Origin of the sequence: Rothia sp. HMSC058E10, assembly GCF_001809415.1 — a bacterium.
In the GTDB taxonomy this organism is placed as follows: Bacteria; Actinomycetota; Actinomycetes; order Actinomycetales; family Micrococcaceae; genus Rothia; species Rothia dentocariosa.
On record NZ_KV797632.1, the window covers coordinates 32,589 to 75,360 of the forward strand.

34 protein-coding genes and 1 pseudogene are annotated in these 42,772 nt (G+C 51.3%); 24 read left to right on the forward strand and 11 right to left on the reverse strand.

The window, feature by feature from the left end; all coding sequences use genetic code 11:
* Positions 1-301 (forward strand): annotated as a pseudogene (locus HMPREF2609_RS11155) (hypothetical protein); the annotation flags it as partial.
* Positions 302-840: 539 nt separating this feature from the next.
* Positions 841-2,196: an S-layer homology domain-containing protein gene (locus HMPREF2609_RS06465; RefSeq protein WP_048755166.1), complete on the forward strand. Its 1,356-nt coding sequence runs from the start codon at positions 841-843 to the stop codon at positions 2,194-2,196.
* A gap of 94 nt (positions 2,197-2,290) precedes the next feature.
* On the opposite strand, the gene HMPREF2609_RS06470 is transcribed toward HMPREF2609_RS06465, so the two are convergent.
* From HMPREF2609_RS06470 to HMPREF2609_RS10950, 4 genes are all read right to left on the reverse strand, one after another.
* Positions 2,291-3,007, reverse strand: coding sequence for a PspA/IM30 family protein (locus tag HMPREF2609_RS06470; RefSeq protein WP_013397437.1), 717 nt, complete (start codon positions 3,005-3,007; stop codon positions 2,291-2,293).
* 189 nt (positions 3,008-3,196) lie between these two features.
* Complete coding sequence (locus HMPREF2609_RS06475) at positions 3,197-5,236, reverse strand: TPM domain-containing protein (protein ID WP_048755167.1); 2,040 nt, start codon at positions 5,234-5,236, stop codon at positions 3,197-3,199.
* A 236-nt stretch (positions 5,237-5,472) separates the two neighbouring features.
* Entirely contained in the window at positions 5,473-6,306 is an 834-nt protein-coding gene (locus tag HMPREF2609_RS06480) for a hypothetical protein (RefSeq protein WP_246825605.1), read from the reverse strand.
* Between the two features lie 312 nt (positions 6,307-6,618).
* On the reverse strand, positions 6,619-6,780 hold the full coding sequence (locus HMPREF2609_RS10950) for a hypothetical protein (RefSeq protein WP_168162157.1): 162 nt from the start codon (positions 6,778-6,780) through the stop codon (positions 6,619-6,621).
* Between the two features lie 297 nt (positions 6,781-7,077).
* Here HMPREF2609_RS10950 and HMPREF2609_RS06485 point away from each other — a divergent pair, with 297 nt between their 5' ends.
* From HMPREF2609_RS06485 to HMPREF2609_RS06495, 3 genes are all read left to right on the forward strand, one after another.
* Positions 7,078-8,412 (forward strand): S1C family serine protease, encoded by a 1,335-nt coding sequence (locus tag HMPREF2609_RS06485; protein WP_048753702.1) that lies wholly within the window; start codon positions 7,078-7,080, stop codon positions 8,410-8,412.
* 189 nt (positions 8,413-8,601) lie between these two features.
* Positions 8,602-9,423, forward strand: coding sequence for an electron transfer flavoprotein subunit beta/FixA family protein (locus tag HMPREF2609_RS06490; RefSeq protein WP_070535913.1), 822 nt, complete (start codon positions 8,602-8,604; stop codon positions 9,421-9,423).
* Between the two features lie 18 nt (positions 9,424-9,441).
* Positions 9,442-10,446, forward strand: a complete 1,005-nt coding sequence (locus HMPREF2609_RS06495) for an electron transfer flavoprotein subunit alpha/FixB family protein (protein ID WP_070535916.1) — start codon at positions 9,442-9,444, stop codon at positions 10,444-10,446.
* Positions 10,447-10,510: 64 nt separating this feature from the next.
* On the opposite strand, the gene HMPREF2609_RS06500 is transcribed toward HMPREF2609_RS06495, so the two are convergent.
* Complete coding sequence (locus HMPREF2609_RS06500) at positions 10,511-11,116, reverse strand: uracil-DNA glycosylase family protein (protein ID WP_070535919.1); 606 nt, start codon at positions 11,114-11,116, stop codon at positions 10,511-10,513.
* Between the two features lie 4 nt (positions 11,117-11,120).
* On the reverse strand, positions 11,121-11,588 hold the full coding sequence (locus tag HMPREF2609_RS06505; protein WP_070536118.1) for a tRNA (cytidine(34)-2'-O)-methyltransferase: 468 nt from the start codon (positions 11,586-11,588) through the stop codon (positions 11,121-11,123).
* Between the two features lie 137 nt (positions 11,589-11,725).
* On the opposite strand from HMPREF2609_RS06505, the gene HMPREF2609_RS06510 reads away from it, so the two are divergent.
* The 10 genes from HMPREF2609_RS06510 to secA all read left to right on the forward strand — a co-directional run bounded on the left by HMPREF2609_RS06510 (position 11,726) and on the right by secA (position 24,731).
* Positions 11,726-12,955, forward strand: a complete 1,230-nt coding sequence (locus HMPREF2609_RS06510) for a cysteine desulfurase family protein (RefSeq protein ID WP_070448581.1) — start codon at positions 11,726-11,728, stop codon at positions 12,953-12,955.
* A gap of 97 nt (positions 12,956-13,052) precedes the next feature.
* A complete protein-coding gene (mnmA, locus tag HMPREF2609_RS06515) occupies positions 13,053-14,264 on the forward strand; it encodes a tRNA 2-thiouridine(34) synthase MnmA (RefSeq protein ID WP_070448580.1) in 1,212 nt (403 codons plus the stop codon).
* 24 nt (positions 14,265-14,288) lie between these two features.
* Positions 14,289-14,678: a chorismate mutase gene (locus HMPREF2609_RS06520; RefSeq protein ID WP_004005049.1), complete on the forward strand. Its 390-nt coding sequence runs from the start codon at positions 14,289-14,291 to the stop codon at positions 14,676-14,678.
* Between the two features lie 17 nt (positions 14,679-14,695).
* On the forward strand, positions 14,696-15,955 hold the full coding sequence (locus HMPREF2609_RS06525; RefSeq protein ID WP_070535922.1) for a uroporphyrinogen decarboxylase/cobalamine-independent methonine synthase family protein: 1,260 nt from the start codon (positions 14,696-14,698) through the stop codon (positions 15,953-15,955).
* Between the two features lie 37 nt (positions 15,956-15,992).
* The gene (gene mtrA / locus HMPREF2609_RS06530) at positions 15,993-16,688 is read left to right on the forward strand and encodes an MtrAB system response regulator MtrA (protein ID WP_013397424.1); all 696 of its coding nucleotides are present in this window, start codon (positions 15,993-15,995) and stop codon (positions 16,686-16,688) included.
* A gap of 54 nt (positions 16,689-16,742) precedes the next feature.
* Entirely contained in the window at positions 16,743-18,491 is a 1,749-nt protein-coding gene (mtrB, locus tag HMPREF2609_RS06535; protein ID WP_048753714.1) for an MtrAB system histidine kinase MtrB, read from the forward strand.
* Entirely contained in the window at positions 18,491-20,233 is a 1,743-nt protein-coding gene (locus HMPREF2609_RS06540) for an LpqB family beta-propeller domain-containing protein (RefSeq protein WP_065423727.1), read from the forward strand. Before mtrB ends, HMPREF2609_RS06540 begins: the two co-directional genes overlap by 1 nt.
* Before the next feature lie 183 nt (positions 20,234-20,416).
* The gene (locus HMPREF2609_RS06545) at positions 20,417-21,049 is read left to right on the forward strand and encodes a ComF family protein (RefSeq protein ID WP_239661918.1); all 633 of its coding nucleotides are present in this window, start codon (positions 20,417-20,419) and stop codon (positions 21,047-21,049) included.
* Positions 21,050-21,236: 187 nt separating this feature from the next.
* Positions 21,237-21,872: a ribosome hibernation-promoting factor, HPF/YfiA family gene (gene hpf / locus HMPREF2609_RS06550; RefSeq protein ID WP_037231053.1), complete on the forward strand. Its 636-nt coding sequence runs from the start codon at positions 21,237-21,239 to the stop codon at positions 21,870-21,872.
* 249 nt (positions 21,873-22,121) lie between these two features.
* The gene (gene secA, locus HMPREF2609_RS06555) at positions 22,122-24,731 is read left to right on the forward strand and encodes a preprotein translocase subunit SecA (protein WP_013397419.1); all 2,610 of its coding nucleotides are present in this window, start codon (positions 22,122-22,124) and stop codon (positions 24,729-24,731) included.
* Between the two features lie 74 nt (positions 24,732-24,805).
* On the opposite strand, the gene HMPREF2609_RS06560 is transcribed toward secA, so the two are convergent.
* Both HMPREF2609_RS06560 and HMPREF2609_RS06565 read right to left on the reverse strand, forming a co-directional pair.
* Positions 24,806-25,441 carry an Rv3235 family protein gene (locus HMPREF2609_RS06560; RefSeq protein ID WP_070535925.1) on the reverse strand — a complete coding sequence of 212 codons (636 nt, stop codon included), beginning with the start codon at positions 25,439-25,441 and terminating at the stop codon, positions 24,806-24,808.
* 57 nt (positions 25,442-25,498) lie between these two features.
* Complete coding sequence (locus HMPREF2609_RS06565) at positions 25,499-26,533, reverse strand: LysM peptidoglycan-binding domain-containing protein (protein ID WP_070535928.1); 1,035 nt, start codon at positions 26,531-26,533, stop codon at positions 25,499-25,501.
* Between the two features lie 197 nt (positions 26,534-26,730).
* Between HMPREF2609_RS06565 and HMPREF2609_RS06570 the strand changes: the two genes are divergently transcribed.
* Positions 26,731-27,300, forward strand: coding sequence for a hypothetical protein (locus HMPREF2609_RS06570; protein WP_246825606.1), 570 nt, complete (start codon positions 26,731-26,733; stop codon positions 27,298-27,300).
* On the opposite strand, the gene HMPREF2609_RS06575 is transcribed toward HMPREF2609_RS06570, so the two are convergent.
* Positions 27,297-27,527, reverse strand: coding sequence for a helix-turn-helix domain-containing protein (locus HMPREF2609_RS06575; protein WP_004005036.1), 231 nt, complete (start codon positions 27,525-27,527; stop codon positions 27,297-27,299). The two genes, HMPREF2609_RS06570 and HMPREF2609_RS06575, sit on opposite strands and share 4 nt — an antisense overlap.
* Positions 27,528-27,893: 366 nt before the next feature.
* On the opposite strand from HMPREF2609_RS06575, the gene HMPREF2609_RS06580 reads away from it, so the two are divergent.
* The 3 genes from HMPREF2609_RS06580 (at position 27,894) to HMPREF2609_RS06590 (ending at position 31,844) form a co-directional block, all read left to right on the forward strand.
* Positions 27,894-28,574, forward strand: a complete 681-nt coding sequence (locus tag HMPREF2609_RS06580; protein WP_065425179.1) for an SAF domain-containing protein — start codon at positions 27,894-27,896, stop codon at positions 28,572-28,574.
* A complete protein-coding gene (locus HMPREF2609_RS06585) occupies positions 28,575-30,125 on the forward strand; it encodes a CpaE/TadZ family protein (protein ID WP_246825607.1) in 1,551 nt (516 codons plus the stop codon).
* A gap of 153 nt (positions 30,126-30,278) precedes the next feature.
* Complete coding sequence (locus HMPREF2609_RS06590) at positions 30,279-31,844, forward strand: sensor histidine kinase (protein ID WP_070535933.1); 1,566 nt, start codon at positions 30,279-30,281, stop codon at positions 31,842-31,844.
* Between the two features lie 105 nt (positions 31,845-31,949).
* Here HMPREF2609_RS06590 and HMPREF2609_RS06595 read toward each other — a convergent pair whose 3' ends face one another.
* Positions 31,950-32,198: a WhiB family transcriptional regulator gene (locus HMPREF2609_RS06595; RefSeq protein ID WP_048753727.1), complete on the reverse strand. Its 249-nt coding sequence runs from the start codon at positions 32,196-32,198 to the stop codon at positions 31,950-31,952.
* Positions 32,199-32,609: 411 nt separating this feature from the next.
* Between HMPREF2609_RS06595 and HMPREF2609_RS06600 the strand changes: the two genes are divergently transcribed.
* Complete coding sequence (locus tag HMPREF2609_RS06600) at positions 32,610-33,086, forward strand: hypothetical protein (RefSeq protein ID WP_048753728.1); 477 nt, start codon at positions 32,610-32,612, stop codon at positions 33,084-33,086.
* A 2-nt stretch (positions 33,087-33,088) separates the two neighbouring features.
* Here HMPREF2609_RS06600 and HMPREF2609_RS06605 read toward each other — a convergent pair whose 3' ends face one another.
* A complete protein-coding gene (locus HMPREF2609_RS06605; RefSeq protein ID WP_168162158.1) occupies positions 33,089-36,778 on the reverse strand; it encodes an FtsK/SpoIIIE domain-containing protein in 3,690 nt (1,229 codons plus the stop codon).
* Positions 36,779-37,877: 1,099 nt separating this feature from the next.
* On the opposite strand from HMPREF2609_RS06605, the gene glf reads away from it, so the two are divergent.
* Genes glf through HMPREF2609_RS06625 form a run of 4 tightly spaced genes read left to right on the forward strand, consistent with a single transcriptional unit; the run spans position 37,878 to position 42,725 of the window.
* Positions 37,878-39,065 carry a UDP-galactopyranose mutase gene (glf, locus tag HMPREF2609_RS06610; RefSeq protein ID WP_004005025.1) on the forward strand — a complete coding sequence of 396 codons (1,188 nt, stop codon included), beginning with the start codon at positions 37,878-37,880 and terminating at the stop codon, positions 39,063-39,065.
* A 2-nt stretch (positions 39,066-39,067) separates the two neighbouring features.
* Positions 39,068-41,077, forward strand: a complete 2,010-nt coding sequence (locus tag HMPREF2609_RS06615) for a glycosyltransferase (RefSeq protein WP_070535939.1) — start codon at positions 39,068-39,070, stop codon at positions 41,075-41,077.
* Positions 41,074-41,952 carry an ABC transporter permease gene (locus HMPREF2609_RS06620; RefSeq protein ID WP_004005022.1) on the forward strand — a complete coding sequence of 293 codons (879 nt, stop codon included), beginning with the start codon at positions 41,074-41,076 and terminating at the stop codon, positions 41,950-41,952. Before HMPREF2609_RS06615 ends, HMPREF2609_RS06620 begins: the two co-directional genes overlap by 4 nt.
* Positions 41,953-41,957: 5 nt before the next feature.
* Complete coding sequence (locus HMPREF2609_RS06625) at positions 41,958-42,725, forward strand: ABC transporter ATP-binding protein (RefSeq protein WP_004005021.1); 768 nt, start codon at positions 41,958-41,960, stop codon at positions 42,723-42,725.
* Positions 42,726-42,772: the final 47 nt, after the last annotated feature.

Below are 42,772 nucleotides of genomic sequence, written 5' to 3' on the forward strand. Positions count from 1 at the left end.
GTATGCGGGTCAGTACAGTATTGATGGTGGATCGTGGCAGTTTTTCGGAACCGAGATCACCCGGGTCAGTGAGCCGGTGCTGGTGCGGGTGTGGGAGTCTGAGGTGCATTCGGTGGGCAAGACTTGTATTGAGGATCCGGGGGCGCGGGGGTGTCCGGGTCATGCGGAGGAGCCTGATGTTGGGAATCCGAATCCGCAGTTGCGTAAGGTGGATGTGTATACGGGTCAGCGGTGGCATTTGGATGATGTGGGGGTGGGGGATAGTGAGGGTCGGTTGCACCCGACCTGGCCCAACATGTAAAACCCAGAAGTTCACGAACAGAATAAATATCTTTCCGTGAGCTTCTGGGCGAACCCTTCAGGGCGTCCCAGAGGTAGATTCTCTATAACCATGTGACCATTGTCGCAATGGTATAAGAATAAAAGCAGGACGCCTTTACTTTAAAAATCTATTGAGAATTAGAAAAAGCTACAAACCGCGATATAGTGCGATTCTGCTGTGGCGGTAGGTGCACATTGTCTCTCATGTATATTCTTGCCAAGCGGCAATTTTTAAGAACCTCTTGATCGGCATACCATACCGAAAATTTCACCTATGTTTTTATTTAATATTATTTAACTGGTAATTTAACTCTATTGAACGCTTTACTCCGCTATTGCAAACTTCGTAAAGCTCCTAAATCTGAGGGGACTAATCTCAAATCCCAGCAGAGTATCACTGCTCCGTAGGCGGAATTAACCCTGTCGGAGTCTATCACTCACAACACAAACATAGCGGCTGAATTCAGCGCACCTTATTCAGCACATAGCGACAAGAAAATCGAGAACCGAGGACTATCTATGACCCGCATCAGAAAGATGCGTGCCGGAACCCTGGCCGCACTCACCGTACCCGCTATTGTGGGCGCTACCCTTACTGCACCCGCCCATGCAACCGTCGCATCCGGCACATACCGCAGCTACACCGCCCCGAACGGCCTTAACTCTCAGTACCACGTGTATGCAAACGGTATTGACTGGTCAAAGCCCGTGGGTGTGGTCTTCTACATTGACGGCGACTATTGGCGTAACGACCAGTCTAAGATTCACAGCCCCGAGCAGGGCATGCTCCCTGCTATGGGCCGTATCGCAAATTCCCGCAACATGGTTTTTGTACCCGTTGTGTCTCCAGATAAAAATGCATCCGGTAACGGCATTACCTGGTGGGAAAACCTTGACGCCAACGGTGACTATTTCCGCTCCTTTGCGCAGCAATTTATTTCGAGTAACGGCATCGACCCCTCACAGGTGTGGACGATGGGTTATTCTGGAGGCGCCGAGTTTATCACCTATGAACTGAATGCGGATCGTCAGGGCACATGGCGCTCTGGAGGCGGTTCTATCCTCGTTGCGGGCGGCGGTTATGAGCGCATGCAGACCGAGGCACCGCAGAACATTAAGAACCAGCCTATGTACTGGTGGGTTGGTGCCGCCGATACTTCTGGTACAACGAACCCTCCAACGTGGAGCGCCCGAGGTGCTGTTGAACAGGGCTACACTGCGTACCGCAACAGCGGCTTTACCAATACCCAGATGAAACTGATCCCAGGTTTTAGCCACCAAGATTATGACCTGCCGCTCATCATGGCGCAATCCCTCGATACAGGCGGTCACCGTTTTGGCGCAGGGTATAGCGACCTTCCGACCACGAATCCGTTCTACACAGAGATTAGTTGGAACTCGGATCGCCGCATTATGACCGGTTTTGCCGATCGTACTTTCCGTCCGTACAGCGCTGTAAATCGCGCCCAGGTGGCAACATATCTCTACCGTCTTGCGGGTAGCCCTGCCGTGGAGCTTCCCGCGACTTCTCCGTTCCCAGATGTTACGCCGAACCACCCGGCATATAAGGAAATCGTGTGGCTTAAACAGCAGGGAATTACGACCGGATGGTTCGACGGTACCTTCCGCCCACATGATGCTATCAGCCGTGAGGCACTGGCAGCGTTTTTCTACCGTTTCAACGGTTCTCCCGCGTATGCACCGGGTGCACAGCAGTTTGCTGATGTAAACCCCTCTACTATGTTCTATAAGGAAATCTCATGGATGGCAGATCAGGGTATTACTACTGGTTGGCCTGACAGCACTTTCCGACCTGGTGAAGCTACCTCACGTGAGGCTATGGCGGCGTTCTTGTACCGTGCCTCTAAACTCTAGAATCAGGTTTTCAGCATAGAACATAAAACGCAGAATGCTCCCCAACCTAAGGTTGGGGAGCATCTGCGTAATCTAACAGCCGATCAGGCTAAGACTATGCGTTCTTGTTCTTGAGAGCCGCAAGACGCGCATCAAGTTCAGACTGACGACCAAGCTCTTCAAGGTCATTGAACTGAGCGTCCAGGGAGGAAGCTGCAAGTTCCTGCTGACCCTGCACGCGAGCCTCTTCGCGGCGAACCTTCTCTTCAAAGCGTGAGACCTCGCTCGTGGGGTCCATAACATCGAATGCCTTGAGTGCATCATTCACCTGAGACTGAGCGGCAGCAGTCTTCTGGCGGGCGTTAAGCTCATCACGCTTGGACTTGAGCTCATCCAGCTTTGCACGCATTTTGGTAAGGCCGTCCTTGAGCTGCTCAACCACCTGGGTCTGCGATGCGATCTGCGGTTCTGCGGCCTTTGCCTCACGTTCAGCCTGCATCTGCTTGCCCAGAGCAATCTTTGCGAGATTATCGAACTTATCCGCGTTCGCGGTGTCGCCTGCAGCACGGAACTCATCGGCTTTATTGGAGGCAGCCAGAGCCTTAGAACCCCACTCATCGGCGTCGCGCAGGTCTTCGGCATGATCCTGCTCCAGAAGACGCAGGTTACCAATAGTCTGAGCCACAGCTGCTTCTGCTTCTACAATGTTATTTGTATAGTCACGAACCATCTGATCTAACATTTTCTGCGGGTCTTCTGCCGCATCAATGAGGGCGTTAATATTAGCCTTTGCTAGCTGTGCGATACGACCGAAAATGGACTGTTTTACCATGTTATTTCCTTTTCTTTCACGCGGCACCGGGAAGGAGCTTATTCGCACGTACAGCGCCGCAACTTTTCTTATTATCGTGGGTCAGCCTGAAAAATTACTGGGAAAATATCGCCTATAAGGTGACGAGTACAAGAACATGAGGTTAACGAGAACCCTAACACGTTTTTGACACACCTATGCTCTTGTAGGTTAGAAGCTGCCGCCGTCTCCACCTCCGAAGTCGCCGCCACCGCCTCCGAAATCCCAGCCTCCACCGGAGTCACCGCCGCCCCAGTGATGACCGGTGGATGCTGAAGCAGAGTGTGAGCCCATCGCGCTAAAAATAGCACCTAAGAGCATGCCTTGCGCCAGGGAATCGCCGCCGTAGCTTTGACCATAACGGTTATCATCCCAGTAATTGTTGACATCCTGATTTGCGGAGTTCTGCGCATCGCTCGCCAAAGAAATAGCTTCATATGCCCTGTTGAGCGAATTTACCGGGTCGGACTCCCGCAAACGGTGTGCATCGTTCAGGGCGGTTTGCGCCTCAGACAGATAGGTACGAGCTTGTGAACCGACACCGCGCCGACGGTTGTTAATGAAGTCCGATGCGCTGCGTACCTGAGCCTCTGCAGAACGTAAGGTACGAGACAGACTTTCTTTAGCCGCCTGCTCACGCTCACGGTCGGCGCGAAGCGATGACATGGAACGATTCAGCTCGCTTGTGAGCTGATGCAGCTGTTCCGTGAGGGCAATAGGATCATTCGGGCGTTCTTGTGCCTGTTGTGAAACCTGCCCAAGAATAGCCTCCATACCGGCTGCCGTCGCGGCGAGTTCGGCACGGTTCTGAGACTCCGCGAGACTCTTAGCCTCAGCCACGTCACGTTGAATACTCAGAATATCGGTACTAAGACTGGATTGTGCAGATTCTAAGGCTGATGCGTGATTGCTGACTGCTTCTGCCAGCGAGGTAATCTGAGCCGCAGATTCTTCGGCGTTGCGCAGATGCACAACAGCTTCGGACCGGGAAACATCCACTAGACGAGATGCCTCCTGAAGCTCCTGAGTCACCAGGCGTTGGTGTGAATCCAGCAGAGCTGCAGATTTACTGACCGGTTCCAACGCACTCGGCAAGTACTGGTCTTTGAGTCGCGCGTATGTATACTGCGCGGTTTCGACTATCTGCTGAAGTTCCGGTATACGCCCCTGGAGCCTAGCAATAGCCTGGGGAGCTTCGTGCTCAAGATTGCGCATTTCAGAGAGCTTCTGCGCCTGATCTCGGGAAATATCAGAAATCTCCTGAGAATTATCGATAATTTCGCTCAACCAAGCGCGCTGTTCCGCAACGGTGTCCGGAACATCATCATTGAGAAGTTTCTGGCGATGGAATGATGCCTGCATGAGCTCTTGGGCGCGCATTAGTTCCTCTTCAAAAGGCTTGACGTGTTCATTACCGTATTGGGCGCGGGCAAATTCAAGTTCCTGCTTCGACTGCACCATAGAATTATCTGCCTGAACAAGTGCGGCACCGGCACGGGTGCGCAGTTCCTCCAACGAAACTTCAGGTACTTTAGATGTTGAGTATGCAGGCGTACTTCCCGGCTCGTTTTTGGAGCGACGGCGTTTCATAATGTAGTACCCAGCGCCCGCTACACCCGCTACACCTAGGGCGCCGCCGCCTATAGCGACAGCGGGGCTAATGCCCCCTTTTTGAGCGTTAATACCGTTGACCGCCTCAAGAGCTGCACCTTTGTAATCCCCGCTTTGCAGTTTTGGCTTGATGTATTTTTGGTACACCTCCGACTGCTGATCAGAACTGAGCGCCTTATTACTCCCAGCGGCGAAGTAAGCACGGCGGCTTTCTGTCGCTATGACAAGAATGGCGTCCGCATTACCGTAGCTGTTCTTTTTCGCTGTCTCTTCAGTCCATGTCTTAGCCTCTTCGGGGCTCTCAAACTTATCAATAGTCAGCACATGCAGATCAATATTGTGGTTTTTAGAGAGTTCGCTGATTTTAGAGTTAAGTTCTGAGGTATCGCCCAAGACATTGGTCGTGTCTTGTACTCTACCTGTGATAGTCATGGGAGTTTGAGCTTGCGCGGTACTGATACCGGGCGTCAAGAACGAAGAGCCCGCCACCGGTAGCGCGACGGAAAGCATAGTGGTGCCAAAAGCTAAAGCACCTACGCTGAGGGCACGTCGGATGCGCCGAGAACCAAACGGACGGTCAGCATTCGTGATATTACTCAAAGGAAGACTCCCATTCTTTCGCATATGCCGCGCGGTGATTATCCACGGCGTGGGAGGAATAAACCCACACGTACTTCCATCTTACCGGTCACCAACCTGTCATGAGCGGTAGTCATCACAGAGCGTACATATCTGAAGAAATTCCGGACTAATTCTCAGGATACGATCGTCGACTGTTTACTCCAGGATTACCGCTTTTGTTCACGATGCGGTACTCATTGGATGAATAATATTGGCTAATTCAGATCGTAGCCGCGGTTCTTCATATATTCCGTATCCGTCACCATATGGTGCCCGGGACGATTCGGCATTTGATACTGCTGAGGAACTTGTACCTGCGAAGGATCGCGGAGCGGCAGGTCGTTCTGCCATTTTTGTAATTCTGCCGTTTTTCGACGGTTTTTACGTACGATGCGGATGATGAGGCCAGGAATTCCAAGCAGAATAAACAGGATAAAAACCAACACGCCTGCGGCAACAAGAAAATTTTCGAACCAGCCATCGGTTTCGGAAATATCGCTTAGCCCTTGGGGGATATTGCCGTCATTGCTCGTGGAGTAGTCATGATCCCCGATAAAAATATCAGTGAACATGCGCCCGGCGGTACCGTAAAGACCATGATCCGCGATAACACGCTTGATACTGCTGTTTTGGGAGCCCGAATTATCTTTAACGTACAGGGCGTGTGCCCATGCATCGCTCATAAAACTCTGGTCATTGCTGATAATAGTGCCTTGATTCTTAGACGTATCGATAAGCAAAACTACTGTGCGTGGGCGAGCATGGTTGAGACTCAGGAATTCTTGACCCCACTCCTTGAGCGGTTTGCCATTGGTCCCGGAGACCAACACCATATAGGCTTCTACCGAGTGAAGGGCATTACTGGTACTCAAACCTTCGGTGAGCTCGTCTTCAAGCCCATCCGATAGGGCATTAAGAGTTCCGTCCCGGTCAATAATAGGGGTTTGTGGATTTAGCGTGACCTCGAAAGGTGCTTGAGCGTGGGCCGCCGTCGGGTAAGCAATGAAACTAGCGCCGATACCTGCTAATGCGCATACGAAAGACAGCATGAGGGCAACCACAGTACGGGGCAGAGGTCTTTGAGGTAAATGGGGTCTAGATGTGGCACCATAAAAATTTTGGGAGACAGTGTTTCGGCGATGAATAGTCATACCAATAAACATACCCTGTTTTAGACCGGCTTAAGGGAATTTTTCTGAAGAAATATCACCTTGCGATATGACTCAGCTGCACCACGAGTTGTTAGAGACTCTACGAAGCTTAAGAAAAGGTGACGTTACCCCACTTAGTAGACGGCACTTCTTAACTTGTATTACGAGCTTTCGTCGTTGGTGCGTGTAATACTAAGATCTTCGTGATTTTTATAAGCTGGTCGCCGAGCTAAGTTGCTGCTCAAACGCAGAAGAACAAGACTGAGCACGTGCCAAACGACGATGCACTATGCCTGCACAGCACGCTACCAGACCGGTACCTAAGCCAAGAATAACGGCCAGCACGGTACAAATAATGAGTGCTGTCAGCATGTCTGTTCCTTTCTTGATGCGATCTCGTTAAACCTTAGAGCCCGTCTTTAAGCGTAGGCTGTGAAATTGACTCTGGAAGGCTGTACCTCTTGAAATATGTTTGTGGAGTTACCCCGGAATTTGAGGGTTCTCAGCAAACTCCCAGGAAATTCCGGGTGCAACCTCAGAGAAAACGGAGGTATAAAACAAGAACTGCGTTTACAGTAGAAAAAGACGCGTGCCTGTTGGCGCTGTCGCCAATATGGTTATTTAGATATCACCTAAGATTTATTGAGAGCCCCTCAAGGAGAGACCACAATGACCCAATACCCTGGTGGCTGGAACCAAGATTCTGGCGCTAACGGTTATAATGATGCAACCCGTCCGATGCAGCAGTCTGCACCCGGATCCTATGCTCAACAGGACTACCAGAATACGGGTTATCAACAGCAGGGCTACCAGCAAAATTACCAAACTTCCGGGTATCAACAGAGTTCCCAGAACCCCCAGAATGGATATCAGAACCAGTACTCCGGGCAGGGGCAGAATCCTCAGCAAGAGCCCAAGAAGAAATATGGAACCGGTGTCGTACTTACCGCTGCTCTGCTTGCAGCCCTTGTGGGCGGCGGCGTAGGTGCTGGTGTTGGAGGCGGTATTGCCGCATCTACAAGCAGCAATAGTTCATCCGTCACCGGCAGAAATGCTGGAGGCAGCGCAACAAATCCCACAGTCGTAACCGATACAGCTAAGAAGGTGCTTCCTTCGACCGTCACTGTAGGATCAAAGCTGACCGACGGCAACGGTGTTGGTACAGGTGAAGTTCTCGATAACCAGGGACATATTCTCACCAATAATCACGTAGTCTCTACAAACGGTACTCAGCAGTCCTCTAGAGTCGAGGTGCGTTTGCATGACGGAAGTATTCGTGTGGCAAAGATCGTGGGTACCGATGTAACCTCGGATCTTGCGGTCATTAAGATTGACCCCAGTGGGCTAGACCTTAAACCCATTACCTTTGGCGACTCCTCGAAAGTTGTTCCTGGCGAAACCGTGGTGGCGCTTGGTTCGCCACATAACCTGCAGGATACCGTGACTGCGGGCGTTATCTCTAACACCGACCGTGCCGCAGAAGCAGAAAAAGACGGTGTATACATTCCCATGATTCAGACCGATGCGCCAGTGAACCACGGTAACTCGGGTGGTCCTTTGGTGAACTCCAGCGGGGCGCTCGTAGGCATCAACTCTCAGATCGAGTCTGAAGGCGGCGGCAATGAGGGCATCGCGTACGCCATTCCCTCGAACTACGCTAAGCGTATTTCTGACGAAATTATTAGCAAAGGCAAAGCAACCCATGGGTACCTAGGCGCGAATATTGAAAGCGCCCCTGGGCAGACCAACGAGGGAGAATCTCGGTTCTTCCCGGATGGTGTGCGGGTCACCAATATCTCTAGCGGAAGCCCTGCAGAAAAGGCTGGTCTGCAGAAGGGAGATGTTATCGTCGAGGCGGATGGCCACCGCATCGAACAGAGTAAGACCCTCAACGGCGTGGTGCGTGCACAAGCAGCAGGTGCCACAGTGGATATGAAGATTAAACGGGGGTCAGAGACAAAGAACATCAAGGTGACGCTCGGCGACGCCGATAATCAGCATTAACAGAGCTATAAAACTGCCCGAGGCGGCGTTTCACATGAAGAAACGCCGCCTCTCCTTTGCCTGCTGTGTTCAGGAATATACCGCTCTCATATCCGGGTTTTCCTGACTGAAGATTTCACGGCAAGGTAGAATATAGCCAAACCTAACTAAACCCCACAGACGCGCCGCACACACATGAGGCGCAGGAGGATGAGCGTGAGCGAAAACGCATATCGCATCGCCGTACTGACCAAGTACGTGCCAGACACCCAATTTGAACAAAAACTTGACGATACCTTGCGGGTAGACCGCAGCGAATCAGTGATGAGTGAGCTTGACGAATACGCTGTGGAAGCCGCCATGCAGATTGTCGAAGCGGAAGATACCGATGCAGCGAATTCTGCAGTTATCGCCTTTACGTTAGGCGCAGCAGATGCCTCTAAGGGGCTGCGCCGTGCGCTGCAGCTGGGTGCACACGAAGGCGTACACATTCTCGACGATGCTTTCGCAGGGGCTGATGCTCTGGCGACCTCACGCATCATAGCCGCTGCACTCTCCACCTATGAGCAGGAACACGGCACCTTCGACCTGATTCTGACGGGTATGGCATCAACCGAAGGTGAGACTTCGTTGGTGCCCGTTCAGGTGAGCGAACTTTTGGGGCGCACCGGAATCTCTCAAGTAGCGTCGCTGACCGTTGCGGGCCGAACTGTTAGGGCACGCCGGGATCTGGATACTCGCTCGCAGCATTGTGAAACTGAATTGCCCGCTTTGATTTCTGTGACCGACCAGGTGAACACTCCGCGATACCCCAACTTTAAGGCGCTGATGGCAGCAAAAAAGAAGCCTATTACGACCGTGAACACAGCGGATATTGCGGATGAGCTTGCTAAGTTCGGCGGCAACGCATCGACCGTTACCGTGACCGAAGCGCAGGCGCGGGAAGAACGCACCGCAGGTGAAACCATCGTGGATGAAGGCGACGGCGGCATACAGCTGGTCGAATTCTTGGCATCCCGAAACCTCATTTAACCAGTACAGGAGATAACGATGACGACTGCATACCGTGTGCTGGTTATAGGCGGCACAACGAACTTTGCGACCGAACCTAGCAGTGTGGACCGAGAACTTTTAGCGTTGGCACGACTGCGAGCTGGTGTTGGACAGGGCGGAACTCAACTGGGAGTAATGACGTTCGCCCAAGGCTCCGCTGATATTGCGCAGTTTTACGCTAAACAGGGCGCGGCACGTGTCTTTGCCCCAGCGCAATCCATGACAGATACTTTGCCTGCTGCCCGCGTGGAACTCGCCGTACAGGCTATTACTGAGTTTGGTCCTGATGTGGTTCTTGCCCCGCATGATATTGACTCGATTGAGCTTCTGGGGCGCGTGGCCGTGCGCCTCGGGAATTCCGAGGCGGGATCTCGTCCCGTAGGCGTTGTGACGGGCGCTCATGAAGTGGATGATGCGCTCAATATTCATAAGAACGTTTTGGCGGGGGAGTACGACAGCACCGTGCGGGTTGAGGGTCTGCCGTTGGTAACCCTACGCCCCAACTCGGTAGATACGGCGGAGGCGCCCGCTGCGATGGGGGAGGGCGTACTCACCACCTATACTCTGCCCGAGTACGAGACGGTGCGCATCACCGAGGTGACCGAGAAGCCTACATCTGCTCGCCCCAACCTTGAAGAAGCAGCTATTGTTGTAGCTGCTGGCCGCGGTATCGGCGGCAAGTTAGCCCCCATTGAGGATCTGGCGGATGCGCTCGGCGCCGCGATCGGTTCGACCCGCGCCGTCACAGACGCAGGATGGCTGGATCACTCTACTCAGATTGGGCAAACCGGCAAGAGCGTTTCTCCCGAACTATACGTTTCCGTGGGTATTTCGGGGGCTCTTCAACAGAAGGTCGGCATGGATACTTCAAAGACTATTGTCGCCATCAACAAGGACGCGGACGCGCCCATATTCGAGATTGCCGACTTCGGCGTCATTGGGGATCTTTTCACTGTCATCCCGCAGGCTGTTGAAGAAATTAAGAGGCGCCGCAACGCCTAGTTTCTAACAGGTCAGCGTCCTGAAAACCTAGACTAGGTTTTCAGGACGCTTTCACAAGATTAGACTATGTACCCAAGATTTTACGTACCCGCTCACGCAGATCGGGTATATTCTCGGCCTCAAACCAGGGATTACGCTTGCGCCAGCCAATATTGAGCGGAGAAGGGTGCACCAGAGGCACAAAACCCGGCAGATAATCCTCTGCGTGTGCCACCGTTTCCGTAAGGCTGCTGCGAAGCCGCGGAGCAGAAACTCCATCAAGATAGTACTTTTGCGCATAAGCGCCTACCAAAATGGTTAATTGTGCATGCGGCATCATGGCGCGCAGCTGCGGATGCCAACGCGGCGCAAAATCCTTACGCGGTGGTAAATCACCGTGCTTACCTTTTCCCGGATAATAAAAATCCATCGGCATCAGGGCAAACAGCTCTGGGTTATAAAACTCATCATCGCTTACGCCCAACCATGTACGAAGTAACCGACCACTCACATCATTCCATGGAATACGAGTCTCTTGTGCAATACGCCCGGGTGCCTGGCCCACCAGAATAATGCGTGATCGGGCGCTCGCCGAATATACGGGTTCCCAGCCGCGTGACGTGTACTCGGCGTTCATCGGATCGGAGTCTATATCCTCAAAAAGCAGAGGAACCTGGCGGTTGGCACACATACAACTAAATCTTTCCTCCCGTGAATCCGCGTTGGCGCCATGCCTCAAAAATTGCGATGGACGCGGAGTTCGCTAGATTAAGAGAGCGGCGCCCAGGAATCATGGGGATTTTTACGCGTTCTGTAATATGCTCATCCTGCTGTACATCGGCTGGTAAGCCCACGGACTCCGGACCAAACATAAGCACATCGCCATCACGATATTCAAGATCTGCATACGAGGTTGCTGCCGTGGTGGTAAAGGCGAAAACACGCGCAGGCATCATGGCTTTCCAAGCATCCTGCAGGGTCTTATGAACCGTTACGACCGCAAGATCGTGATAATCCAGCCCGGCACGGCGCAGATGCGCATCTTCAAAATTGAATCCTAGAGGCTCGACGAGGTGAAGTTCAGCCCCGGTTACTGCGGCCAGACGAATGGCGTTACCCGTATTCCCCGGAATTTCGGGGGTATAGAAAAGAATCTTGAACACGTACCCCAGTGTACCGCGCATGTTTCCACCGAACGTGACTCTTCGCAGGTTTAGCCTGCGGCGCATTTATGACGAATTCCTCCCGAAAGTTCGAGGAACAACGATAGAATAAGGGCAATACGCCAGAGGAGGAAATAGTGAACCGGGTCTACCTAGATCACGCAGCGACTACCGATGTCCTGCCAGCTGCTATAGACGCAATGGTACAGCAGATGCGTGCGGGCGGTAACCCCTCCTCGCTGCACGCTACCGGACGCGATGCCCGTGCCACCGTTGAATATGCCCGCGAACGTATCGCCCGAGCTGTAGGATGCGATGCCGCCGAGGTTATTTTTACTTCTGGAGGAACAGAGGCAGACAACCTTGCGGTTAAGGGGATGTACTGGAAACGCAGGGAAGCAGACCCGGTGCGACGGCGTATCCTAGTATCAAGTATTGAGCATCATGCGGTGGAAGAAACCTGTGAATGGCTGCAGAAGACCGAGAGCGCGGTTATCGACTGGATTCCAGTGGATTCGCAGGGGCTGGTAGACCCCGAAAGCGTGCGGGAACTGATAGCCCAAAACCCTGCGGATGTTGCGTTAGTTACCGTTATGTGGGCAAATAATGAAGTTGGCACTGTACAGCCCATTCAAGATATTGCCGCCATAGCCTCTGAATACGGTATTCCCATGCATACGGATGCGGTGCAGGCTTTCGGCGCGGTGCCCGTTAACTTCCGTAACAGCGGGGTTGATACGATGGCGATTTCCGGGCATAAAATTGGCGGTCCCATGGGCATCGGCGCGCTTATCGCCACACGAGCAGCGCAGCTCACCCCGGTTTTGCACGGGGGTGGGCAAGAGCGTTCTGTGCGTTCCGGCACTATAGATGCCCCCGCGATCGCGGGATTTGCCGAGGCCGCCGCGCATGCGATTGAGCATCTTGAAGAAGAATCCATCCGTATTGCAGCACTTCGCAATGAGCTAATAGCGGCGGTACAGGCGGTTATTCCACAAGCTCACCTGAGCGGCATCGACCCAACAACCGAGGCCTTTCCTGGTGAAAAAAGGCTGCCTGCGAATGCTCACTTTACTTTTGAAGGCGCAGAAGGAGACACCATCCTCTTTCTGCTCGACATGCAGGGGATTCAAACCTCAACCGGTTCGGCCTGTAACGCGGGAGTAACAAGACCATCCCATGTGCTTCTTGCCATGGGTCTGGACGAAGACACCGCCCGCAGTGCGCAACGATTTACTCTTGGGCATTCCAGCACCGGCGAAGACATTGCTCGGTTGCTCGCGGCCCTGCCCGAAGCCTATGCACAGGCGGCAAAAGCGGGTCTTTCCTCACATCTGCCTGACGCTCAACGCTGGTACGGCGGATAATTGCGGCGAACCTGCGCACATGCAATAAGAAGCGTACAATAGAACCTCATATTTATTCTCACCACGAAACTGTACCCAACGTTTATAAGGAAACTCTGTGAAGATTTTGGCTGCTATGAGTGGCGGCGTCGATTCAGCTGTTGCTGCCGCCCGTGCCGTTGAGGCGGGGCATGAGGTGGTTGGTGTGCATTTGGCGCTTTCTCGTATGCCCGGAACGCTCCGCACCGGTTCTCGTGGGTGCTGCACCCTTGAAGATTCTATGGATGCGCGCCGCGTATGCGCCCAGTTGGGCATCCCCTTCTTCGTGTGGGACTTCTCGGAGCGTTTCAAGGAAGATGTGGTCGATGACTTTATCGCCGAATACGAAGCGGGACGAACCCCCAACCCCTGCATGCGCTGTAACGAGAAAATCAAATTTGCTGCGCTTTTGGAACGTGCCGTCTCCCTAGGGTTTGATGCGGTAGTCACCGGTCATTACGCCCGCGTTATCACCAATGACGACGGTAACCGAGAACTGCATCGAGCCGCCGACTGGGCAAAAGATCAGTCCTATGTGTTGGGCGTCCTTACCCACGAACAGCTCAAACACGCCTGGTTTCCTCTAGCAACCACGCCTTCGAAGGCGGAGGTTCGCGCGGAGGCCGAACGGCGTGGTTTTTCGGTTGCCAAGAAACCGGACTCTTACGATATTTGCTTTATTCCCGAGGGTAATACCCGTGCCTGGCTAGGCGAGCACATTCAAATGCGCCCCGGCACGATTAAAGATACCTCCGGCAATGTGGTGGGGGAACACCCTGGTGCTCAAGGATTTACGGTTGGGCAGCGTAAGGGACTAGCCTTAGGAACTCCGGCGCCTGACGGGAAGCCCCGTTTTGTTCTCGAAATCCGACCAAAAACGAATGAAGTTATTGTCGGTTCTCGTGAGTTGCTTTCTATCGATGAAATCCGCGGAATTCGGGCCACCTGGGCTGGAATTCCCGTTCCGGAAGCAGAACATTTTCTTGCTCAGGAACCAAAACTCGGCGCGCGTAGCGAGACCTTTGATGTTACCGCCCAAGTGCGTGCACATGCAGACCCGGTGCGCGGTACCGCGCATCTTGAATGGGCAGAAGATACCGATGCCGAAACCTCCGGAAAACTTCGTGTAGAGACCGTGGTGCGTCTACACGATGGGCTCTTTGGCGTAGCACCCGGGCAAACTATGGTGCTTTACCAGGGCACACGAGTTTTAGGACAGTCCACTATAGCCCGTGCTTACTCACTCGCTCGTGAAGACCTTGATGATCTTCGTGAAAACGCAGCCGTGTAATGCTCGTACCCCTAAGGACCTATAATGACCCAGCAAGAATTTGATCCGCGTGCCACCTCCATGGGAGACGAAGTTTCCGCCGAGGTTTACGAAGAACTCTTCGCGATGCGGCGCTCTATTGATAATTTCGATGCCGCGTTGGTTCATATTCTTGCGGAGCGTTTTCGAGCCACCCAGCGCGTTGGGGTTCTTAAAGCACAGCATAACCTGCCTGCGGGTGATCCGGGAAGAGAAGAAGCCCAGATAGCTCGTCTGAGGGCTATGGCGAAAGAGTCTAGTCTCGATCCCGAATTTGCGGAGAAATTTTTGAACTTCATTATTTCCGAGGTTATTCGACACCACGAAAAAATAGCGCACGAGCATAAGGACGAGCTGGCTCAAAACGATGATTCTCTCGACCGTCAGACGGATTAGATGCTAGCGTAGATTTGATGACCTCGTTCTCTACCAGATTTGCGGACGAAAACACCCGAAAACAGTATGTGCCCGAGCGCCTGCTGCTACCGGGTGATTATCGTGCACCCGAACGTGAGTTCGCTACCGAGCTTGCTGAGCGCGATACTGTTGCGGTACGAGCCAGCGGACTAGGCGAATTCCCCGGCACGCAGATAATAGATGCCCTGCATCGTGTGCGCGGTGAGTTGGGGCATCCGCATCTTCCATTCTTACCGGAGCTTCCAGAGCGTGGCTGGCAGAGCACTACTCTTGCTCGCACCATTGCCACACTCTCTGGAATGGAACTTGAAGGCGCGTCCTATGGATGGCGATTAGTTCACGCTAGAGGCGGCGGTACCCGCGAAAGTGCGCGTGCGCGATCCCGTTATGTCTCAGATATTAACGCACTCGCCGATGTCGTAGGCGGTGAGTCTTCTGGAGCTTCAGTGCCTGAGGACGCTGCTCCCAGTTTCAAAATTCAGCTGTGCGGACCATATACCCTTGCTGCGCGGGTCTATGTGCCTAATGGCGAGCGTGCCATCAGTGATGCGGGGGCGACACGCGATATACGGGATGCCTTCCTAGAAGGGCTAGGGGAGAGCCTCTCTCTTATTCGCCAAGCCCTCGATCAGCCCGAAGCCCGTCTTACGGTACAACTGGACGAGCCGGAACTTGGGCGCATTATTTCGGGTACTATCCCTACGGTGAGTGGTTTTCGCACTATCCCAGCGGTACCGGTTAGCGAAATCTACGAAAGTTACCGTATCTGCGCCAATACTTTTGCCGAACTTACCATAACGCCTATGCTGAACCTCACCAAGGTTCCTTTGACGTATCCTGATGATCGCACGTCGAACCTCAGCTCTGTGGCAGATGCTTGCGCTATAGCCCGTGCGTTTTCAACGGCAGATAATCCTGCCGAACTGCTTTTTGACCCGGACGAGGTAAACCAGAACCTCGTTCAGGCACAGCCTCTTAGCGACCCGCATCGCTGGGAAATAGCGGCGGCCGTACTAGAATCCGGAGCAAGGCTTTGGCTGCCTATCGTAGAATCGGATGCTATACCGCAGCAAGCACAGAGATTGTGGAGACTGTGGAATGATGTTGGACTGCAGAGAGCCGAGATACGTTTGGTTGGGCTAACACATCGTGCAAATACTACACATATAAACCCGCATGAGGCCACACTTCAGATGGCGAGAACCACAGAGTATGCTCGAATAGTCGCAGAAATGGTGGCTGAGGGCTTAGGATAATTACTATAATCACCGAATAATATAGAGGAGAGACGCCATGACCACCACCACCTCGACCGTCCTGGTCGTTGATGATGATGACGCTCTTGCAGAAATGATCGGCATTGTCCTGGCACAGGAAGGATATAACGCAGTTTTTTGCGAAAACGGTTCTCGCGCCTTTGAGACGTTTATGCGGCATTCACCAGATTTGGTATTGCTGGACCTCATGCTTCCGGGGAAGAGCGGTATCGAAGTCTGCGAGCAGATCCGTTCGTCATCTAATGTGCCTATCATCATGCTGACTGCTAAAAGCGATACTGAAGATGTGGTAAAAGGGCTGGAAGCTGGCGCTGACGATTACATTGCAAAGCCCTTCAAACATCTTGAGCTTATGGCCCGTATCCGTGCTCGTTTGCGCCCGCGTGAGAGCCGCCAGTTGGTGGTGCGGGTGGGAGATACCATCATGGATATGGATGGCCGAACCCTCAAGTATAAAGGTGTTGAAGTGCCTATGACGCCTTTGGAATTTGACCTTCTTGCAGCTTTGGTTCGCCGTCCGGGTCAGGCCATGAGCCGTCAAGAGCTGTTAGAAACTGTCTGGGGCTACAGCGATGTGAGCGATTCTCTGGTAAACGTTCACGTGCAGCGTCTTCGCGCGAAGTTCACGGATATTGGTGCCGAACAGGTTATCCAAACGGTGCGCGGCGTCGGATATAAAGTACCCCTAGAGAACGTTGGAGGTGCCGCCTAACGTGATATTTCAGTCCGCTATGCGCATCTTCATATCTGGAAAGTAACTTTGCCTATGCCCACACCTGACGCAACCTCTGGAGCCTCCGATAGCCGGGACTTAGATCTTAAATCTAAGCCCCGGAAAGAGCGAACCCTCAACCCATTCCGTGCAATTCATCGGTTGTGGGTTCATTCTCTGCAATTTCGGTCCGTAACCAGCGCGGGCATCATGATGCTTATTGCTTTTATTGCAGTAGGAACCTCGCTGTCTAATCAGATCGCAACATCGCTTTTTGAGAATAAAAAGAACCAAGCGTTAGAAGAAACTAGTAAGGGATTTGAGACTGTACAGAGAGTGTTGGATCCTATTAGTGCGCGTGAAGACAGCGAAGTTCGACGTACTGTTAAACACAACCTCACGGTTCTTGACGCTGGCGGCGATACTCAGAGGCGCTGGGTTTTAGTGTCCTTGGATCAGCAATCGAAGAAGGGGTTTATTCCTGAGCAGAGTAGCGATAACGCGCCTCTAGATGCCTCAGTAATACCTACAGATTTTAAAGATACTGTGCGGGATTCTCCCGGTGTTTTTTGGGAGAAAACAACGCTTTCAGAACCTGGAAAATCCAATGGTGAGCCTTACCCGGCCTTGATTATTGGAACGAGTGTATCCATTCCTCAGAACCCCAATTATGGGCTGTTTATGGTGTACGACTTAAGCGAGTCTGAATCGACCATTATGTATATCAATGTTGTGTTAAGTACCGGATTCACAGTGTTGCTGATTCTAGTACTTTCAATTGTGTGGTTTGTCACTCGCTTAGTGGTACGCCCGATCACTTCGACCGCTATTACAGCAGAGAAACTTGCTGCCGGTGACCTAAACCGCCGCGTTAACATTCGTGGTAAACATCAGGCTGCGCGATTAGGAATTTCCTTTAACAAAATGGCGGATAGCCTGCAGGAACAGATTACACAGCTGGAGAGACTATCGACTCTGCAGCAGCGATTCGTCTCGGACGTGTCGCATGAGCTGCGTACACCGTTGTCGACGGTACGTCTGAGCAGCGAACTCCTTTATGACTCGCGTGACACCCTCAACCCTGTGCAGTCGCGCAGTGTGGAGCTTATGCATAACCAGGTGGATCGCTTCCAAGCCTTGCTTTCTGACCTTCTGGAAATTTCGCGCTTTGATGCAGGCAGCGCCGTTTTGAACATCGACGCTGAAGACTTTATGAGTGTTCTTAATGATGTTTTGGTCGAGGTTATCCCGCATCTGGAACGTACCGGAACCAGGCTTATTGTGCATTCTGAGCAGGCGCATATTGATATTGATATCGATAGGGTTCGCATTGAACGTGTTTTGCGTAATCTCCTCTTTAATGCTATTGAGCACGGTGAATCCAAGCCCGTCGATATTTACATCGCTACCAATGCAACAAACTTGGGTGTGGCGGTGCGCGATCATGGCATCGGCTTGAGTGAGGAGGAAGCAGCACAGGTCTTCAACCGTTTCTGGCGTGCAGATACCTCACGCAAACGCACTCTAGGGGGTACCGGATTGGGCTTGTCTATTACCGCCGAGGATGTACGTTTGCATGGCGGGCGTATTGAGGCTTGGGGCATGAAAGGAAAAGGTGCTTGCTTCACGATGAACTTGCCGCTTGTTCAGGGGGGAGAGCTCGGTCCTTCCCCGGTCTTGATTACCGGAGAACCTGAGCCAGAGGCATATGCTCACAGCGCTCTTGCGGGCGATACTCTTTCGACATCATTGCGTAAAACCCGTCATGAAACTCAAGATGATGCGTCTGAAGGACAGGTATAATGCGCAGAATATTTCAAAACTCTTCGCACAAACAGACGCTGTCAGAGAATCTGCCCGCTCTTTCGCGCCGCACGATGCTTCTGGGTGGAGTCGGAAGTATTGCTTTATTGATGCAGGCATGCTCTGGATTGCCAGATCCCAAGGGTATTCAAAAGTATTCAGAGTCTTTGGATAATGCAGACGATAGAAAGTCTGCAATCCATGCTATGAGTCCTCAGGTTGGCGGAACTCCGGAAGGCATTATTGAAGGCTTTCTGCGTGCTGGTGTTGATAGCTCCGATGATTACGGAGTGGCTCGCCAGTACTTAACGACAGAGTTTGCTCAACAATGGGTTCCAGAGGTTCAGACCCGTATATATTCTGAGACCGCGCGTATTACCCGTGGCGAGGATAATATTTATAAGGTTTCGATTAAGCAAACTGCTCGTGTGGATGAGCGAGGTTTAGTTACTTCCTTTATCAACGCTCCTGCACCAACTCCGGAAACGTTCGAGATGATTCAGGAGGGCGGTGAGTGGCGCATACGTAACTGCCCCAACGGGTTGTGGATAGACGGCAGTGAATTTGACCGTTCTTTCAAATCCTACCGTCTGTATTACTACGATCCTAGCTATACCTACGCGGTGCCAGATTTACGCTGGTTCGCACGTAGCGATGAAATTTTTAAAACGCTGGCTCAAACCCTAATCATGGGACCAGCAAATTACCTCAAGGAATCTGTCTTCTCAGCGACTTATGAGTCCATGAAAGTTAATGGTGCTAACTTTGACGCTGAAAAGCATACGATAAAGGTTGATTTTGGAGGCGAATCTACAGATGAACTTCAATTAGCACGTTTACGCCAGCAGATTGTGCATCTTGCCAGCAATTTTACGGGTATTGAGACTGTAGTTTTCTGCTATAACGGCCACGAAATTTTATCATCAGATAAGCCCGAAGGATTTCATGAAATATCTTTGGTAACGCAGCCTAATACCAAAGTTGTGGCGCTTAATGAGGACCGTTTAGTAACACAGCGTGATTTTGATGCTGGGGATTCGCAGCGCACGCTAGTGGAAAAAATCAAGGATCCTTCGGCACCAACTATCGGATATGACGGCACTACCTACGCTTACTTAAGTGAGGGGCGTAAAAAGCTTTATACAGTGCGTGATACAAATTCCTCAAAAGTTTGGGAAACACGCGACCTATCTCGCCCCAGCATTGACCATTATGGATGGGTATGGGCTACCGATCATAGTGGAACGGTGCGCGCCTTTAACCCTGCATCCGATAGCGTTGAGGAAAGAGAAAAAGGTCTTAATATCTCTGTGCCCTGGCGAAATGGCCTTGTTTTTAACTCTCTTAAAATTTCGCGGGATGGTACACGTGGTGCATTCATCGCCTCCCGAGATGATACGTCGATGCTGATTATCTCGGGGATTATACGTGATGAGAGCGGTAAACCGCGTAGTTTTACCGAATTAGTGCGGGTTAACGCCTCTGTATCTCCCCATTGTGTAGATTGGGCGGGAGAACAGACCCTTGCCGTCGTCAATACAACCACAGGCGAAGCAGAACTAACCTCTCTCAACAGCGAGGAGACAAAACTGGACCGGTTGGAGGGACTGCGCTCTATGTCTGCAGCAGGGGACAGCGGTCATATTATTGGGCACGTTGATACGGGAGAGTGCTATCTTCTGGAAGAGCGCGGCTGGAAACCCATAAGCGGTACGCTGAGTGAGATTACGTATGCAGGGTAAAAGAGCATGGGTAAGACACCTCGAATGAGAGGTAAAAAGGCTCTTTACGCGGCGTGGGAGCTGTTCTTTCCGGCAACATGTGTCGGATGCGGTGTAGGCGGTACAGCGCTTTTAGATGCTGCTGGCACTCGTCGGGCTTTATGTACTCGGTGCGAGACTTCACTGAGAAAACAAACCTCTGCCGTGCACACCCCTGTGCTGCAGCACCCCGTACCGGGAGCGGTTGCAGCAGGTATCTATGAGAAAACACTCGCGCATGTGATCCTTTCCATGAAGAATGCGGGTCGTACTGATGCGGTTCCCGAACTAGCGCGCGCATTGGGCAGGGCCGTGGCAACGATTATTGACCGTGCGCAGGTTCCCGCAGGAACGCGCATCTTATTGATACCCGTCCCTTCATCACAACGTAGCGTGCAGCGTCGTGGTTACGTACCGGCTGAGTTGCTTGTGCGACAGGTAGAACACGAGCTCAATCGTTCTGTAGCTCTGCACAGACGTAAAGTGCGGGTGAAGACACATCATATCTTGAGTTTAGAAAAAGAAAACATATACCAGCGTTTAATAAGACCGAATACAGCAGGACAGAAAACGCTCGGAGCTAGCGCGCGAGCCCAGCGTATGGAGGGAGCGATGCGGGTGTCACCCAGAGCAAATGTAGCTGGGGCACTGTGCATTGTGTGCGATGATGTGATGACTACCGGTGCCACCGTGTTTGAAGCATCACGAGTCTTGCGCCAGGGTGGCGCGAGAGTTCTGGGAACAGCCTGTGTAGCCGCCGTGTCGATGCAGAAAAATTTGGACGAGGAAGCCCTATGATACACCCGGATTAAGGCTATTCTGCGCTTTGATACACAGTGTTCGTACTACGAAAATAATTGTCATTTCCGGTGACATGCACCATAAGAATGTAATAAAATAATGACAAGGAACCTCAAGGACGGGTTTCCGGTATCGAACTCAACCGAGTACGGTGCATAACCCCCACACTTTGGAGGGAAATATCGTGGAAGTCAACATCTACGGACGTAATATCAAGATTTCGGATCGTCTTCGTGAATATGTCGAGGAGAAGGTCGAAAAGTTCGAGCAGCTTGGCGACAACGTGAGCGATATCGACGTCAAAGTTACTAAAGATGGTCATCTTGGTGGCGAGTCAATTCGTGTTGAGATTACCGTTGTTGGACGTGGACCGGTGCTTCGTGCAGAAGCCCAAGGGCATGATAAATTTGCGGTCTTTGATGAGACTTATGGAAAGCTCTTGGAGCGCCTGCGTCGAGCACGTGATCGTCGTAAGTTACGTAAACATGGTGGTAAGCATCCTGTTTCTGTTGCAGATGCTACAGGGTCGCTTCCTACGGTTACCGAGACGATTACGGAAATTTTGTTACCTGATGTTCCTGTTGAAGAAGCAGCCTTCGACAACAGTGAAGTTACCCTCGTCGATGAAGCAGCTTCACCGATTGAGATTCGTCACAAGAGCTTTGTAGGCGAAAAGCTGACTCCGGCAGAGGCCGTGGATCGTATGGAACTCGTTGGTCATGACTTCTACCTTTATATTGATAAAGAAACAGGAGCACCGGCAGCCGCATATCGCCGTAAAGGATGGAGCTACGGTATTATCACTCTCACCGAAGAGTAAACAACACTCCTCATTAATACTAATTTAGATTTAGAACCCGAAACGCTTTCTTTCGAGCGAGTGTTTCGGGTTCTGCTATATTCCTGTGAGGAAAATAATTATTATTTCTACCCGCGCAGAGCGTAAAAATGTGGACTGTGACTGTCAGATAGATACCTCTGCCCTACAATAGTTAGGAAAGCCTCAAATCGTGGGCGCATTTTGTGTCGCCCTCATGAGGGGACGAAGACAACAAGGAGTAGAAGCTCAGTGGCATCTTTCTTAGAGAAAATCCTCCGCACTGGCGATAAAAAAATTCTTCGACAGTTAGAAGCGTATAGCGCGGCGGTCGATTCGCTTGAGGATAGTTTCGCGTCTATGACCGATGCCGAGCTCCGCGGCGAGACCGATAAGTTTCGTGCCCGAATTGAGGATGGCGAGTCCCTGGATATTATGCTCCCTGAAGCCTTCGCTGTCGTCCGGGAAGCATCTAAGCGTACCCTTGGAAAACGTCACTACAAGGTTCAGGTTATGGGCGGAGCTGCCCTGCATTTGGGAAATATCGCTGAGATGAAAACCGGCGAGGGTAAAACCCTTGTCGCAACTCTGCCCGCATACCTAAATGCACTCAGTGGCAAAGGCGTGCACGTGGTGACGGTGAATGATTACCTTGCCGAATATCAGGCGAATCTGATGGGTCGTGTCTACCGGTTCCTTGGTATGGAATCTGGCGTGATTCTCTCGTCGATGGACCCGGACCAACGCCGTAAACAGTATGAAGCCGATATTACCTACGGTACGAATAACGAGTTTGGCTTCGATTACCTGCGTGACAATATGGCATGGACCGTTGACGAGCAGGTACAGCGCGGGCATAACTTTGCCATTATTGATGAGGTCGATTCGATCTTGATTGACGAGGCGCGTACCCCCCTTATTATCTCGGGACCAGCTGCAGGTGAAGCGAACCGTTGGTACGGTGAATTCGCGCGCATCGCAAAAAACGTTCTTAAAGAAGATGAAGATTACGAGGTAGACGAGAAAAAACGCACCGTCGGTATTCTCGAATCTGGCATCGATAAAGTTGAAGACCATTTGGGCATTAAGAACCTGTACGAATCCAGGAATACTCCGCTTATAGGTTTCTTGAATAACTCCATCAAAGCGAAAGAGCTGTTTACCAATAATAAAGACTATGTGGTGATCGACGGTGAAGTCTTGATTGTGGATGAGCACACTGGTCGTATTCTTCCTGGACGCCGCTATAACGATGGTATCCATCAGGCTATTGAGGCTAAAGAAGGCGTCGAAATTAAGCCTGAAAACCAGACGATGGCAACCGTAACCTTGCAGAACTATTTCCGCATGTACGATAAGCTTTCCGGCATGACCGGTACTGCGGAGACTGAGGCTTCTGAATTTATGAGCACCTACGAGCTGGGTGTTGTTGCTATTCCTACGAATAAGGATGTGCAGCGTATTGACAACCCGGATAAGGTGTACCGTAATGAGGTAGCCAAGTTCAAAGCCGTTGTTAAGGATATTAAAAAACGCCATGAAAAGGGACAGCCTATTCTGGTGGGTACGACGAGCGTTGAGAAGTCGGAGTACCTCTCGCGTCAACTTGCAAAAGAAGGCGTGCGCCATGAGGTATTGAACGCCAAGAACAATGAGCGTGAGGCTCACATCGTGGCTCAGGCAGGGCGCAAGGGTGCCGTAACGGTGGCTACCAACATGGCAGGTCGTGGTACCGATATTATGCTTGGTGGTAACCCAGAATTCGAGGCTGTCGCCAAGATGGCTGAATTGGGTCTTGACCCGAACCGCGATTCTGAAGCATATGAGAAACGCTGGCCCGACATTCTGGAACAGTGCGAGGAAGAAGCAGCGGCCGAGCACGATGAGGTAACGGAACTTGGTGGTCTTTATGTGCTAGGCACCGAACGCCATGAGTCGCGCCGCATCGATAACCAGCTGCGTGGTCGTTCTGGTCGTCAGGGTGACCCCGGCGAGTCCCGGTTCTACCTTTCACTCACCGACGAGCTTATGCGTCTGTTTAATACCGGCGCTGCAACCCGCCTCATGGCGATGGCTCCGGAAGATTCTTCTCTAGATTCGAAGTTGGTGACACGCGCTATCGCGACTGCGCAGTCAAACGTTGAGTCACGTAACGCAGAACAGCGTAAGAACGTGCTGAAATACGATGATGTTCTTAACCGCCAGCGTGAAGCCATCTATAAGGACCGTTCTCTGATTCTGCACGGCGACGATCTCAAGGAACAGATCTCTGGTTTCGTGGACGAGGTCTTGACGACCGCCATTGACGAACGTGTCAGCGAAGGGCACGCAGAAGATTGGGATCTTGACGACCTGTGGGAGGCTCTTGAGAGCATCTATCCCGTCAGTATTACCGCCGATGACCTGGCGGAAGACGCCGGGGATCGAACCCAGATTACTCGCGACCAGATAGTCAAAGAGATTCTTGCAGATGCGCATCTTGTCTACGATGAACGCGAAGAATCTGTAGGCGAAGATTCTATGCGTGAGATTGAGCGTCGTGTAATGCTCTCGACTATTGGAGAACGCTGGCCTGAACATCTGTACGAGATGGACTACCTGAAAGAAGGTATCGGACTACGTGCGATGGCACAGCGCGACCCCCTAGTGGAATACCAGCGTGAGGGCTACAGTATGTACCAGGCTATGCTTGACGCTATTCGCGAAGAGACCGTTAGTTACCTCTTCAATTTGGATTTGTCGAAGCAGCGAACCAAGGCCTCGGCGGTGCAGCTTCAGTCTCCGAGCCGCCCAAAGTTCTTGCAGTACTCTGCACCCAATGAAGAAGGTGGCACCGATGTTCGCGTAGAGAACGCTGACTAGCAGCTTCATCACTATTTTCATCATGCATGTGGGCACTCCCAAAATCTTGGGGTGCCCACATCTGGTTATGCGGTTTAGATAAAGTGCAGTGCAGTAATATCCCACCCGCCGTAGCGAGCCTGCACCCGCATTGCCATAGCCCTGGTTACAACACCGTCCGTGAGAATAATACATGCCTCATATGTCTCGTCATTAAGTCTTTGAGCACGGCTCCGCGCTACGTGCGGGGTCTTGGTAAAAGCGAGATAACTAGCATGTTGCTCTTGCGAGGAACGGCGCTGTTCCAATGCCGTGAAGCACTCTGGTGACAGCCAGTGTTTGAACTGTTGCGCGGATCGCTTTTTCATAAGAACCTCGAGAACCGCAAGACCTATGCCTGCACAAAGCGACTCAATGCGTAGGGTTCCAGAATCGGAACGCTTAAGAGGTCGCCCGTGAGATGCACTTTTCCGGGAACGAATGCGTGCCCTAACAGCAGTGTTCTGTGGCAACATATGGTGAGCTTCTCTATTCTGTTGATCTTGAGCGTACATATTGATCGGGGAGAGGACTACTCCATATTGTGATTGGACAAGATTTCCTGGCGCGGTCGATGGTGGTACATCGGGAATATCACCCTGTTGCGCTCTGGCTCTGGCGGCTGCTTCTTTGAGAAAATGGCTCTCGATCTTCTTGGAGAGATCGTGAAGAGAAATATTGATAGCGGTCATGATTTAGCTCCTTTGCATAGTGGTTGGACATATCGGTCGAGAAGAAAAATAGCGTACTTATCGGTCAGGCAATGTGAGAGTTTGACCTGGATACAGAATATTGGGGTTATCCCCCATAACGTCCAGGTTGGCGGAGTGGATTCTCAGGGAGTATTCCAGAACCTCCGGAGGAGAGGCATCGTCGCTCAGCTCGTGAGAGGCAATGGACCAGAGAGAATCACCCACAACAACTTGGTGGCTGGAACGCGTAGCGTGGTTTCGAGATGCTGGTGATACTTCTCTGGAAGGTGCGCCTTCTCGTTGGCCGCCGAAGAACGGGCTCAAACTCTGATGTTCTGCTTGAGGCTGGATTGTCGGGGGAACCGCCGGTTCGGCAGATATGTTTGGCGGAGGCGTACCATAGGGCTGCGCGTAGGGTGAAAGACTTGGAAGTTGCTGCTGGCGCTTTTTAACGGGTGCTACCGTGGTCTTAGAGACTTCACTAGGTGGGGTGGAGGCATGGGTAGCCTGCGGAGATGAGGCAGGAGCCTGGTAGAATGGAGAGTTCTGAGACGGTACCTCTTGAGGGGTTTCTGCGGCTGACTCCTGCGGTGAAGCATTCGCCTCCGTGCTGGGCGTAGAATTTTCCACAGATGCCTCTGACGACGACGAAGCCGAGTGGGCAGCAGGGGAATCCGAAAGCTGAGACGGCGCAGATATTGCAGGGCTGCTGATATTCGGATGCGCATCTGCGGCCTGTGCAGGTGCAAATGCCGCGCTAAGACCTAATGCTGCACCGCCTAGAGTAAGAATAGTGTTGCGTATATACCGGGGGAGCAGAAAAGTTCCACGATCCTCACGGTGATACAGACGTATGGAACCGGCTCTGACTTTCAGAAGGTATCCAACACCGAGGATAACGCCAAGAGCCCACCAGAGCATGACGGCTGCAGAGAGGACTTCAACGCTTATCATCATAGCGTTTTCCAAACCCGTCAAAGATACAGATATAACGCGAACACTATGCGCTAGCACCCCTGAGAGAACGGATAGCGTGGGAACGCCGATGCTAAGCACTCCATCAAGGACGCTCATCTGAGCTTGTGACTTCATCGTATTCCCCCCCTGGCGTTGGTAGTCGTTGATGTTCTTATATGTTATATTTACCCCGCCTACATAGTCGGTGTAAATCTGAAGGGGAGAATCTTAATCATTTAGTAATAATTCTCGAAGAAATGCTGATTTTTCGGGGCTTGTGGAGGTGCAATATGCCTCAAGACTTTAGAATACAGTAGGCTCATAGCATGAGAATGCAACGATTATTCCGAGATTTAGACATACAGTTTGAAGCGGAACAGTTTCGGACTCTTGAGAACCAGGCACAACGACGTGCCCGCATGGAGTATCTGGCGGTGACCATGCGTGAGCGATGTGCGGCTCAACATGGGAGCAGGATAAAAGTCTGTGGCACGGATGGGATGGTTCGTGAAGGGTATCTTGAAGCGATTGGTCAGGGGTGGATTCAGCTCAGCACAGGACGAGAGAATATCCTTATTCCAGAATCGAGTATCCTGTGGTGGGAATGTGAGAATCAGGCGGCGAAGGTCAAGGTTGATGTGCAGGCTCGTGCCTATAGGTTCAGCATGTCTGATGCTTGCTATGCCTTGATGATGGCGCAAGAGCCAGTGCGGGTATCTTGTGATTCGCCAGTAAACACGATGTTTGAAGGTGTTATCGCACGAGTTGGGGCAGACTTTATCGAAATGACGTTATCTCCATGCGAACCTTATTCCGCATACTCCAATGCGCTGGCATATAAAGAACGGGGTGTGAGGATAATCCCCACATCCCGTATATGCGCTATTGTGACGGTCAATTAGTTGGCTTTGATTTTCGTCATTTTGCCGGAGGCGATGGCTTCTAGTGTCTGTTCGTGGCGTTCGTTAATGTACTCTTCGAAGCGTGTGCGTTCAATACGCCATTGGTTGCGACCACCAATTTGAATTGCTGGTAGTTCGCCGCTACGAACGAGTGCTCGTACCTGGCTTAACGACACCTGCAACTCCTCGGCGACATCGCTGAGTGTCAAAAAACGTGGTGCAGACATGGTAAAAATCCTTCCGCTACAGAGTCTTTGGGTCCCTATGCGCTCTTGGGGAGCAGATAATGTGTAGTTTCAGTATAGTCTACTAAATAGGCTTATGCCAGCTTATTTATGCACATAAGCCTGAAAAAATTATCTAGCTGCACATCCCATATTCATAGGTTTGTAGTTTAGATATTATGTACACAAAGAGACGATATTGCGCTCAAAGTTGTAATAATTGCTTTCAAGGTGTGCAGTGTGGTGCTATATAATTTAGGCGCCTGTTCCCTGATGAAGGCGCATAAAACATCTACAAACCGCTAAGGTAGCGATACTTCCGAATGAAAGGTCTATGCAGTGAAGCATAATAAAATCTCCAGGACGAATATGCATCAACCTGAAGAAAGTAGTATGCGTATGCATAAGCCGGGCTTTAAAGACCCGAAGCTTATTGTTGGTCTTATATTAATTCTGATTTCAATAGCGGGAGTTATTGGAATTATTAGAATTAATAATCAGACTTATACATATTACACTGCGAAGAATGATATTTCTATTGGGCAAAAGATCACTCCAGATATGTTGATTGAAAAACAGGTTAATTTGGGTGATAGTAAAGATCACTATCTTTCACGTGAGCAACTTGAATCAGGAAAGTATATCGCTGTGCGGCAAATTCCTGCGGGGGAGCTTATTAGCTCGGCATCTGCACACGAGAATATCCAGGAGCGCAGACGGCTTGTTACGGTAACCCTTGATCGTGGAATAGCTTCTACTTTTAAAGCTGGCGAGCGTGTGGATATTTGGGTCATCTCCTCCGGCAAGGAAAAGCAGAAAGTGCCTGAGGGTGAAGGAAAAAACGAGGATAATGAATCCGAACAAAAGCCTCTTGTTCAAAATGCAGAAATATCAACTATTGCGGTTGATGAAGGGGTTTTGGGCGCGAACGGGCATGCCAATGTACAGCTTTGGATAGAATCCGAAAAGCTGCCGGACATTCTGCATGCCACGTCATCAGAGGCAAAAATTACCCTTGTACCTGTTGAGTATAAATCTGAGGGGAACTAAGTGGTCCATAATATCCCTCTAGTACTTTTAGGAGACGACGGTACCATCCTGAGCGCTATCGAATCTCAACGGGGGCGCGTTAGCGTTGCTCGAAGCGCCCATACTTTTGCGGATGCTTTAGGCTATGCCCACGCCGGAATAGCGTGTGCTATTCTCAGCGTGGGTCTGCCCCAGGAAGCTACCGTATCTATTCTGCACGAACTGGACGAAGCAGATGTAAAATTCATTGCTTTGGTTCCTGAAGATATTCCGCTTCCGGATCTTGTTGTGCCTCTTGCAGCAGATACGGAACCGCATCAATTGCCAGCGGCCGTGGAAAAACTACTTGATGAGGCATCTGTTGAGCCTGAACAGGAACTCGGCATAAATCCTCAAAAAGCAGAGAATGGGTATGGGTACGACTCAGGATATTCCGGACACTACGGATATGATACACAGAATCTCTACAACGGGTCAGGAGAACACCTGCACCCCGATACTTCTGGCTACGGCTATGCTCTGGTAAATCCTGATAGGAACCAGACCGAGCAAAACAGTATAGATTTTTCTCTGCCTCGTCTTCCGCAGGCTCAGCTTGAAGTGCCGCAGCTTCAGGAAGCTTACAAAGCCTCCGTCCACCTTGAAAATATGCAGCAGCTGACGCTGAATGATTTTAGAGATCAGTCTAGGCAACATCATCCACAGTTTTCTGGGCCTCACATAGATGCTGTAGAAGCTGAAAACCGAGGAACTATTGTTGCCGTGTGGGGTACAGGGGGAGCTCCGGGGCGTAGCACTTTAGCACTCAACCTGGCAAACTGCGCTGCCGCAGAAGGAATGCGTGTATGTTTAGTCGATGCGGATACTTATGACCCTTCTTTAAGCCCTCTGCTGGGTCTTTTAGACGATTATTCTGGTATCGCACAGCTGTGTCATTTTGCCGAACGTGGGCAGCTTGACACCCAGATCAGCGATGAGGCAATTAGCACTCTGCGGGTGGGAAAGTATTATCTTGATTTTTTGAGCGGTATCACTCGTCCCGATCGCTGGCCTGAGCTGCGAACGCGTGCGCTCCGCGATAGTATAAAGTGGCTTGCGCATCGCTATGATGTCATTATTCTTGACACTGCAGCATGTCTTGAGTCAGATGCCGAGCTTGGTTTTGCACAGGCTGGTCCCCGCCGCAATGGTGCTGCTATAACGGCTCTTGAAATGGCGGATCATATTGTATTACTGGGAAACGCCGATATTATCGGTATCCCTCGAACGATCCGTGCCTATGACCAAATGCATGAAGGTGCCTGTACGCTTCGTGATACTGCCAAGGTTCATATCTGGCTCAACAAGGTTCGTGCTGAGGCAACCGGACGGGACGCGGAACGAGAACTGGCGAATACCTGGCAGCGTTTTGGGCCGCGAAACCCTATTTCGGGGTTTTTACCGTATGACCGGAAAACCGTAGACCGGGCATGGTTTCGTGGGCAGACTCTTCTGGAATACGCCCCCAGGAGCCCGCTTGTTGTTGGGATTCGCAAGCTATACACATCGTTGGGCCTTAGGAAACTGAGATGAGCCTTTTCTCGAGATACGAAACTGAAAAGTAACAATAGGGTCTATTGCGCATGAATACGGCGTAAAAACTATAAACTCTCCACGTCATATATCCAGAAAACATGGTTGAACCGTAGAATAGGTTAGACGTATTCAACTTCTTGGGAGAGCCCAATGTCTTTTACAGAGAGTAATCTCAACCCTGGTGGTTTCGGCCCTGGTGATACCGAGTGGATTCACCTCATCATCGGGGAGTGGCAGATTATTGCCGATATTGCTCAGAGCGACCTTGTTGTATGGTTCCCCACTGACTATGTGGTGGCTGATGGGAGCGGACCGGATAGCGTTTCTGGACCGTCGGCGTCCAGCGGGTTTTCAGCAATAGCGCATGTACGCCCGTCTAACGTGCACACTCTGTTTCATCACGATATTGTGGATCACACGATGGACGATAATATCTGCGATGAAGCACGTAAATCTTGGCATACCCAGAAGATTGTTCACCATGTTATGGAAGCCGGGCCCAGTATGCGCCCTGGAGTGAAAGTGACCTTTGTGCCGATAGTGCGTAATAGCCGTACTATTGCGCTTCTGAGTATGCATACGATTCCCACTGTAGTGCGGGCATCGTCTCAAGCTGAAGAAATCTATAACTGGGTTACTGAGAATATGCTGGAGATGATTCACCTTGGTATTTGGCCTGATCCTCTGGCACAGGAGAATAATACTCGTGGTAATCCGCGTGCCATTGATGGAATTATCGTCATTAATCCACAAGGTCAAGTTGTTTTGGCCTCACCCAATGCAAACTCAATGTATGCGCGCTTGGGGCTAGGTGACCATCTTGAGAACCTCAACCTGGCGGATGTTACCCGAGATATGCTTCCTTCTGGGGAGGAAGCTGATGAGACTTTGCAGCTCGTTTTAGCGGGCCGTGCGGATATACGTACTGAACTTACGATTGGCCGCACCCGAGTAACGATGCGTTCTATTCCGCTCGTGCATAGCACTACTTTTCGGATGGAACGTCGTGGTGCACTTATTTTGTGCCGTGATGTCACGGAACTGCGTCGCCGCGAGCTGGAGCTTATGACAAAAGATGCAACAATCCGAGAGATTCACCATCGTGTCAAGAATAATCTTCAAACGGTTTCGGCGCTTTTACGGTTGCAATCGCGACGTATGACAACACCTGAAGCAAAGCAGGGACTGGAACAAGCTATGCGACGCGTGGCTACAATTGCAACGGTGCATGAAGCCCTGTCACAGGGGTTAACGCAGAGTGTAGATTTTGACGAGCTTATCGAGCGGCAATTCCATATTGCTGCCGAGCTCGCTTCTCCCGGGCAGACTGTAGATACAGAGCTCTTGGGGCACTTTGGGCTACTTCCCAGTCAATTTGCCACTCCGCTCGCCCTTGTTATCAACGAAGTTGTTGCAAATGCTGTAGAGCATGGGCTGAACGGTGAAACTGGGCGTGTGACTCTTGAAGGGTGCCGAAACATTAATGAGCAGGGGGATAATACCCTGACCGTTATTATTACGGACAACGGCAGAGGTATGGGGGATAACCCCATCGAAGAATCTGGTGCGGATGCATACCGGCCTACAGCGGAGCATGAAGGATTAGGAATGCAGATCGTACGCACTCTAGTTGCCAGTGAGCTTAACGGGTCAATCCGTTGGGAAGCGAATGAGCCTTCGGGCACGCGCGTTATTATCAATGCCGTCTTGAGTTAGTACGACGTCGCATTTTGGTATGAAGAAAATAGCAGAAGCCCGGTGTCACTCCTGCCGGAAGTAGGAATGACACCGGGCTTCTACTATGAGAATGCGCGCTTATAGTTAGGAAGCACGGCGGGCACGAGCAGCGCGACGTTTCATCGCACGACGCTCATCCTCGCTGGTCCCTCCCCAAACGCCAGAATCTTGACCGGTTTCGATAGCCCATTTGAGGCATACGTCAATAACCTCGCACGAGCGGCAAACAGCTTTTGCCTCTTCAATCTGCAAGAGAGCAGGCCCGGTGTTTCCAACAGGGAAAAATAGTTCTGGATCCTTATCCAAGCAAGCAGCACGGCTACGCCAATCCACAGCTGGACCTCCTTCTATCTTATGGTTTGCTCGTGCTTCGCTACTGCACGGTAGCTGACAACAAGCGATAACTTAACTTGTTCTGTGTGCGTGTAGGCAAATCTTTACGTCAATGAGTGGTGCAAAAATTTGACTTATCAACTTTCGCATGGATATTCCTCTCTGACAAGGGGTTTTCCGAAAAAAATCTTAAAATTTTGGAGGTTTGCATCACTTAGGGTCTCCTTGTGTCTAAGTTTCAATACTTAAGAAACTCCTATAACCATGTTTAAAAATTATGAAAGAAGAGCAAATTACACGAAATTTCACGAATGCACGATATAAAACGTCAGACCATGCGTGCTTAACGACTGCCAGTTAGAATTAAAAGCCTGTAAGCCTCGCATCTGAGCCCACCGCAAGGAGAGTACGATGGGGAAGACCACCAACACGATGAAAGCACGCATCACCGTACCGATTACTGTAAAAATAACCTCCGGTATATTAGGATTTTTTGCCATCGTGCTTGTGTACCGCGGAATTATCGCCCCCTTCATCATGAATGACTCTGAGAGGAACGCAGATCGTATCGTCAACAGTCTCATTCAAGTTGCTTTGGGGGTAGGCATCATGTTCTGCGCTGTTCGTTTCTATCAGGGACATGCTCGTGTCTGGGTGATGCTCATCAGCCTGTGTGCTGCTTTTGTAGGTGCTTCTAACCTCTCCATATACTTTAGTCTTACCCCAGAAGTACAAGCTGCTGCCGTAACATTTTTAGTGATTAACTGTGTGGAAATTCTCTTAGCTGGAACGGCATTCGCGCTCCTCTTCACCCGTGCAACCCGAGAATATACACTCAAAGTTACTGAGGAAGAGGAACGAGAATTATCCCGTTATGCGGGTCGATAAATTTACTCTTGATAAGCCTGAACGGCATCATGTGCAGACTGATACACCTCATCGGGAACCTGAAAAGCCTGTACACGGCCCGCATCCACAAGTGCTCCGCGCCCAGCCGGCAACATCCCCTCGGTATACATATCGCGTGGGATCTCATGCAAAGAACAAATGTCCCCATCAGAGATAGAGGCAGGAGCCAGAAGAACCGCTCGCGAGCATCCAGAAAGCGCCGTCAAAACGGGGGATGAATGCCACCGTGCCCATGGCGTATATGCTACCCAAACAGCCCTGAAACGCGGCCCGAGCTCAAGAAGAACCTGCTGAGCGGGTGCCGGTATATAGGCAAGATCATCGATGAGAATCAGAGTTTTCTCGGGATCTTGTACCGACTCGCACATCTGGCGAATTTTCTGGGCGTCGGGTGGGGTGTTCCCATCGATGTAGAGAGCTCCCAGATACGGGTTAAGCATTCGAAGCGCAGAAAGAAAATGTGTTTTACCTGAGGCCCGGGAACCTACAACGGGTATAAAAACGCCTTCCTTGGCCTGAAGAAAGCTAGGATCGCCCGTACGGGAGTAGCCACACAATATATGTGTTCCCTGGGCGTTGTAGCCCCTATGCCACATGACGATTGTCTCTAGCTGTGGCATGGGAAAAGTCCGCGGAAACTGACGGAGCGAGAGCGACTTATCGCATGAGAAACCGGAGTTACCCGATTGTAGCTCGACGATATTTTCACATGAGGTCACGACGGGGCATAATGTTGATGCTTCCAGAGGAACGTCGCCCACAAGGGCGGTATTGAAACCGCCTTCGACCGCAAAATGTGTGGCGTTCGGTAGCGGATAGCTCTTGGAAGACTTACGCAGTAAATCCGATTCTACAAACCTGCGGCTGAGAATGGTTGAATACGCGACCGAATTGAACCTGCCTCGTAGAGGAAGAGCCGAGGTAAAAACAACCTGGTAGCCCTCACGGTGGCTTTGAGCTAATACATCGTAGAGATATGATTCCGTCTGGGGGTCTCTCATGAGCATTTCAAGCCATCCGTCAACTCCGTCGCAGATAAGCAGAGGCTGCTGAGTCTTCTGTTCTGCAGAATGATGACTCGAACGTATTTTTTCGAGGCAGAATCGAAGATGCTGAGGCTCATGGGGGCCAACGAGTACGGCAAGACTATCTGCGTACGAGTGCAGGCGTCGATGATACCCGGCATCTGAGGTGAAAACATAGACAGGGTTCTGCCGCGCAATAGCCTGGGCTATGAGCGCGTTTATGATTGCGGTGCGTTCGGGAACAGTTCCTAGCACGGCGAGGGCACCTGGATGTGCCTCCAAAATCAGCCGGATAGGCTGCCGCTTACCGTACTGCGGGATTTCGATGGCGCCCAAAAGATAACCGTGTCCACGTGCGCCGTCTGAGCCGAGGATTTGATGAAGACCGGTATCAAGGGTACGGGTTAGAGGAAAATTCTCCGGTAACGCTTGCGGTATAGGAGTATACCGTGCGCGGGTATAAGCAACACTGCTTGGATTCTGCTCGGACTGGTCAACAAACGCAGGGCTCTTGTGCGAAGACAGGTATAAGTCACGAATACTGTGCACGGCACGGGTTAGGAGCGTATCCTCACCTTCGGTTGAAACTTGTTGTACGGAGGGTGTCTTGTTTAGAGGAACCCACCCCGGAGTCTCCCACCGGTACATCTGTTGGAAATTCACATGTTGCCGCGGAAGAGCATCCACAAGTGGGGCACGGAAAGCTAGAATACGACCATCTGGAAGACTGACATATCCAGCCCCGGGAGAGGACGCGGAAATATGCGCGGCCTTTTCATGTCCTAAGAGATTGTATGAATCCTGTGCAGATGCCACACGCAAACAGATGTTAGTAGCAATATTGGCGCGAATATCCTGTGAAATACTTCCCTGAGGTCGTTGAGTTGCCAAGAGCAGGTGAATACCTAAGGAACGACCAATAGTAGCGATGCGCATTAGCTCGGTCATAGCATCCGGCATAGACTCAACGAGCATACGGAACTCATCGACCACAATCACAACTTCCGGGTACTGTGGTATTTCGCCCGTTGAAGCGCACAACCGCAGGTAGTCATGATAAGAATTTACCCCTAAGTTGCGTAAATCAAGCTCACGTCGGTTCACATCGGCACGTAAAAACTCAAGCGCGCGGCGAACGGCGGCAACATCGAAATCGCTCAGCAAACTGAGTGTATGGGGAAGCTCAGCTAGAGGACCAAGCCCGGCGGAACCCTTGAAATCTACCAGAATAAGCCCCAACCGTTCTGGGGAATATCGCAGAGCCGCACTGAGGATGAGCGAACGCAAAAGTTGAGATTTTCCTGCGCCGGTGGTGCCTCCCAGAAGCCAATGTGGGCCGTGTGCTGTGAACCCAATATCGCAAAATCCTTCGGTGGTGGCCCCTAAAAGACAACGAATATCCTCTGCGTAGCGGTTGTGTTCCCACCGCTGAAGGCACTGCTCGTAGAGGAGATTCGTAGACTGCTGGGTAAGCTCAGAGAAAGCAAGCGTGCGTGCATGAACCGAACCGGTGCCGTGTCCTGACCCTGCGGGAGATGACGCCTGGACCGCAGATAAAGCCCCCAAAGTACGAATGTATGTGTCAGTACTGAGTCCATCTGCTGTAGCACATATATCGTGCAGGTCTAAGGGGTGGTTCTGAACGATCCCTTCGTGAGGCATAAGTCCTGCGTGCTGAGAAGAACCGGTGATTTTGTGGGCTGTATCATCAGTGATGCTGCCGCGAAGCAGATATTGCACAGATTCTAGGTAATCGCCGTGGGTATGTACCTGCAGGTGGGGTATATGGGTGAATACCGAAGCAGAGCGAGGTGAATCAACGGTTCCACGGGCGACAGGCATGTGAACAATGCATAACCTTGCTCCCTGCGCGGCTCGTTTAATCAACGCAGCCGGTATGGAACGCACTAGTGATGCAGAAATGATGAAAAGCCGGTCGTCTCCAGCCTCCTGTGAAGTCGGTAAGGCTGTTCCTGAGCGTTCTGCAGCATCACATATCTTTTCGAGAATATGGTGAGCCTGAGACGCACCCTCGTGAAGAAACACACGGGGGCAGACACCTAAGGAACGCAAAGCACCGTAAAGCGGTGTTTCGGCATGCTCAGCATCGGTTATGACCGTGATGGTATCGCGCGCATGAGCTACAAGCTGTACTAAATAAGCATGAAGATGTTCGGCACGCAGCAATACGTCGTGAGGTAAGCCTGGTACTGGGACCGGAATATAATGTGGAGCCTGTGGATGCGGGGAAATCTTCTCAAATCGTAAGTTTCGCCCCGAAATATAGGGGAGACGAGGACCGTATCCTAGGACTACAGCAGGTGACCGTGCAGCGTCAGGAGCCGCTGCGTGCAACAGTGTTCCTGCTGTCGGCAGTGCCTGTGCTCGTTCTAACTCTTGCTTTGCGTTGCTCTTCACCAACGCAGCGGCACCGCGGTTTTCCGCTCTGCCCCCGAAAAAATGCATCAGCATAAAAAGTGAAGAAGCCACAGACATGAGCAAGAAAATCCACATACCTGTAAAAAGGGCGAAGGCCACACCCGCCACAAGCGGTAACAGGATAGTCATCAGCATCATGCCCAGTTTTCGGGGAGCGGGCGGATTAACAATAACCGGAGTAAAAGGCGAAGAATCGTGTGAGGGCATGGGAAGCTCCGGGGCTTTTCCAGGAGGACAGATGACACACAGTGAAGTACCTACCAGAAAAGGTTTGTTCCACTGTAGAATTTGAGGCTTTGGGTGCGCACGGGAGCCGGTTCTTTGCGCAGTCCCCTCTGGCTCTAGAATCCTGAGAGTCACCCCTGAACCCGAAGCATCAAATTCGGCGTGGCGTGGCTTGATATACGGATCATTGAATGAAATACCGCTACGCGCTTCGGAGCGACCTAGAACGGTTAACCCACGAGGGAGTGAGAAGGAGCGGCCCGCATCCGGTCCCCGAAGTACGCAAAGAGTACTAACCGATGCTGGTCTCTCAACGGAAGGTTGCTCGGGTTTGAGCCAGGCTCCATGTACCAGAGGTGCGGCTGCAGCCACGCAATCTTCTAAACGAGCGGAATCACCGCTAGGAGAAAAGACACTATATGCATTTTTAGCGGGCGAAATTATGTGTTGTACCTGTGCCCCCGAGGTCTGTTCAGAACATTCAAGAGATAAGAGGCTTGGATAGAAATCGTGATCAGTCAAGCGCTCCTGGGCGCTCGCATCTGCGATATCAGGGGTGTGGAAAAGCCGAAGTTTCATATTTCTATATCAGTCGGTATGCCGTGTGCTTTCAACCGCTTTGTCGTTGTTCTGTGGATAACGTGTGAGATTCAGATGTGATGAGCAGGTTATCCACAGATATTTTGGAAATTTACCGGTAATAACGGCGAAAAACCGGAAATATTACGTGATGTGCAGGCTCGCGTGATTGCCTCGGAAAGAGGTTGCATAGACGTGCAGTTTGAACCAAAAGTTGAGACACTCCGTATACCTCAGCCCGGTTCTTCGGTAGGATTGGTACACTCGAATTTCGGAATTATCGCTTATACCGTGTGCGTCGTGGGTTTAAACCCCAGTCTGCTGTACCGGGAAAATATGCAACTGACGGTGTTATCGGGTAACTTTAGATAATGACTAAAATCGTTGTGTCAGTGGCAGCGTATGCCGTAAACACAACAGTATTGGCTCCCTTGCACAGGGCGTCTACGGCAGGTGAATTCGCTGATATAACGCGAGTTCCCATGACATACAGGAGTAAATAATGACTGCGGATCTCGTGGTTGTCGGATCCGGCCTTTTCGGTCTGACCATTGCAGAACAGGCAGCGACCGAATTGGGCCTGAAGGTCGTTCTGCTGGATCGTCGTTCTCATATCGGCGGTAATGCATACAGCGAGAATGAAGAGCAGACTGGTATTGAGGTGCATCGCTATGGCGCTCACCTTTTCCATACCTCCAACGAGCGTGTCTGGGAATATGTAAACCGATTTACTGGGTTCACCAATTACGTGCACCGTGTATACACTCGTCACAACGGTATTGTGTACCCCATGCCTATCAACCTGGGCACCATTAACCAGTTCTTTAACGCTGCTTACTCTCCCGCGGAAGCAAAGGCGCTCATCGCAGAACAAGCTGGCGAACTGGCAGGTACCGACCCGCAAAACCTCAACGACAAAGGTATTTCACTCATCGGGCGCCCACTGTACGAAGCCTTTATTAAACATTACACCGCCAAACAATGGCAGACCCCGCCGGAGGAACTGCCTGCATCCATTATTTCGCGTCTGCCTGTGCGGTACACCTACGACAACCGTTACTTCAACGATAAGTATGAAGGTCTACCGGTTGACGGGTATGCAGCGTGGCTGGAACGCATGGCGGCGCATCCGAATATTGAAGTTCGTCTGAATACGGACTTCTTCTCGGATGATCATGAGTATTCTCGTGAGAAGGTTCTGGGGCAGATTCCTGTGGTTTACACCGGTCCCGTCGATCGTTACTTCGATTATGCAGAGGGCGACCTCTCATGGCGCACCATTGATCTGGAAGAAGAAGTTCTGCCGATTGAAGATTTCCAGGGCTGTTCCGTGATGAACTATCCTGATGCTGATGTTCCTTTTACCCGTATTCACGAGTTCCGTCACTTCCACCCCGAGCGTGATTACACCAAGGATGCAACCGTTATTATGCGCGAATACTCACGCTTTGCAAATAAGGGTGATGAGCCTTATTACCCGGTAAATACCTCTGTAGACCGTGAAAAACTTTTGAAGTACCGCGATCTGGCAAAGGGCGAGCAGAACGTTCTTTTTGGGGGTCGTCTGGGTACTTACAAGTACCTCGATATGCATATGGCGATCGGCGCGGCGCTGTCGATGTTTGATAACAAGATTCGTCCGCACTTTGCACAGGGTGCCAAGATTGAATCTGGTGGAGTTGACGCATAATTATGGCTGAAACTCAAACTCTGAAAACCCTGCAGCGCGTTATTTTCCCTAGCGCGGTTGAAACCGACGTGGTACCCCTGTATGTGGATGCTGGCGTAGCCGCTGGCGTTCAGCTGCCAACCCGTATTGATGGTGACGCTACCACGAGTATTACAGAGGCGGCGCAGGTACAGGAACAAAGCGCCGCTAATATCGCTGCTAACCGAACCGCAGCTGAAGGCCTTATCGGTCGTCGCTCCATCAACGTTACTCCCGGGCAAAGTCTCTCATTTGGCACCTATTTCAACGCGTTCCCAGCATCGTATTGGCGCCGTTGGACCGAGCTTAAAGAGGTCGTACTAAGCGTCCAAACCCGTGGCGAAGGCATGGTGATCGTATACAAATCCAACGGTCGTGGTGTTATTCAGCGCGTGGATGCAAAGCTCCTTTCGGGGGACGAAACATCAATCTTTACCCTGCCCTTAGCGCCTTTCGGCGATGGCGGTTGGTATTGGTTTGATCTTTCTGGAACTGAAGATCTTGAGCTGGTTGAGGCTAATTGGCTAGGTGATATTGAGCCCCGTGCCGATGTTCAGGCCGGTCAAGCGACGGTTCAGATTACGACCATGAATAAGGTCGATTATTGTATTGACAACATTCGTACGCTTGGCAATAACCCCGAAATTTTTGATGCCGTCCACGAGTTCCTAATTGTTGATCAGGGCAGTTCGAAGGTGCAGGATCACGAAGAATTCGAGGAGGTCGTTAAGCCTCTTGCCGGTAAGTTCCGCATCATTAACCAGGGGAACCTGGGCGGTTCCGGTGGTTTCTCACGCGGTATGTTCGAGGCAGTCAAGAACGGCAGCGATTATGTGCTTCTGCTTGATGACGATGTGATTGTGGAGCCTGAAGCAATTTTGCGCATGGTGACTTTCGCAAACTATTGCAAAGACCCCACAATCGTGGGCGCGCACATGTTCGATATGTTCGACCGCTCGGTACTTCATGCATTCGGCGAAGTCGTTGATCCGTGGCGTAACTTCTACGCGAAGCCTCACGAGGATATGGCGATGGGGCACGACTTAGGCCGCAACAACCTGCGCAGCACGCACTGGCTGCATCGTCGTGTAGACGTGGATTATAACGGTTGGTGGATGTGCCTTATCCCAACTTCGGTAATCCGCAAGATCGGCCTGTCGTTACCGCTTTTCCTTAAATGGGATGACGCTGAGTATGGCTTGCGCGCGAAGGCTGCTGGTATCCCTACAGTGTCCTTCCCTGGAGCAGGTGTATGGCACGTTTCATGGACCGATAAGGATGACTCGGTGGGCTGGCAGGCTTACTATCATGAACGTAACCGCCTGATTACCGCGCTGTTGCATTCTCCCTTCGATAAGGGTGGCCGTGTGCTGGTTGACTCCATGTTCTTGGACGTCAAGCACACGTTGTCAATGCAGTATTACACTCAAGCAGGCCGCCTCATGGCGCTGGAAGATTTGCTAGCCGGACCGGAGCACCTGCATGAGTCGCTTTCGGCTCGTTTACCGGTAATTCGTCAGTTGGCGGGGGAGTACCCGGAGTCTCAGATGAAGCCGAATGTGGACGATTTTCCCACGGTTAAATCGAAGAAGCCGCCTTTCCGCGGCCGCCGCAATTTCAAGTCACCGGGATATAAGAAACTTGTGCCGTGGACCGCAAGAACGGTCGCACGTCAGCTGTTCAAGCCCGTAGATGATGAAGCGAAAGAACATCCGCAGATTCAACTTAACTACGGAGAAACTAACTGGTGGACGCTGTCTAAGTTTGATTCAGCACTGGCCACGAACGCGGAGGGAACCGGATTGTTCTGGTATCGCCGTGATCCTCAGCAGCTGCGGTCAAAGCTGATTCACGCTACCAGATTGCACGCGAAGATCATTAAAGATTGGGAGCAGTTGCGCAAGCGGTATCAAGATGCTGCAGCCGATGTCGCTTCCTATGATGCATGGGCAGAAACTTTTGCAAAGCATACGGAGTCTGAACTTAAGCGATGAGCACTTTGCACGATGAACCTTTGAAAGCCCCCGGCCGCGGGCGGGGAATCCTGGATGCCATTCGTAATCGGTACCTTTTGAGGCTACTGGTTGATAAGGAAATCCAGGTTCGCTACCGTGGCTCGGTTCTAGGGATCCTGTGGTCTTACATTAAGCCGGGCGTCCAGTTCGGCGTGTTCTATGTTGCCATGGGCTTATTCTTAGGCTTGGAACGAGGAATGCACAACTATGCGATCTACCTGTTTTCGGGCATGATCGTGATTAACTTCTTCTCAGAAGGATTCGGGAACGGTGCCCGCACGATGGTGGTTAATAGTGCCCTGATTCGGAAGATTTATCTTCCGAGGGAGCTCTTCTCACTTTCAACTGTGTGGGTGGCGGTAGTACATTTCATACCCCAAATCGTGGTGATGCTCATCGCTTGCTTCTTTGCAGGGTGGCGGCCTGGGCTGCGCAATATTGCCGCGATTTTTGCCGGGATGGCTATCGTGATGCTTCTGTCCTACGGCCTGGGACTCATCTTTGGTGTGGCAAACGTGTTCTTCCGCGACTCCGAGAATATCGTTGATATGCTTCTGATGGTAGCAACATGGTTCTCTCCGGTATTGTACTCCTGGACCATGGTACGTGACACTCTGTATCCGTGGGTTTTCAACGTGTTTATGCTGAACCCGCTGACTGTTGCGGTTGAACTTTTCCACTACGGTTTTTGGCGCCCTACGGCAGACCTCGAAAAGTCGGGACATTTTGCTGAGATTGTTCCGCATCTGTTTAGTTTCTGGACTCCAGTAGGTATTGGTATTTCTTTACTGACCGTTCTAATCGGCGATTTGCTCTTCCGTAAGTTTGAGGGCAACTTCGCTCAGGAGCTCTGATTCTTGTGAAGATTGAGAAAATAGATCTGCCTGAGATTGATCCGAATGCTCCGGTTGTTATTCAAGTCGATGAGCTCGTTAAAAGCTTTGTGCTGCGTCATACGCGTTCCATGAAAGAAGCCTTTGTATGGCTTATGAAGGGGCGTAAAGGCGACCTGTCTGAGAAGTTTAACGCTCTCAATGGTATTACTCTGAATGTAAAACAGGGTGAACGTGTGGCACTTTTGGGGCTCAATGGTTCCGGTAAATCAACCCTTTTGAAGCTGATTTCTGGTGTGATGCAGCCTGAAGGCGGACAGGTTCTCAACCGCGGTAAAATCGCGGGCCTTATTGAGGTGGGTGCAGGCTTTCATCCCGACCTCACGGGGCGCGATAATGTATTCCTCAATGGCGCTATTCTGGGCATGACCAAAAAAGAGATTGAAGATGCCTTTGACGATATTGTGGCATTCTCTGAAATTGAGGAATTTATTGATACTGAGGTGAAGTTTTATTCATCCGGTATGTACCTGCGTCTTGCGTTTTCGGTAGCTGTGCATACTAACCCAGATATTTTCTTGGTGGATGAGATTCTGGCGGTTGGCGATGAACCTTTCCAGAAGAAATGTATTGCAAGGATTCAAGAGCTCATCCAAGCGGGCAAGACTCTGGTTGTCGTAAGTCATGACCTCGACCTGGTGTCACAGATATGTGATCGCGGTGTAGTACTTGACCACGGTAATTTAAGTTTCGACGGGGACATCAAGGATGCGGTCAAGATGATTCGTGGCTAGGGCCTCTAGGCTCTTGTATGCGTAGACGGGGTGAGGGGAGAACAACC

Bases quoted from the DNA above. Each gene is read 5' to 3' on its own strand.
- HMPREF2609_RS06465 (WP_048755166.1), top strand. From the start codon at position 841: ATGACCCGCATCAGAAAGATGCGTGCCGGAACCCTGGCCGCACTCACC.
- HMPREF2609_RS06470 (WP_013397437.1), bottom strand. From the start codon at position 3,007: ATGGTAAAACAGTCCATTTTCGGTCGTATCGCACAGCTAGCAAAGGCT.
- HMPREF2609_RS06480 (WP_246825605.1), bottom strand. From the start codon at position 6,306: ATGCTGTCTTTCGTATGCGCATTAGCAGGTATCGGCGCTAGTTTCATT.
- HMPREF2609_RS10950 (WP_168162157.1), bottom strand. From the start codon at position 6,780: ATGCTGACAGCACTCATTATTTGTACCGTGCTGGCCGTTATTCTTGGC.
- HMPREF2609_RS06485 (WP_048753702.1), top strand. From the start codon at position 7,078: ATGACCCAATACCCTGGTGGCTGGAACCAAGATTCTGGCGCTAACGGT.
- HMPREF2609_RS06490 (WP_070535913.1), top strand. From the start codon at position 8,602: ATGAGCGTGAGCGAAAACGCATATCGCATCGCCGTACTGACCAAGTAC.
- HMPREF2609_RS06495 (WP_070535916.1), top strand. From the start codon at position 9,442: ATGACGACTGCATACCGTGTGCTGGTTATAGGCGGCACAACGAACTTT.
- HMPREF2609_RS06500 (WP_070535919.1), bottom strand. From the start codon at position 11,116: ATGTGTGCCAACCGCCAGGTTCCTCTGCTTTTTGAGGATATAGACTCC.
- HMPREF2609_RS06520 (WP_004005049.1), top strand. From the start codon at position 14,289: ATGACCCAGCAAGAATTTGATCCGCGTGCCACCTCCATGGGAGACGAA.
- HMPREF2609_RS06525 (WP_070535922.1), top strand. From the start codon at position 14,696: ATGACCTCGTTCTCTACCAGATTTGCGGACGAAAACACCCGAAAACAG.
- mtrA (WP_013397424.1), top strand. From the start codon at position 15,993: ATGACCACCACCACCTCGACCGTCCTGGTCGTTGATGATGATGACGCT.
- mtrB (WP_048753714.1), top strand. From the start codon at position 16,743: ATGCCCACACCTGACGCAACCTCTGGAGCCTCCGATAGCCGGGACTTA.
- HMPREF2609_RS06540 (WP_065423727.1), top strand. From the start codon at position 18,491: ATGCGCAGAATATTTCAAAACTCTTCGCACAAACAGACGCTGTCAGAG.
- HMPREF2609_RS06560 (WP_070535925.1), bottom strand. From the start codon at position 25,441: ATGACCGCTATCAATATTTCTCTTCACGATCTCTCCAAGAAGATCGAG.
- HMPREF2609_RS06565 (WP_070535928.1), bottom strand. From the start codon at position 26,533: ATGAAGTCACAAGCTCAGATGAGCGTCCTTGATGGAGTGCTTAGCATC.
- HMPREF2609_RS06570 (WP_246825606.1), top strand. From the start codon at position 26,731: ATGCAACGATTATTCCGAGATTTAGACATACAGTTTGAAGCGGAACAG.
- HMPREF2609_RS06575 (WP_004005036.1), bottom strand. From the start codon at position 27,527: ATGTCTGCACCACGTTTTTTGACACTCAGCGATGTCGCCGAGGAGTTG.
- HMPREF2609_RS06580 (WP_065425179.1), top strand. From the start codon at position 27,894: ATGCATCAACCTGAAGAAAGTAGTATGCGTATGCATAAGCCGGGCTTT.
- HMPREF2609_RS06590 (WP_070535933.1), top strand. From the start codon at position 30,279: ATGTCTTTTACAGAGAGTAATCTCAACCCTGGTGGTTTCGGCCCTGGT.
- HMPREF2609_RS06600 (WP_048753728.1), top strand. From the start codon at position 32,610: ATGGGGAAGACCACCAACACGATGAAAGCACGCATCACCGTACCGATT.
- HMPREF2609_RS06605 (WP_168162158.1), bottom strand. From the start codon at position 36,778: ATGCCCTCACACGATTCTTCGCCTTTTACTCCGGTTATTGTTAATCCG.
- glf (WP_004005025.1), top strand. From the start codon at position 37,878: ATGACTGCGGATCTCGTGGTTGTCGGATCCGGCCTTTTCGGTCTGACC.
- HMPREF2609_RS06615 (WP_070535939.1), top strand. From the start codon at position 39,068: ATGGCTGAAACTCAAACTCTGAAAACCCTGCAGCGCGTTATTTTCCCT.
- HMPREF2609_RS06620 (WP_004005022.1), top strand. From the start codon at position 41,074: ATGAGCACTTTGCACGATGAACCTTTGAAAGCCCCCGGCCGCGGGCGG.